Annotated in this window: 53 protein-coding genes (1 of these 53 cut by a window edge); 28 read left to right on the top strand and 25 right to left on the bottom strand. The window is 50.8% G+C overall.

The features are described from left to right. The 5 genes from clpS to BMZ51_RS20305 form a co-directional block, all read left to right on the top strand. Positions 1-39, top strand: the 3' portion of a protein-coding gene (clpS, locus tag BMZ51_RS20325) for an ATP-dependent Clp protease adapter ClpS (RefSeq protein WP_068010454.1). 291 nt of this gene lie to the left of the window's left edge; 39 of the gene's 330 nt are visible here — the last part of the coding sequence; its start codon lies beyond the left edge, outside the window; the stop codon is at positions 37-39. A 12-nt stretch (positions 40-51) separates the two neighbouring features. Next, a complete protein-coding gene (clpA, locus tag BMZ51_RS20320) occupies positions 52-2,499 on the top strand; it encodes an ATP-dependent Clp protease ATP-binding subunit ClpA (RefSeq protein WP_068010407.1) in 2,448 nt (815 codons plus the stop codon). 169 nt (positions 2,500-2,668) lie between these two features. Beyond that, positions 2,669-3,433, top strand: coding sequence for an AzlC family ABC transporter permease (locus BMZ51_RS20315; protein WP_068010404.1), 765 nt, complete (start codon positions 2,669-2,671; stop codon positions 3,431-3,433). Next, a complete protein-coding gene (locus BMZ51_RS20310; RefSeq protein WP_068010402.1) occupies positions 3,430-3,777 on the top strand; it encodes an AzlD domain-containing protein in 348 nt (115 codons plus the stop codon). Before BMZ51_RS20315 ends, BMZ51_RS20310 begins: the two co-directional genes overlap by 4 nt. A gap of 81 nt (positions 3,778-3,858) precedes the next feature. Beyond that, positions 3,859-4,653, top strand: a complete 795-nt coding sequence (locus BMZ51_RS20305) for an N-acetyltransferase (protein WP_068010401.1) — start codon at positions 3,859-3,861, stop codon at positions 4,651-4,653. Positions 4,654-4,956: 303 nt separating this feature from the next. On the opposite strand, the gene BMZ51_RS20300 is transcribed toward BMZ51_RS20305, so the two are convergent. The 4 genes from BMZ51_RS20300 to BMZ51_RS20285 form a co-directional block, all read right to left on the bottom strand. Then, entirely contained in the window at positions 4,957-5,385 is a 429-nt protein-coding gene (locus tag BMZ51_RS20300) for an HIT family protein (RefSeq protein ID WP_068010399.1), read from the bottom strand. A 190-nt stretch (positions 5,386-5,575) separates the two neighbouring features. Next, complete coding sequence (locus BMZ51_RS20295) at positions 5,576-6,838, bottom strand: GNAT family N-acetyltransferase (RefSeq protein WP_068010396.1); 1,263 nt, start codon at positions 6,836-6,838, stop codon at positions 5,576-5,578. 11 nt (positions 6,839-6,849) lie between these two features. After that, complete coding sequence (locus BMZ51_RS20290) at positions 6,850-7,641, bottom strand: glycerophosphodiester phosphodiesterase family protein (RefSeq protein ID WP_068010395.1); 792 nt, start codon at positions 7,639-7,641, stop codon at positions 6,850-6,852. Positions 7,642-7,676: 35 nt separating this feature from the next. Beyond that, complete coding sequence (locus BMZ51_RS20285; RefSeq protein ID WP_068010393.1) at positions 7,677-8,144, bottom strand: RidA family protein; 468 nt, start codon at positions 8,142-8,144, stop codon at positions 7,677-7,679. Between the two features lie 305 nt (positions 8,145-8,449). Between BMZ51_RS20285 and BMZ51_RS20280 the strand changes: the two genes are divergently transcribed. Next, complete coding sequence (locus BMZ51_RS20280) at positions 8,450-9,376, top strand: EipB family protein (RefSeq protein WP_082825737.1); 927 nt, start codon at positions 8,450-8,452, stop codon at positions 9,374-9,376. A 7-nt stretch (positions 9,377-9,383) separates the two neighbouring features. Here BMZ51_RS20280 and BMZ51_RS20275 read toward each other — a convergent pair whose 3' ends face one another. The 3 genes from BMZ51_RS20275 to BMZ51_RS20265 are packed head-to-tail and all read right to left on the bottom strand — an operon-like array spanning position 9,384 to position 11,685. Beyond that, entirely contained in the window at positions 9,384-10,682 is a 1,299-nt protein-coding gene (locus tag BMZ51_RS20275) for a DNA polymerase IV (protein WP_068010391.1), read from the bottom strand. 30 nt (positions 10,683-10,712) lie between these two features. Beyond that, complete coding sequence (locus BMZ51_RS20270; protein WP_068010389.1) at positions 10,713-11,393, bottom strand: hypothetical protein; 681 nt, start codon at positions 11,391-11,393, stop codon at positions 10,713-10,715. Further along, positions 11,380-11,685 (bottom strand): DUF3572 domain-containing protein, encoded by a 306-nt coding sequence (locus BMZ51_RS20265; RefSeq protein ID WP_068010388.1) that lies wholly within the window; start codon positions 11,683-11,685, stop codon positions 11,380-11,382. The genes BMZ51_RS20270 and BMZ51_RS20265 overlap by 14 nt, the downstream gene beginning before the upstream one ends. 153 nt (positions 11,686-11,838) lie before the next feature. On the opposite strand from BMZ51_RS20265, the gene BMZ51_RS20260 reads away from it, so the two are divergent. Beyond that, positions 11,839-12,210, top strand: coding sequence for a response regulator (locus tag BMZ51_RS20260; RefSeq protein ID WP_068010387.1), 372 nt, complete (start codon positions 11,839-11,841; stop codon positions 12,208-12,210). Between the two features lie 940 nt (positions 12,211-13,150). Here the strand turns inward: BMZ51_RS20260 and rpmG are convergent. The 6 genes from rpmG to topA form a co-directional block, all read right to left on the bottom strand. Beyond that, a complete protein-coding gene (rpmG, locus tag BMZ51_RS20250; RefSeq protein ID WP_068010383.1) occupies positions 13,151-13,318 on the bottom strand; it encodes a 50S ribosomal protein L33 in 168 nt (55 codons plus the stop codon). A 156-nt stretch (positions 13,319-13,474) separates the two neighbouring features. Next, a complete protein-coding gene (locus BMZ51_RS20245; protein WP_068010381.1) occupies positions 13,475-14,656 on the bottom strand; it encodes an MFS transporter in 1,182 nt (393 codons plus the stop codon). Between the two features lie 123 nt (positions 14,657-14,779). Beyond that, positions 14,780-15,541, bottom strand: a complete 762-nt coding sequence (locus BMZ51_RS20240) for an NUDIX hydrolase (RefSeq protein WP_068010379.1) — start codon at positions 15,539-15,541, stop codon at positions 14,780-14,782. 3 nt (positions 15,542-15,544) lie between these two features. Continuing rightward, positions 15,545-16,003 carry a DUF983 domain-containing protein gene (locus tag BMZ51_RS20235; protein WP_338061223.1) on the bottom strand — a complete coding sequence of 153 codons (459 nt, stop codon included), beginning with the start codon at positions 16,001-16,003 and terminating at the stop codon, positions 15,545-15,547. Positions 16,004-16,008: 5 nt separating this feature from the next. After that, on the bottom strand, positions 16,009-18,273 hold the full coding sequence (gene rnr / locus BMZ51_RS20230) for a ribonuclease R (protein WP_068010376.1): 2,265 nt from the start codon (positions 18,271-18,273) through the stop codon (positions 16,009-16,011). Between the two features lie 142 nt (positions 18,274-18,415). Then, positions 18,416-21,208: a type I DNA topoisomerase gene (topA, locus tag BMZ51_RS20225; protein WP_068010373.1), complete on the bottom strand. Its 2,793-nt coding sequence runs from the start codon at positions 21,206-21,208 to the stop codon at positions 18,416-18,418. Positions 21,209-21,500: 292 nt separating this feature from the next. Here topA and BMZ51_RS23945 point away from each other — a divergent pair, with 292 nt between their 5' ends. Beyond that, a complete protein-coding gene (locus BMZ51_RS23945; RefSeq protein WP_139201436.1) occupies positions 21,501-21,731 on the top strand; it encodes a hypothetical protein in 231 nt (76 codons plus the stop codon). A gap of 12 nt (positions 21,732-21,743) precedes the next feature. On the opposite strand, the gene dprA is transcribed toward BMZ51_RS23945, so the two are convergent. From dprA to BMZ51_RS20205, 4 genes are read right to left on the bottom strand one after another with little or no spacing between them, the layout of a single operon-like run. Beyond that, entirely contained in the window at positions 21,744-22,937 is a 1,194-nt protein-coding gene (dprA, locus tag BMZ51_RS20220; protein ID WP_068010371.1) for a DNA-processing protein DprA, read from the bottom strand. 5 nt (positions 22,938-22,942) lie between these two features. After that, complete coding sequence (gene plsY / locus BMZ51_RS20215; RefSeq protein WP_068010369.1) at positions 22,943-23,560, bottom strand: glycerol-3-phosphate 1-O-acyltransferase PlsY; 618 nt, start codon at positions 23,558-23,560, stop codon at positions 22,943-22,945. Between the two features lie 22 nt (positions 23,561-23,582). After that, positions 23,583-24,887: a dihydroorotase gene (locus BMZ51_RS20210; protein ID WP_068010367.1), complete on the bottom strand. Its 1,305-nt coding sequence runs from the start codon at positions 24,885-24,887 to the stop codon at positions 23,583-23,585. Between the two features lie 11 nt (positions 24,888-24,898). Continuing rightward, on the bottom strand, positions 24,899-25,858 hold the full coding sequence (locus BMZ51_RS20205) for an aspartate carbamoyltransferase catalytic subunit (protein ID WP_074882269.1): 960 nt from the start codon (positions 25,856-25,858) through the stop codon (positions 24,899-24,901). A gap of 133 nt (positions 25,859-25,991) precedes the next feature. Between BMZ51_RS20205 and BMZ51_RS20200 the strand changes: the two genes are divergently transcribed. Beyond that, on the top strand, positions 25,992-27,647 hold the full coding sequence (locus tag BMZ51_RS20200; RefSeq protein ID WP_082825733.1) for an acyl-CoA dehydrogenase family protein: 1,656 nt from the start codon (positions 25,992-25,994) through the stop codon (positions 27,645-27,647). Here BMZ51_RS20200 and BMZ51_RS20195 read toward each other — a convergent pair. Together BMZ51_RS20195 and ruvX are read right to left on the bottom strand one after the other, a co-directional pair. Further along, complete coding sequence (locus BMZ51_RS20195) at positions 27,632-28,570, bottom strand: AEC family transporter (protein ID WP_068010365.1); 939 nt, start codon at positions 28,568-28,570, stop codon at positions 27,632-27,634. The genes BMZ51_RS20200 and BMZ51_RS20195 overlap by 16 nt on opposite strands. Positions 28,571-28,745: 175 nt before the next feature. Further along, positions 28,746-29,234 carry a Holliday junction resolvase RuvX gene (gene ruvX, locus BMZ51_RS20190; RefSeq protein ID WP_068010364.1) on the bottom strand — a complete coding sequence of 163 codons (489 nt, stop codon included), beginning with the start codon at positions 29,232-29,234 and terminating at the stop codon, positions 28,746-28,748. A 142-nt stretch (positions 29,235-29,376) separates the two neighbouring features. Between ruvX and ung the strand changes: the two genes are divergently transcribed. Together ung and BMZ51_RS20180 are read left to right on the top strand one after the other, a co-directional pair. Then, a complete protein-coding gene (gene ung, locus BMZ51_RS20185; RefSeq protein ID WP_068010362.1) occupies positions 29,377-30,054 on the top strand; it encodes a uracil-DNA glycosylase in 678 nt (225 codons plus the stop codon). Between the two features lie 130 nt (positions 30,055-30,184). Next, positions 30,185-30,922 carry a metal-dependent hydrolase gene (locus BMZ51_RS20180; RefSeq protein WP_068010360.1) on the top strand — a complete coding sequence of 246 codons (738 nt, stop codon included), beginning with the start codon at positions 30,185-30,187 and terminating at the stop codon, positions 30,920-30,922. Positions 30,923-31,004: 82 nt separating this feature from the next. Here BMZ51_RS20180 and BMZ51_RS20175 read toward each other — a convergent pair whose 3' ends face one another. From BMZ51_RS20175 to BMZ51_RS20165, 3 genes are all read right to left on the bottom strand, one after another. Further along, positions 31,005-31,478, bottom strand: coding sequence for a YHS domain-containing (seleno)protein (locus BMZ51_RS20175; protein ID WP_068010359.1), 474 nt, complete (start codon positions 31,476-31,478; stop codon positions 31,005-31,007). A 246-nt stretch (positions 31,479-31,724) separates the two neighbouring features. Then, a complete protein-coding gene (locus BMZ51_RS20170) occupies positions 31,725-32,276 on the bottom strand; it encodes a TetR/AcrR family transcriptional regulator (RefSeq protein ID WP_068010357.1) in 552 nt (183 codons plus the stop codon). A 36-nt stretch (positions 32,277-32,312) separates the two neighbouring features. Then, positions 32,313-33,278 carry a GlxA family transcriptional regulator gene (locus BMZ51_RS20165; RefSeq protein WP_068010355.1) on the bottom strand — a complete coding sequence of 322 codons (966 nt, stop codon included), beginning with the start codon at positions 33,276-33,278 and terminating at the stop codon, positions 32,313-32,315. An 81-nt stretch (positions 33,279-33,359) separates the two neighbouring features. On the opposite strand from BMZ51_RS20165, the gene BMZ51_RS20160 reads away from it, so the two are divergent. The 8 genes from BMZ51_RS20160 (at position 33,360) to BMZ51_RS20125 (ending at position 42,843) form a co-directional block, all read left to right on the top strand. Beyond that, positions 33,360-34,577 (top strand): MFS transporter, encoded by a 1,218-nt coding sequence (locus tag BMZ51_RS20160; RefSeq protein WP_068010354.1) that lies wholly within the window; start codon positions 33,360-33,362, stop codon positions 34,575-34,577. A gap of 152 nt (positions 34,578-34,729) precedes the next feature. Beyond that, positions 34,730-35,017 (top strand): Asp-tRNA(Asn)/Glu-tRNA(Gln) amidotransferase subunit GatC, encoded by a 288-nt coding sequence (gene gatC / locus BMZ51_RS20155; RefSeq protein WP_068010352.1) that lies wholly within the window; start codon positions 34,730-34,732, stop codon positions 35,015-35,017. A 45-nt stretch (positions 35,018-35,062) separates the two neighbouring features. After that, positions 35,063-36,544, top strand: coding sequence for an Asp-tRNA(Asn)/Glu-tRNA(Gln) amidotransferase subunit GatA (gatA, locus tag BMZ51_RS20150; protein WP_068010350.1), 1,482 nt, complete (start codon positions 35,063-35,065; stop codon positions 36,542-36,544). A gap of 120 nt (positions 36,545-36,664) precedes the next feature. Further along, positions 36,665-37,162: a MarR family winged helix-turn-helix transcriptional regulator gene (locus tag BMZ51_RS20145; RefSeq protein ID WP_139201435.1), complete on the top strand. Its 498-nt coding sequence runs from the start codon at positions 36,665-36,667 to the stop codon at positions 37,160-37,162. Positions 37,163-37,175: 13 nt separating this feature from the next. Further along, positions 37,176-37,841 carry a cysteine hydrolase family protein gene (locus BMZ51_RS20140; RefSeq protein ID WP_068010347.1) on the top strand — a complete coding sequence of 222 codons (666 nt, stop codon included), beginning with the start codon at positions 37,176-37,178 and terminating at the stop codon, positions 37,839-37,841. 264 nt (positions 37,842-38,105) lie between these two features. Continuing rightward, positions 38,106-39,428 carry an alpha/beta hydrolase family protein gene (locus tag BMZ51_RS20135; RefSeq protein ID WP_068010345.1) on the top strand — a complete coding sequence of 441 codons (1,323 nt, stop codon included), beginning with the start codon at positions 38,106-38,108 and terminating at the stop codon, positions 39,426-39,428. 444 nt (positions 39,429-39,872) lie between these two features. Next, positions 39,873-41,087 (top strand): NAD(P)/FAD-dependent oxidoreductase, encoded by a 1,215-nt coding sequence (locus BMZ51_RS20130; protein WP_068010343.1) that lies wholly within the window; start codon positions 39,873-39,875, stop codon positions 41,085-41,087. 232 nt (positions 41,088-41,319) lie between these two features. Beyond that, entirely contained in the window at positions 41,320-42,843 is a 1,524-nt protein-coding gene (locus tag BMZ51_RS20125; protein ID WP_068010341.1) for a multicopper oxidase family protein, read from the top strand. 28 nt (positions 42,844-42,871) lie between these two features. On the opposite strand, the gene BMZ51_RS20120 is transcribed toward BMZ51_RS20125, so the two are convergent. Further along, positions 42,872-43,186 (bottom strand): ArsR/SmtB family transcription factor, encoded by a 315-nt coding sequence (locus tag BMZ51_RS20120; protein ID WP_074882271.1) that lies wholly within the window; start codon positions 43,184-43,186, stop codon positions 42,872-42,874. Between the two features lie 48 nt (positions 43,187-43,234). Here BMZ51_RS20120 and BMZ51_RS20115 point away from each other — a divergent pair, with 48 nt between their 5' ends. Next, positions 43,235-44,050: an alpha/beta fold hydrolase gene (locus BMZ51_RS20115; protein ID WP_068010337.1), complete on the top strand. Its 816-nt coding sequence runs from the start codon at positions 43,235-43,237 to the stop codon at positions 44,048-44,050. A gap of 108 nt (positions 44,051-44,158) precedes the next feature. Here the strand turns inward: BMZ51_RS20115 and BMZ51_RS20110 are convergent, their stop codons facing one another. Continuing rightward, the gene (locus tag BMZ51_RS20110; RefSeq protein ID WP_068010335.1) at positions 44,159-44,416 is read right to left on the bottom strand and encodes a YjhX family toxin; all 258 of its coding nucleotides are present in this window, start codon (positions 44,414-44,416) and stop codon (positions 44,159-44,161) included. A 385-nt stretch (positions 44,417-44,801) separates the two neighbouring features. On the opposite strand from BMZ51_RS20110, the gene BMZ51_RS20105 reads away from it, so the two are divergent. The 7 genes from BMZ51_RS20105 (at position 44,802) to BMZ51_RS20075 (ending at position 53,354) form a co-directional block, all read left to right on the top strand. Continuing rightward, positions 44,802-45,101, top strand: a complete 300-nt coding sequence (locus tag BMZ51_RS20105) for a phosphatidylglycerophosphatase (protein WP_068010333.1) — start codon at positions 44,802-44,804, stop codon at positions 45,099-45,101. 246 nt (positions 45,102-45,347) lie between these two features. Continuing rightward, entirely contained in the window at positions 45,348-46,835 is a 1,488-nt protein-coding gene (gene gatB, locus BMZ51_RS20100; protein WP_068010331.1) for an Asp-tRNA(Asn)/Glu-tRNA(Gln) amidotransferase subunit GatB, read from the top strand. Positions 46,836-47,463: 628 nt separating this feature from the next. After that, entirely contained in the window at positions 47,464-49,071 is a 1,608-nt protein-coding gene (locus BMZ51_RS20095; RefSeq protein WP_068010329.1) for an OpgD/OpgG family glucan biosynthesis protein, read from the top strand. After that, complete coding sequence (locus BMZ51_RS20090) at positions 49,068-49,280, top strand: hypothetical protein (RefSeq protein WP_068010326.1); 213 nt, start codon at positions 49,068-49,070, stop codon at positions 49,278-49,280. The genes BMZ51_RS20095 and BMZ51_RS20090 overlap by 4 nt, the downstream gene beginning before the upstream one ends. Positions 49,281-49,283: 3 nt before the next feature. Then, positions 49,284-51,035 carry a glucans biosynthesis glucosyltransferase MdoH gene (gene mdoH, locus BMZ51_RS20085; RefSeq protein ID WP_068010324.1) on the top strand — a complete coding sequence of 584 codons (1,752 nt, stop codon included), beginning with the start codon at positions 49,284-49,286 and terminating at the stop codon, positions 51,033-51,035. Positions 51,036-51,223: 188 nt separating this feature from the next. Next, positions 51,224-52,783: an ArnT family glycosyltransferase gene (locus BMZ51_RS20080; RefSeq protein ID WP_068010322.1), complete on the top strand. Its 1,560-nt coding sequence runs from the start codon at positions 51,224-51,226 to the stop codon at positions 52,781-52,783. A 118-nt stretch (positions 52,784-52,901) separates the two neighbouring features. Further along, entirely contained in the window at positions 52,902-53,354 is a 453-nt protein-coding gene (locus tag BMZ51_RS20075) for a GNAT family N-acetyltransferase (RefSeq protein WP_068010318.1), read from the top strand. Positions 53,355-53,718: 364 nt separating this feature from the next. On the opposite strand, the gene BMZ51_RS20070 is transcribed toward BMZ51_RS20075, so the two are convergent. Next, positions 53,719-54,129, bottom strand: coding sequence for a DUF2147 domain-containing protein (locus BMZ51_RS20070; RefSeq protein WP_068010316.1), 411 nt, complete (start codon positions 54,127-54,129; stop codon positions 53,719-53,721). A gap of 359 nt (positions 54,130-54,488) precedes the next feature. Between BMZ51_RS20070 and BMZ51_RS20065 the strand changes: the two genes are divergently transcribed. After that, a complete protein-coding gene (locus BMZ51_RS20065; protein ID WP_068010314.1) occupies positions 54,489-54,758 on the top strand; it encodes a hypothetical protein in 270 nt (89 codons plus the stop codon). Positions 54,759-56,200 lie beyond the last annotated feature (1,442 nt).

Here is a 56,200-nt window from a genome sequence, read left to right as displayed (position 1 = left end):
CACCAACATCCGTTACAATGTGTGATGGAGAAAAAGTAATAGGGGGCGCCTGTGCCGTCATTTTCTCGCAGTCTGGAGAAAGCTCTCCATCAAGCTTTGGCGTTTGCTAATGAGCGCCATCAGGAATATGCGACCCTGGAGCATCTGCTGCTATCATTAATTGATGATCAGGATGCTGCTGCGGTTATGCGTGCGTGCAATGTTGACCTCGAGCAACTGCGAAAAAGCATTGTAGAATACATTGATAGTGAACTTGAGAACCTCGTTGTTGACGGGGATGATGATTCAAAACCAACTGCCGGTTTCCAGCGTGTTATTCAGCGCGCTGTCATTCACGTTCAATCTTCCGGACGCGAAGAGGTTACTGGTGCCAATGTGCTCGTTGCTATTTTCGCGGAGCGCGAAAGCCATGCTGCATACTTCCTGCAAGAACAGGAAATGACACGGTACGATGCCGTCAATTACATCTCTCACGGTATTGCAAAACGGGCAGGGTTGTCTGAGCCGCGCCAGGTGCGTGGTGTTGATGAAGATGCCGACAGTGGCAGTAATCCGAGCGTAAACATGCCGCCGCCTCCATCGGGTGGTTCGTCAGAACAGACCAAACGAAAAACAGAGGCGCTTGAGGCTTATTGCCAAAACCTCAATGAGAAGGCGTTCTCAGGTAAAATTGATCCGCTGATTGGGCGTGAGAAAGAGATTTCTCGGACTATTCAGATCTTGTGCCGCCGCGCCAAGAACAACCCTCTTTATGTGGGGGACCCCGGTGTTGGTAAAACTGCAATTGCAGAAGGGCTCGCACGACGGATTATCGTTGGTGATGTGCCTGAGGTCCTCAAGAGCGCGACAATCTTTGCGCTTGATATGGGCTCACTGCTTGCTGGTACTCGTTATCGCGGTGATTTTGAGGAACGTTTGAAGCAGGTCGTTAAGGAAATCGAAGATTATCCGGGTGCGATCATGTTCATTGATGAAATCCATACCGTCATTGGCGCTGGTGCGACTTCGGGCGGTGCTATGGACGCGTCCAACTTGCTTAAACCTGCGCTGGCTTCTGGAACGATTCGGTGTATTGGGTCTACGACCTATAAAGAATATCGACAGTTCTTTGAGAAGGACCGTGCTCTTGTCCGTCGTTTCCAGAAAGTGGATGTGAACGAGCCGTCTATTCCAGATGCGATTGAGATTCTGCGTGGGTTGAAACCGTATTTTGAAGACTTCCATAACATCAAATACACCAATGATGCGATTAAGGCGGCTGTGGAGTTGTCTTCTCGGTATCTTGCTGACCGGAAACTGCCGGATAAGGCAATTGATGTGATTGATGAGTCCGGTGCCTCGCAGATGTTGCTGCCGGAAGGTAAGCGTCGCAAGACGATTGGGCTGAAGGAAATTGAAGCTACTATTGCGACAATGGCACGGATACCGCCGAAATCTGTCTCTAAGGATGATGCAGCAGTTCTGTCCAACCTGAAAGATAGCCTGAAGCGCGTGGTTTATGGTCAGGATCCTGCGATTGAAGCGTTGTCTGCGTCCATCAAGCTGGCCCGCGCAGGCTTGCGTGAGCCTGATAAGCCAATTGGCTCCTATCTGTTCTCCGGTCCAACTGGTGTTGGTAAAACGGAAGTGGCCCGCCAGCTGGCATCTACTCTTGGTGTGGAGCTGGTGCGCTTTGACATGTCTGAGTACATGGAACGGCACACAGTCTCTCGTTTGATTGGTGCGCCTCCGGGCTATGTTGGGTTCGATCAGGGCGGTTTGTTGACCGATGCGGTGGATCAACATCCACATTGCGTGCTGCTTTTGGATGAAATTGAGAAGGCTCACCCTGACCTATTCAATATTCTGCTGCAAGTGATGGACCACGGTAAGCTGACTGACCACAATGGTAAGTCTGTTGATTTCCGGAATGTGATTTTGATCATGACCACCAACGCTGGTGCCGCAGATATGGCGAGAGCCCCAATCGGCTTTAACCGTTTGCAGCGTGAAGGCGATGATATGGAAGCGATCACCAAGATGTTTACTCCGGAGTTCCGGAACCGTCTTGATGCGATCATTCCGTTTGCGAATCTGGATAATGAAGTTATCCATCGTGTGGTTGAGAAATTCGTTATGCAGCTGGAAGCTCAGCTTGCAGAGCGCAACGTAACCTTTGAGCTGACACCGGGTGCGGTGGTCTGGCTTTCTGAGAAGGGTTATGACCGTACGATGGGCGCGCGTCCGCTGGGCCGTGTCATTCAGGAGCACATCAAGAAGCCGCTGGCTGATGAAGTGCTGTTTGGAAAGCTTCAGAAAGGAGGCACTGTGAAGGTGTCTGTCTCCGAGGATTTGGAAGGTCTGCTGCTTGAAACCGTCGAGGAGCGTCCGGCGGCTAGAGCTAAAACTGGTGCGCGGAAAAAGCCTGCCCCCAAGGCTAAGGGGAAATCGGGTGTGCCACGCACAGGAAAGGGAGCTGCCAAACGTGGCGATGTTCCCGGAATTCCGATAGCGGATTAGTCCTCAATATTTTAGTGAGAAAAAGCCGAGGCACTTGCTTCGGCTTTTTTGTATGATATTTCTGCAAGAACTAAAATACTTAACGTGGTGCACGCAGGCTTACCTGGGCTAACCACCTTGAGTTCACGGGCCAGATCCATGGTTCGGTTCCTTCCTTTTGAGTTCGTAAATGACCAACCAAAATATTGAAGCTGCAGAGGATGACGACCCCTCTGAATTTGAAGGCGGTGCCTATTGGTTCCGTCAGGGTGCTATTGGTGCGTTTTGCCTGCCGACGTTGATTTTGATGATGGCGTTTGTTGGCTTTACTTCATTGGCCCGCGAAGTTGGTCTGACGCTGATTGAGGTTCTGATGATGAGCCTCCTCATGTGGGCTTTGCCCAGCATCGTTGTTTTGACAGGAGCGCTGAGCGCAGGTGTTGGTCTTATTCCAGCTGCGATTGCTGTTGCTTTGTCTGCGGTTCGTTTGATGCCAATGACCGTTGCTCTTGTTCCAATACTGCGGGATGGCAAGCGCACGAAGTTGTGGCACCTCCTGATCGCTTCTCACTTTGTTGCGGTGACGGCCTGGGTGTTTGCAATGCGCAACCTACCTGATTTACCGCGCGCTGCACGACTGCCGTTTTTTGCAGGTTTTGGTGGGACTGTTCATTTTGTGGTGCTGTGCTCTACTGCACTGTTCTACATGGCTTTGCCTGTCATACCGCCGCCGCTTGCTGCCGGGCTGGTGCTGCTGACACCAGTCTATTTTATGTTCTCTATGTATCAGGCCTCACGCACTGGCGGCGACAAGCTTGCTCTTGGTTTGGGGCTTGTGCTGGGACCTGTTTTTTATCTGCTGTTCCCCGGCGCTGATTTATTGCTGACCGGGTTCGTCGGTGGAACAATTGCCTTCGTGGCATGGCTGTTTGCGACGAAGAGGGCTGAGCTATGACTGCATTCGCTCAAGAGTGGTGGTGGCCCTATGTCATGATCGTTGTTGCAGGTTTTCTTGCAACTGAGTGCTGGCGCTGGCTTGGCGTTGTGGCCGCAGGCCGCCTGCGGGAGGACAGCTTGCTGTTTGCCTGGGTGAGGGCGGTGGCAACCGCGCTTATTGCCGGGATCATCTCACGCCTTATTCTTTTCCCTGACGGGGTTTTAGGCGATGCGCCGATTTGGTTGCGTCTTGCTGCTGTCATAGGAGGGGTCATTGGATACAAGCTTCTAAACGACCGGCTGATGGCGGGCATTGTTTCTGCTGAGGTTGTTTTGATCGGTGGTTGGTTGTTTTTGCTTTAACGGATCTTGCTATGCTTGATCGCCCGCATTGTTGATCGTTGTTTCCGGCTCTAACGTAGGGTCGGGACTCAGGAGCTGACGATGACTTATATTGCATTGAGTGAGCAGACTATCTTTGACGAGCATATCTGCTGTGCGATCTCAGACAAGAAATGTGCACAGGGCTACCAGTTGAAGAAGGGTTGGTTGAGCCAGCGATTCTCGTCGGGCTATCAGTTCATTCGATTGGATGAGCGCGCGAAGGTGTTCATTGAGTTTGGTCCGGCGGAAGCTGCCTGGGCGCCTGTGGTTGCTCCTGGGCATTTGTTAGTGAACTGTCTCTGGGTTTCAGGAAAGTACAAAGGGCAAGGCCATGGCAAAGCGTTGCTGGCCAAGGCCGTTGAGGCAGCGCGTCAAGCAGGTGCCACGGGTCTGGTCACGATTGCTGGTGCGAAGAAGCTGCCTTTCCTTTCAGATGGTAAATGGTTTAAGCGGCAAGGCTTTGAGGTCTGCGATGCCTCTATGGAGGGCATTGAGCTGTTACGGCTCGGTGTTGATGGGCAATCTGGTTCGGCATCGTTCTCTGAGGTAGTTCAAAAAGGGGACGGGCCAAAGGGGGAGGGGCTGGTTGCGTACTACTCCAATCGCTGCCCATTCACCGATCACCATGTGTTGCAGAACCTGAAAGATACTGCGCAAAAGCGTGGGTTGCCGCTCAAGATCGTTCATTTGGATACGCTGGAAAAAGCGCAGGGAGCTCCGACACCTGCCACGATTTTCTCGCTCTATTGGAGTGGGAAATTTGTGACGACAGACTTGAGCGTTTGTATGGATTCACGCTTCGATAAGATCATGCAAAAGGCGCTGGATGCGAAAGTGTCTGTAGAAGTGAGCTGATGATTTCAGGTGAATCGACTTTGGGTGTGTCTGAGGATCTGATTCAAGTGTGCGGGCTAGTGCATTGTAATAGGATCAAAATTGCAGGCCAGAGAGGTGGTCATTTCAAGTGAATCGATGTGCCTAGTCCAGCTGATGAAGTGATTCAGTTAATTAGGGCAACTGATTGAAATAGGATTCATTTTTGTTGTTTTGTGAAGGCGGTTGTTTCAGTTGAAATGAATAGCCCCGCGCGGCCTAAGAGAGATCTGCGCGGGGTTGTTTTAAGTGAAATGAGTGAATTTTAAACTGAGTGCCAGTGGCTTAAGAAAGCGCTGTGCGGATTTTGTCGGCGTTGGCTTTGAGGACCTGGCTGTCTTCCATCTCACCGCTGTGAGCGCGAAGGGATACGCCTTTGTGGCGCGGAATAACGTGGAAGTGGGTGTGGAATACCATCTGCCCGCCAGCGCTTTCGTTGAACTGGTGGATCGTTACGCCGTCCGCATCAAAGGCTTTCTTTACGGTTTTTGCCATTTTCTGCGTTGTCTGGATGGTTGCTAAGAGGTCAGCCTCAGCGATATCGAGAATATTGCGTGAGCTGTTCTTTGGTAAAACAAGGATATGACCGTCGCCGCGTGGCATGATGTCCATGATGACGAGGGTGTGTTCGTCCTCAAACACTGTCTCGCTTGGTAGCTCACCGCGCAGAATTTTTGCAAAAATGTTCTGATCGTCATATGCAGACTTGGTCATTATGGGGTCCTTAATCGCCTCAAAGTGTTTGGACCCATACATATCGTGATTCACTTGTGAATGCCCAATGAGAATCAAAGGTTGCGATCTGGTTGGTGTTGAGAACTTTCGTCAAGTTCACAAACTGATTCAAGTTCAAGGAGATTCGTGAGTCTCTCCAAGTGTTTGAGTCTTCATTTTAAAGTGAATTCTAGGGGGTGTTTTGGCGAAACGGGCCGTGCTCCGCTAGGATTTTCTGCTCTTGCAGAACAACGTCGCGCTCCCGGTCAAGATACTGTGCAACCGCATGTCTTAACGAAGGGTTTGCGATCCAGTGTGCGGAATAGGTGAGACTTGGCATGTAGCCACGCGCTAGTTTGTGATTTCCCTGTGCACCAGCTTCAACGCGCTTCAATCCTTTTGCCAGTGCAAATTCAATGGCTTGATAATAGCAGATCTCGAAGTGCAAACAGTCGTGGTGCTCAATGCAGCCCCAGTTGCGGCCATAAAGCGTGTTGTTGCCAATCATGTTGAGAGCGCCTGCGATGTAGCGGCCCTCTCGTTCTGCCATGATCAGTAAGGTGTGTTCTGACAAGCGCTCACCGAGCAGCGAGAAGAACTCCCGATTGAGGTAAGGTGAACCCCACTTGCGGCTGCTCGTATCTATGTAGAATTCATAGAACGCGTCCCAGTGGCTTTCTGTTATTTCTGACCCCGTGATCCACTCAATCTCAATTGAGTGCTCCAGAGCGGTCTTACGCTCTTTACGGATGCTTTTGCGCTTTCGGGAGGAAAGGGCGTTCAAGAAATTCTCGAAATCGGAATAACCGTTGTTTTCCCAGTGGAACTGTTGGTCTGTGCGCAGCAGGAAGCCCTGGTCTCCCAGTTCCTTCCATTCCTGCTCTGTCAGGAATGTCAGATGTGCAGAGGAGCCTTCGATCCTGTGTGTCAGCTCCTTCAGGCCTTCGGTTAGCACTTTGACAGCTCTGGCCCGGTTTACAAAAGGAGAGATGAGTAAACGACGGCCGGGAACGGGTGTAAATGGGATGGAGCTTTGCAGTTTGGGGTAGTAATTGCCGCCAGCCCGCTCAAAAGCCTCTGCCCATGGGTGATCGAAAACGTATTCGCCCTGACTGTGGCTTTTGGCGTAGGTTGGGATGGCAGCGACCGGCTTGCCATCTGCCTCCCAGTAGATGTGTTGAGGAATCCAGCCCGCGTCCCAGCCCACACAGCCACTTTCTTCAAGTGCCTGCAAAAAGGCATGTGATAACATTGGGTTGAATTCGGTTTCTTGAGAAACTGATTCAGATTTTTCCGATGATTCATGTGGGGTCGTTTCAGGTGAAACAATCCAGTCCTGCTGATCATAGCTGATTGACGGTGCGCCTGGATTAGCAAGCGCGTCCCAATCAATTGCGGGGATCTCGTCCAGAGACGAGAGGACTTTAAGAACTGGTGTTGGAGTATCTGACAAATCAGTCGGCCCTAGAGTGGATCAGTGTCCGGGTTGAAGCCTTCGAAGACGATCTGATCAGCGTATTTTGCAGCATTGTTTCTGTCTTCTTTGGTCTTGACTGTCCATGTCATGATCGGCAGGCCATAGAACTCGCTTAGGAAGCTTGGGCCTTCGGCAGGAAGATCATGCACAAAGAACGAGATGAAGTGGGGATCTGTGCCGGACATGTGCAGCATCCAAGAGATGTTCTCGATCTCGCGAGCTTCCAGATGCTTGTGCTCTTCAGGGCCTAGTGTGGTCATGGAGATGCAGCCACGCGGGATGCTGGGTGCAACTTCCTTCATGGTTCGAAGCATCTTTGGATCAAAGGACTTTATCGCTGCAAGGCCACTATAGGTGTTGAGGGCTGCCGCTATGGTTTTAATGAAGTCCTGCTGGCCCTCTTCAAGGCGCAGTGTCTTGATCTCGATTACCAGTGGAACTTGTCCATCCACCAGCTTCAGCAGTTCGTCCAGTGTCCACATTGGGTCGGAGGAGCCGCGCATGGATAGTTTGCGCAGATCAGCTAAGTCAAAGTCTATAACGTTGCCTTTGCCATGTGTCAGACGCTCAAGGTAGGGGTCGTGAAACACAATGACATGACCGTCTTTGGTTTGCTGAAGGTCTACTTCGATGGCGAAGTTGTTTTTAATCGCAGCCCGAACCGCTGATGGGGTGTTTTCTAATATGCCGGCTTCCTTGTTGTGGAAGCCGCGATGTGCGATCGGGCGGTTGGTGAGCCAAGAGAGATCTTGCATGGAATCTTCTGTGTTTTTTTTCATTAATAGGGATCTATTCTGGCAGAACCAGCTCGGATTTAGTCGGTAATCTCAAAAATCGCTTCAATCTCAACGGCTGCATTAAATGGCAGAGAGGCTGCACTTACTGCGGAGCGTGCATGGCGGCCTGCATCACCCATTGCGGCAACGAAGAAGTCAGAGGCACCGTTGATTACTTTTGGCTGATCACCAAAGTCACCATTGGTGTTGACGAAGCCAACAATTTTGACAAGGCGTACCACTTTGGACAGGTCACCTGTTGCTGCTTTTGCCTGTGCAAGCAAGTTGATTGCACAAAGACGAGCAGCTTCAACGCCATCTTCGGTGCTTAGGTCTACGCCAACCTTTCCGACTTTTGCGATTTTTCCGTCCAGCATCGGCAACTGACCGGAGATAAAGAGCTGGTTTCCTGTTTTGACGAATGGAACGTAATTGGCTGCCGGTGCAGCAGCTTGCGGTAGTGTAACGCCAAGTTTATTGAGATTTTGTTCAATTGTGTTGGACATTTGACTTTCCCTTGGTTGCACAACGTTATTCTCATTAAGTGATATAATTAGGTGAAAACTCAAGAGCAGATCTTTTTACAATGCTCTGGTTTGTCAAAAACGTTGCAAACTCATACTAGAATCATTTTGGTGGCAAGGGTGTAAGGGCATGGTTTGAATGTGAAACGTGTATCCAATTTGAAAGATTTACCCTAGCTGTGATTTCCTTGGTGGGAAGTTTGCGTTGGTGGCAGTGATTATGCACTCTTCAAGGATGGAAGAGGGGCATGCTCATATGTTCTTGTTCCGATATGATCGGAGTTTCAATGCTGAAAGTGTACCAGAGACGTTACCTTTGCGGGCTTGCCGGTTCTTCCTTCTTTGCGTGTTTGCTATTGTCTTCAGCCTCCTTAAATGCAGCTCAGCTTCAGCCTCACAAAGCTGTTTATGATATGCGGCTCTCCAGTGCCCAAAATGGCGTGGATATAGCTGATATCAATGGCCGAATGGTCTATGAACTTTCTGGTTCGGTGTGTGATGGCTTTTCCGTGGATCTACGATTTGTGGTGTTGAGCTTTGATCAGGTTGGAGGGCGAACCGTTACTGATCTGCGTAGCTCCTATTTTGAAGCACCTGATAACTCACGGCTTTCCTTTACCTACAAAACCTTCATTGATGATTTGCTGACCGAGCAGGCGCAAGGGACTGCGGACCATCAAGCTTCCAAGGTTGATGTGGATCTGGTGGGGCCTGATGAGAAGAAGATGAGTTTTGACGGGCCGATCATGTTTCCTTTGCAGCACTTGCATAGTGTCATTGATGGCGCTGCCAGCGGGCATCAGTTCATGGTCTCGCTGCTCTACGATGGAAGTGTGACGGGTGAGCAGCTGTTTGAAGCCAGTACGGTTGTTGGTAAAAAGCTAGCAGACCCACTGGACCCGCGCACTGACCGGGTCTCTCTGCCTGATGTTTTGGGTACGATGGATGCTTGGCCAATCTCAATCGCCTATTTTAACCTCAGTGACCAAGCCAAGGGGGAGCAGGTTCCAGATTACCAGTTGCGGAGCGTGCTGCATGAAAACGGGGTGACAAGAAGCATGAATCTCAATTACGGGGCATTTGAGCTGGAGGGTGCTTTGGTGGAATTGGAGCTGAAGCCTGTTGCTCTGGAGGGCCGTTGTGAGCGGCCTTCTGCGAACGGCCAAGCAGGCAGTGTTTCTGGTGAGGTACAATTGAGCGCGCCAGAGCGCTAAAGGATGTTTAGCCTTTGTCTCGCGATTTGATAGAGCGCCCCAGTGAGACGATTGAGCTGTCGTTGAATTTGCCGCGTAAAGTGTCCATGGCTCTTTCTACCTTCGCGCGTTTGCCGGCCTGCTCGTCCAAAAGGTCTTCCGGGTCTGCCTGATCTGCTGGTCCCAAGTCACTTACGCCAACACCAATCAAGCGAAAGCGTAGTTTTCCATCTGCCACGTTGCTAAGCAGGTCTTCTGCAGTGCGGAAGATTTTGTCTGCAAGTTGTGTGGGATCGTGCAGCATTTTGGAGCGAGTGATGGTTTTGAATTCACTCGTTTTCAGTTTTAGCGTAACGGACCTGCCGGACTTTTCTGCTTTTTTGGTGCGGTAGGAAACCTTCTCGGTCAAATCCCATAGGGTTTTTGAAAGCATGGCGACATCTGCGATATCTGTGTAGAATGTGGTTTCGTTGCTGATGCTTTTGGCTTCGCGGTTCGTAGAGACGGTGCGCTCATCTTCTCCTTGGCAGAGTTTGGAAAGACGCAGGCCCATGGCTCCATATTTACGGGCAAGGTCTGATGGGTCTTTGTCTTGCAGCTGTCCGATGGTTTTGATGCCGTCTCGTTCTAGTTTGGCCTGAAAGACCTTACCTACACCCCAGATGACACTTGTTGGCTGTCTGGCGAGGAAGTCTTTCTTTTCGTGTTCCCCAATGACGGAAAATCCGCGAGGTTTATCGAGGTCTGATGCGATTTTTGCCAGAAATTTATTGGGGGCCAGGCCAACGGAAACTGAAAGCCCGATTTCTTTTTGGATTTTGACGACAAACCGCACAAGTGATTCTGCTGGTGTTGCGCCATGTAGTTTTTGTGTGCCGGACATATCGAGGAATGCTTCGTCAATGGAAAGAGGTTCCACGAGCGGGGTTAGCTTTTCCATCTCCTCACGAATCTGACGGCCAACGCGCGAATAAACCTCCATGCGTGGCTTGATCACAACGGCTTGTGGGCACAGTTCGCGCACCTTGAACATGGGCATGGCAGAGCGTACGCCGTAGATGCGGGCGATGTAACAGGCTGCGGAGACGACGCCGCGTTGACCGCCGCCAACGACTACGGGTTTGTCTGAGAGTTCTGGATTATCCCGCTTTTCGACGGAGGCAAAAAAAGCATCGCAGTCGATATGTGCAATTTCTAGCGTGTCTAGTTCTGCGTGCGCAACAATGCGCGGGCTTCCGCATTTCGGGCAGCGCCTCAGATCTGCCCTGAACCTTTGTGCGCAGTCCCTGCACAGCGCTTTGAGAGGTGGTGTGCCCTCATTCTCCATGACAGTTTAACCTCAAACGGAGTTGCTGTCTTACTTTACCGCAGCGACCAGTAGGTTTTCAATGAAATCGCCGGTTTCTTTCCAGCAATTGCTCTTTAGAGCAACGTAAGGCAGGTCTCCAGCCGTCGCAAAAAAGCGTGGGTCGGCTATGAAGTGGACAAGCTGCACCTGCGGTGTGTTCTTGCTAACGGAGAGGAGGTTTGAGGGGCTATCATCAATAAAGAACACCGGATGGTGTGCGCGTTCTGCGCAAAGGGCCGCAACTGCGCCACCTTTTGGGCCTTCATTGGTAATAAGCGGGTAGTCCATTCCAAGGCTTTTGAGCAGGGCTTGGCGGGCGGTTTTGTTGTGAGCGCCAGGTAAATTGGTCAGGATCACGATATCACTGTATTTGGACAATCGTTCAAGCTGATCTGATGCGTGGGGTACAGCTTCCTGTTTGCTGACTTCGCTCTCGAAAAAATCATGAATGACCGTCATGCAAGCTTGCTCGCTCAGATATTCACCTGTTCGTATATCAATCATATTGGCTTTGAGGCGATATGCAGTTTCTTTAAACGCAATGCCGCGCTGGGCCATGAAGCGCTCAAGGTGCGGTATGAACTGCAAGAGGACTTCATCCACGTCACAGATCAGGAGCGGGTGAGCGCGTTTTTCGATGAGGCTGATTTGTTGCAATGCGCTTGTGTTTGAGCTCTCAATATTGGGCAAAGTAATCAACGCCTCCGGCAAGTTTGAGATGTGCAGCGGCAATCATTGTCGGGCGTATGCCAGCGCTTTCTGTGTAGGCCAGCAAAAGTTGCTCATCTTGCATCATGAATTCCAAAATTCCCGCCAGGAAACCAGACTCGGCTGCTGCATCGCGAATCTCTTGTGGTCCGATTCCGGCTAAGGACAGGAAGCGGCCCAGCTGTTCTGGGTCGCTGCTAAGAAATGTAAGGGCACCAATTGCAATTTCCTGTGCAGTATCTTCGGTCAAACTGCTGGTTTTGCCTAAATTCATTGGTGTTTGCCTTTCTGAAACGAATCCGAATTAACTATGTATCAGGAAATTTAGTGTGGGACTTGTTCCAATGCCAGTCGTTGAGCGGCTGCACCACACCTTTATTTATGGCTAAACCATTTTTGGGGCAGCATTCTGTGCAGGACTAAACTAATGCAAAAGACCGTGCTGATTGTTGAAGATAACGAACTCAACATGAAGCTATTTAACGATCTGCTTGAAGCTCATGGCTACGCTACCGTTCAATCGCGCAATGGTATGGAGGCACTTGAGCTTGCCCGTACACATAAGCCTGACTTGATCTTGATGGATATTCAGCTCCCGGAGGTGTCGGGGTTGGAGGTGACCAAATGGATCAAAGAGGATGAAGACCTGAAGGCCATTCCTGTGATCGCTGTGACTGCTTTTGCGATGAAAGGGGATGAGGAACGCATTCGCCAGGGCGGGTGTGAGGCCTATATTTCCAAGCCGATATCTGTCGTGAGCTTTCTGGAGACTGTTTCTGGCTTCCTTCAAGATAGCTGAGGCAACTGTAAGTCTTCTCGTTTTTGGCTGATTATCAAATTGTGCTTAGCTAGAACGCAAGCTGATGCCTTCCCAAATAAGCAACGCGTTAGTATATGGTGCGGTACACTTAGTTTTCATGGGGTGAAAGACCTATGTCAAAAGTCTTAGGTCTTTCAAACTAGATGAAATCACCGAGTGATCTTTGTGTGTGCTCTGTGATTCCTGTGCGTATGCCTCTTGAGAGTTGGTGGTTTGTTTCCTTTTTTTGTGTATAGGTCAGGAATCCCCTTTATTTTCAGGAGCGCAATTACCTTAAAGCTTTACTAAAGTCGTAAATGTTGCGATGGTGATATACGATATCATCTGCTTCTTGAAATGCATGACTGCAAATTCGCGGTATTGCTCATTGGTCGATTGAAAAATCCCTGCAATACTGCTGCATAAACTCCCTACGGAGCGCTCAGGTCCGCCGCATCTCCTGGGTCCGTGGGGTTGGCCGGCGAGTGTACGGGTTCTGAGTGGCCTCCTCGTGTCATCCGGTTCTCGCCGGCCACCAGTTTCCCAAATCTCAAAAACCTCTTCATAATTGGCTGTTGCTCTGCGCTGTTTGCAATTGCTGCGTCGTGGCTGCATGGCGATGCAGATGTGTGGCTGGAAGAGGAGGGTGGTTGGTCATTGAGGTGCAAGCTAACAGGTTAGTATCTCAATATTTAAAAGAGTGCGGCATGCTTCGATAGAGCCGTGTCTGCGCTGATGTGAGTACTATACGTTGCACATTTTCACGTGTGTGAAGAAACCCTGTTGAGCCCTGAAAATTAAATGGCTTACCTGATTTTGGTGCGTGCCCGACATTGTGCTGTATCTGTGGGAGAGGGCGTTGGTCGGTTGAGGGTGCCTACAAAAAAGGCGTCTGCAAAAATGCAAACGCCTTTTTGTAAATTCAATCTGGAGACAAGATTTACTTGATCTTGGCTTCTTTGAACTCAACGTGCTTCTTTACGACTGGATCGTATTTACGCTTCACCATTTTCTCGGTCATGGTGCGGGAGTTCTTTTTTGTTACGTAGAAGTAGCCGGTGTCCGCAGTGGACTGCAGCTTGATCTTAATGGTGGTCGCCTTGGCCATCGCTAAGGATCCTGTCTGTTTTCGGCCTTAAGTGGCCGGTTTGTTTTGTTCGTCCCGGTGGCACCCTCACACCTTCGCTGGGCTGGGTGCGCTTCCGGTGAAACTTTGGGAATTCAGCGCGCACATTACTAATCACAGGAGGAAAGTCAAGGTGCATTAGGGTCCTGCGCCCACTCTTGTTCTTCTTATCAGGCATATAATGACATATACACCCAAGATTCCAGCAAATATCAATGGAAGTCCGTTGGAACCCAGCTCTGATAGAGCAACTCCGGTGGCTGCTGGGCCTGTCAGTTGTCCCATCGCATACATAAGCGCAAACGCAGCATTTGCGGAGGCTAAGTTGGCCCCTGTATAGTGTGTGCCAAGGTGTGTGAGGCCGATGGTGTAAAGCCCTGCGACGAGGCCTCCCCAGACAAACAAAAGGATGAGGATAGCTGTAAAGCTGCCAGAAAGTGGGATCATGAGTAAGGCACCTACGCATCCTAAGGCTCCGCAAAAGATCATGAGCAATCGGAGACTCATACGATCAGCCAGCGCACCGAGTGGGATTTGTAGCAGTATGTTGCCCGCTGCCATTGCGGAGACAAGCAGAGTTGCCCTTTCTGGGGTTAAGCCGGTTTGTAAGCCAAACAATGGAAGTAGCGAAATGCTGGACTGTTCGACAGCTGCACAGACAAAACCTGCCAGTGTGGCAATTGGGGCCATCCACAAGAAGCCTAAGAGATTTGAAGTTGCTTGGCCTTGAATCTTTGGCGCAACATTAAGTCCGATCATGACCGGGAGCGTTGCAAGCATGATGCAGCTGCCTGCTAACAGGAACGGTGTGATGCCTACTGTACCTACCGCGACCAATATCAGCGGCCCGCTGGCAACTCCAACCGAGAGCACCGTTGTGTAGGCCCCGAGAAAAAGCCCTCTGTGTTTTGGGGGGACTTGAGAATTGATCCAAAATTCTGAAAGAATGAAAGCAATTGTTGTCGCGCCGTTAAACATGAGGCGCAGTGGAAACCAAATCCAGAAATTTTCCGCCAAGAAGAACAGGGGGAGGGTGAAACCTGCAATCAGAAGACTTAGGATTAGTGTCTGAGGCGTGCCCAGCTTGCGAGCTAGGTAGGGGGCTGTCGGGGTGGAGATGATAGCAGCGACGCCGGAAAAGGCTGTATTGATGCCAATCCATGTGGCACTGATCCCGCGCGCTTCAAGGGTGAGCGTCAAAAGAGGCAGGCTTGCGGATAGGGAAAGGCCGACAGCGGTGATTGCTGCGATTGCTGCGATGATGCCGCGGAGCTGATCACGGGAGAGTGTGGGGGCTGCAGTGTCTGATGTCTGAACCATTTACATCACAGTTTCTCTGCTCTGAGGGAGCAAGTGATTTATCTGGTTCTATCAGGAAAAGTACAAGGCGCAACAAATAGTATCTCTGCGATATTGGCTCGTTGCGCCTTGGATGAATAAAGCCTAAATTTCTTCGCGGGCGAAGCCGTCTTGTTTCCAGTAATAATAGGGCACAGGGCCATCTGGAGACAGGTCAGGGTCGTTTGCTAAACGGTTCTCAAGATCCGTCAGGACTGCCAGCGTGATGCGTGGAAGGTCCAGCTCTTTGCATTGCGCAATTGGCAGCCACTGAAGTTCTTCCAGCTCTTCTGTTGGGCCAATGCCTGTTTCCAGCGTGTGTGCGATCTGGTCTGCCCACACAGCAAAGAAACGTGCATCAAAGCGCCGTGTGCGACCCGGAGGCGTAATTGCACGGGCAACAAAGCGCAGTGGTTCCAGATCCGGCATAATGCCAAGTTCATCAAACGCTTCAAATCCAGGTCCGACGGTGCCTTCAATAGCAACTGACTTTCGACCGATAAACAGACCCGCTTCTTCGTAGGTTTCACGAACGGCAGCAATTGCCAGTGCGCGCAGGCGGCTTTCTGTTTTGATCTGCTTTTTGTCGTAGTTCAGCTTGGTGAGAACGTCTGGATGATAATCGCTTGCATATTGCACGCGAGAATCATCAGAATCGACCCGACCACCGGGAAAGACAAATTTACCCGGCATGAACTTGTGCGCCATATGGCGTTTGCCCATGAGTAGGTGCAAGGATCCGTCTTCCTTGCGGTCCAAAATAAGCAGCGTTGAAGCGTCTTTTGGCCTCAAGGGTTGAGCTTTCGGATCGTTGTTTTCTTCTGTTCGCTCTACTTTGACTTCGTTGGTCAGGTCTTGTGTTGACATCCGCTACCTCTGATTGGCTCTTGTTGAGCCAAAACTAGGTACTTTGCCCGCTGTTGCAAAGCCATCCATACGTAGTGCCCATTGCAGGCCAACCAATGCGCCTTTAATCGGACGAAGAAATGCCAATGCCATAATGAGCGTTAAAGGAAGCCAGATTGCCATATGTAACCACATTGGAGGTACGTACGCCATCTCCACCCACATGGCGAGCGCAACAACGACGTGACCAACGATGAAGATTGTGAAATATGGCGGGGCATCATCTGCGCGGTGGTGGTGCAATTCCTCACCGCAATTGTCGCAGGATTGCTTCACCTCCAGATAGCCGTTGAAAGCAGAGCCAACGCCGCAAGATGGGCATTTGCAGCGCATTCCTCGCAGAACTGCTTCACCGGTATTCCGGTCTTGATGGGTGCTCATATCTTCCTGCCTTTCCCGTCCTATAAGAGCAGGGGAGTGCACGCAGATTACGTGCGCTTCCGCTTGTTTCCGTTTTTGGACCGGCGCAACCCTTTTGGCTTGCTATCGTTTCTTGCTTGCCAACCCTTGTGCTTCGCAACCCGTCCTGCTGCTTCGCTCTTGGATTTGCCTTCCGTCAGCATTTCAAACCTTAAGGAACCCGCAAATGGGGCGGCTTCCACCAGTTTGACCTGCACGGCATCTCCAAGTTGGTAGGTTTCACCGGTCGCTCTGCCCACGAGGGCATGAGCTGATTCTACATATTCGTAGTAATCCATACCAATGGTAGATGCAGGAATGAAGCCGTCTGCGCCATTTTGTAGCAGCTTCACGAACAGGCCAGATTTGGTCACACCTGCGATGCGGCCTTGGAATTCAGCGCCAATTCGGTCGCAAAGATACAGGGCAATCAACCGGTCAATGGTTTCGCGTTCTGCGAGCATTGCGCGGCGTTCTGCGCCGGAAATCTCGGCTGCAATAGCGGGAAGTTTCTCTTCGATGCCATAAGGCAGGCCATCATCGCCAAGCTTCAAAGCGCGAATGAGAGCTCTGTGCACAATCAAATCCGCGTAACGGCGGATGGGTGATGTAAAGTGTGCATAACGGCGAAGGTTCAGCCCGAAGTGACCGATATTGTCTGGATTGTATTCAGCTTGTGCTTGTGAGCGAAGCACAACTTCAGACACCATTGTCGCGCTGGCTGTGTCTTTGAACTTGTCCAAAATGTTATTAAAGACGGCAGCTCGCAAACCACCGATATGAGGCAGTTTTACGTTTAGAGTAGAGAGAAAATCCCGCAGGTTTTCCAGCTTCTCAGGCGTGGAGGCATCATGGATGCGGTAAAGCAGTGGTGTGCTGCGCTTTTCCAGCTCTTCGGCTGCTGACACGTTGGCCTGAATCATACACTCTTCAATGAGCTTATGTGCATCAAGGCGTTCTGGCACAACGATTTGGTCGACGGTTCCGTCTTCTTTGAGCAGAATGCGGCGCTCAGGAATATCGAGTTCCAGCGGCTGGCGTTTGTCGCGACCACGCTTGAGGATCTCATAGGCAGCCCAAAGTGGCTGAAGAACGGTTTCCAGCAATGGTCCGGTCTTATCGTCGGTTACGCCTTCAATTGCCTTTTGCGCTTGCTGGTAAGACAGTTTGGCGGCGCTGCGCATGATCACACGGTGGAATGAGTGTGAGATCTTTTTGCCGTTCTTGTCAAAGACCATCCGCGTGGCCAAGGATGGACGGTCTTCGTTTTCGCGTAGTGAGCACAAGTTGTTGGAGATGCGCTCTGGCAACATCGGGATAACGCGGTCAGGGAAGTAGACCGAGTTGCCGCGCAGCAGTGCTTCTTTGTCCAGCGGTGAGCCTGGGGTTACATAGGCTGCTACATCTGCAATCGCGACGTAGACAATGCAGCCACCTTCATTGTCTGCAGAATCGTCAAGTTGCGCGTAAACTGCATCATCGTGATCCTTGGCGGTTGCCGGATCAATTGTGATAAGGGGAATATCGCGCCAGTCTTCACGGCCCTTGGAGGTCGCAGGTTTTACGTTCTCAGATTCTGCAGTCACTGACCCAGGGAATTCGTTTCGAATTCCTTGTGTGTGGAGTGCAATCTCAGAAACGGCCATTTCTGAGCTGGTTGAGCCAATACGTTTGACGATTTTTCCGCGTGCGGTACCGTATTTGCCGACCTTGTGAACTTCGATTTTGACGAGATCGCCATCCTGCGATTCCAAAAGTTCTCGCGGATCGATATCGACTTCACGCTGCTTGCGGTCGATTGGTTCCAGTCTGACGGCTTTTGTATCTTCGTTGATGCGCAGGATGCCGAGTATGTCGGTATCGTTGTTTTCCAGGCGTTTCATCACGCGCACGCAATGTTTTGCCTCAGGCCCTGCGTCCTGCTCCAGTAACTTAACGAGGGCTTTGTCGCCGATGCCAGGAACTGGGTTGAATTTATTTTTGTTTTGTTGCGGGAGCGCCAGAACGAGTGGCGCATCTCCGTGGTCCTTATCCCAATTGAGTGGAATGCCCAGAAGTTCACCATCGGCGGTGCGCCCGGTTATCTTCACAACAAAAACAGGCGGCAGATCGCCAGGGCGCAACAAGCGTTTGCGGCGTCTTTCAAGCTGACCACTTGCGGCCAGGTCTTTCAGCATGTGTTTAAGGGGAATTCGTGCTGCGCCAACAATGCCAAAATGGCGGGCGATTTCACGTTTGCCAGCTTTGCCGGGATTATCAGCGATGAACTTAAGAATGTCTTCGCGGGATGGCATTTCTGCCGGTCCCTTATGTCGTTTTTCAGCGGCCTTTTTTCGGCTCAATTTATCTCATCCAGTACAGCAGTGTTGCTGCCGATAATGGCTCCCGAAATTTCGGGAGCCTTTGTTTCGTTGTCCGGAGAGCAGGTGGGCTGTCTTAGCCCTTCTTCGCGTTTATAAGCTCAATAGCCTGTTCGCGGGTTACCGTCTCCGGGTCTGTTCCTTTAGGCAGAGAGACGAACTCTTTGCCCCATTTGATCCGAATGCCAAGGCGGCCACTGTCGCGCAGTTCCATTGCTCCGCCATCCGGATGATCGCCATATTCTTTCAAAGCACCCTTCGGGGCGGCTTTTTTGGCGGTTGTTTTCTTTGCTGCTGCTTTCTTTGCAGGAGCCTTCTTCTTGCCTTTTGCACTTGCCTTTGCATTTACAAGCTCAATTGCCTGCTCCAGCGTCACTGCTTCAGGTGCAATGTCCTTTGGCAAGGTTGCATTAGTTTTCTCCCATTTGACGTAGGGGCCGTATCGACCTGCATACACGTTGATCGCGCCGCCATCTGGGTGATCACCCAATTCTTTGAGTGGTTTTGCTGCTGCTCCGCGTCCGCCACCCTTTGCGCGCTTCTCAGCCAGCAGGGTTACAGCGCGGTTGATGCCTACGGAAAACACCTCTTCCGGGCTATCCAGATTTGCATAGGTGCCATCGTGTAGCACGAATGGACCGAAACGTCCTAATCCGGCAGAAATCATTTTGCCGTCTTCAGGGTGCTCGCCCACCTCACGCGGCAGTGAGAGCAGTTCCAGAGCCTTTTCCAGATCCAGTTCCGCTGCACTCCAGCCTTTGGGCAGGGATGAGCGTTTTGGTTTGGCTTCTTCGCCTAACTGCACATATGGACCAAAACGGCCACGGCGCAAGGAGACTTCCAATCCGGAAACAGGGTCAATGCCCAAAACCTTGGTTCCATCCACACCGGCTTCTGCTTCGCCGCCGCCGTTTACCAGCTGGCGGGTATAGCCACAATGTGGTGGGTCCTCATCAGGAACCTTGCCGTCTTTTTTCTCTTTGTTGTAATTGGAACACCCAACAAAGGCACCAAATCGGGAGACCTTCAGCGACAAGCGGCCTGTCTCACAGTTCGGGCACTTGCGTGGGTCTTTGCCTTCTTCAGTAACGGGGAAGACGTGCGCTTTCAGCGTTTCATTCAGAGCATCCAAAACTTCAGTATTGGAACGCTTGATGACCTCATCGCAAATCTCGTGGAATGGATTCCAGAAATCACGCAAAACAGCCTTCCATTCCAAATCACCGGCGGAAATCTTATCGAGCTGATCTTCAAGGCTAGCTGTGAAATCGTATTCCACATAGCGATTGAAGAAGTCCTCAAGGAACGCGATTACGAGACGGCCTTTGTCCTGCGGAATAAGGCGCTTTTTGTCCAGGTCCACATACTCACGATCACGCAGGGTCTGCAATGTTGCTGCGTAAGTGGAGGGACGACCAATGCCGAGCTCTTCCATCTTTTTGACCAGTGTCGCTTCCGTGAAGCGTGGTGGCGGCTCGGTGAAATGCTGGTTGGCCTCAATGCCCTTGCGGTCAAGGCTGTCGCCTTTATTGACTGCTGGAAGACGGCGGCTTTCTTCGTCTTCCTCATCATCCTTGCCCTCTTGATAGAGCGCAAGGAAGCCGTCAAAGCGCACGACTGAGCCAGAGGCGCGCAGAGATGCCTTCTTGGAGCCGTCGTTTGCGTCAATATCAATGGTGGTGCGTTCCAGAACAGCAGAGGCCATCTGTGAGGCGATGGTCCGCTTCCAGATCAGCTCATAAAGACGAGCGCCGTCTTCATCAAGGAACTGGGCCATATCGCGCGGGTGGCGTGTCAGTTCGGTTGGTCGGATCGCTTCGTGCGCTTCCTGAGCGTTCTTTGCTTTCACAGAGTAGATGCGCGGTTTTTCCGGCACATACTCATCGCCATGACGGGAGGCAATGACACTGCGGCAGCTTTGAATTGCTTCCTGTGCAATCTGCACGCCATCGGTACGCATATAGGTGATGAGACCTGTGGTCTCGCCGCCAATGTTGGCACCTTCATAGAGCTTTTGAGCCACCTGCATTGTGCGCGCTGCGGCAAAGCCGAGCTTGCGCGATGCTTCCTGCTGCAGCGTGGACGTGGTGAACGGTGCGTATGGATTGCGCTTTTGTGGTTTGCTTTCAACGTTTGCCACGTTGAAGCTTGCGCTTTCCAGCATCTTCTTGATGGTTGTAGCTTCACCTTCGGAAGTGATGTCGAGGCGAGTAATCTTCTTACCGTCAAAACCGGTCAATCGCGCTGGAAGAGCTGCGTTTTGTGGGGTGTTGAGGTTTGCCAGGATGGACCAGTATTCCTGCGACTTGAAAGTCTCGATCTCGCCTTCACGCTCACATACAAGGCGCAGGGCAACGGATTGCACACGGCCTGCAGAACGGGCGCCGGGTAATTTGCGCCACAAAACAGGGGAGAGTGTAAAGCCGACGAGGTAGTCTAGTGCGCGGCGCGCCAAATAGGCATCAACCAGTGGCACGTCCAGCTCGCGCGGGTTCTGCATGGCCTCAAGGATAGAGCTTTTAGTGATTGCGTTGAAGACCACGCGCTCAATCTTCTTATCCTTCAGGACGCGTTTCTTTTTCAGGACTTCCAAAACGTGCCAGGAAATGGCTTCCCCTTCGCGGTCGGGGTCAGTCGCGAGAATAAGGCGGTCCGCCTCCTTCACAGCGCTGGCGATCTCCGACAGGCGCTTTTGAGATTTAGAATCGACAGACCATGACATGGCAAAGTCATCATCGGGTAGTACCGAGCCATCCTTAGGGGGAAGGTCTCGCACGTGTCCGTAGGACGCCAGAACTGTATAGTCCTTGCCCAGATATTTGTTGATGGTCTTGGCTTTCGCCGGTGATTCCACAATGACTACGTTCATTGATTTCCTGGCTTTCGCGTAAATCTCGTCTTGGAATTGATAAATCAAAAACCGTTTACATGAGTCGAACCGATACAATCTCGGATGACATCGCGGCTGTCAAATGGCCTTTTCAGACCGATAGGTCAAGAGCGGAAAAGACACTCCCCTAATTTTCCTTGGGTCAAGGTTTGGTTGTGCTTGATAATAGTTACAACCTAAGATATTGGAGTTGGTTTCCATAACCGTCAGATTGCAAAGGGTTTTTGGCATTCTGGGGTTATGTCATAGATGCATAAGAAGGCTCGAAAGCTTGCGTAAATACCCGTTGCCGAAAAATGACAGAATAACCGAAGCAAGCGATGTGGCAGAATACTGCGCGAAAATGTCCCGAGAGTTAAGTGACATGGCGTTGGCAAGTAAGCTGGATTTTCTAGGGTATTTGCTGGTTCTTGCGCAAAAGGAAGCGGAAGCGCAGGTGAATATCCTGTCGGCACAAGATGGTGTGGACAGTGGGGCCCCTGAAACAAAGGGTGCGAAATAGCGACTGTCAATGTCAGCTAGAGGCTGCGTGTATCATCGATAGTTTGTTGGGTTTGTGCCGTTCCAGACGGCCTGCCAGCTCAATTTCCAGAAGAATGAGCTGAAGCGTTTGCAGCGAGACGCCGGTGAAACGCAGAAGTTCGTCCTGATCGATCGGGGTTTCACTGAGTGCATCTATGATGGCTTGGCGATCCTGCTCTCTGGCATTTTTGGGGTGCAAGGTCGTTGGGGTTTCAAGTTCTTCCAGTGCTGGCCAGCTCTTCGCAGGCTCATCGATTCCATGATGAAGCGGTAATGACATGGAGATTGTGGGCTCTATCACCTCCAGGACGTCTTCGACCGATTGAATAAGAGCTGCACCTTGCTGGATCAACTTATTTGCGCCAACTGAACGAGGATCGAGCGGAGCACCAGGTACAGCCAGAATCTCCCGGTTTTGTTCCAGAGCGTAACGCGCGGTATGCAACGAGCCCGATTTTTCTGCAGCTTCTATTAGGATAACACCCAGAGACATTCCTGAGATAAGGCGATTACGACGTGGAAAATCTCTGGCCCGTGGATTTCTGCCGATGGGCATCTCGCTGATCGCTGCCCCGTTTGCTGCAATCATGGAAGAAAAAAGGGCCTGATTTTCTTTCGGGTAGATGGTGTCAATTCCGCCTGCAAAGGCGGCGATCGTTCCAGCGCTTAGAGCTGCTTTGTGGGCTGCACTGTCAATGCCGCGCGCCAACCCCGAAATGATCGTGAACCCATGAGCTGATAAATCACCTGCCAGTGTTGTTGCAAACTTTGCTCCAGCAACAGAACAATTACGCGCACCTATGATTGCCAGTGTTTTTTGAGTGCCGGTGAGCTCTTGTTGCAAGGGGTCTCTGGCGCGGATTGCCAGAAGGGGCGGCGGCGCATCGATATGTCGGAGTAAGGGGGGATAAGCGGGCTCTCCCATAGCAACGAGACGGGCCCCCATTTTATAAAGGGCTGCTAATTCAGCCTCTGCTTTATCCTTGGAAAAGAGGCGGTAGGTTTTCTTTCCGCCTCTTCTTGATAGTTCTGGTAGGGCGTCGAGTGCAGTATGTGCTGAGCCGAAGTGGTTGAGTAACTCGCGAAAGGTTGTTGGTCCAACGTTTTCGGAGCGGATGAGACGAAGCCACGCAAGCCGCTGGGTGTCACTTAAATGTGGTGCCCGGCGTTTGGTGGCTGTCTCCATTCAACTCATCCTTTGGAACCGATCTTGCTTTCCTTGCCTTTGATTAGGCGGGCAATGTTCTCGTGATGTTTTGCCCATAGCAATACGCTGAGTAATCCCATCATTTGCGCAATTTGCCATTGATCGAAAGCCATCAGAATAAAGGGAGTGACAAGGCTTGCTACGAGTGCTGACAGGGAGGAGAACTTGGTGATGTAAGCCGTGGCTATCCAGATTACGATAAAGATGATGCCAACGGGCCAGAAGATTCCCAGCAAGATTCCGATATAGGTTGCAACACCTTTGCCACCCTTGAACTTGAGCCACACTGGGAAGAGGTGACCAAGAAAAGCGCCCAAGCCTGCAATAAGAGCGGCCTCATTGCCCATGAAAAAGCCAATCAAGACCACGGCGGTAGTGCCTTTAAGGGCGTCGCACAAAAGGGTGAGAGCAGCCAACTTTTTACTGCCTGTTCTCAAAACGTTTGTGGTGCCGATGTTACCGGAGCCGATGTTGCGGATGTCGCCATGGCCTGCCATTTTTGTAAACAGCAGGCCAAATGGAATTGAGCCGAGCAGGTAGCCAAAGGCCAATGCAGCCAGGTAATAGGGTAAATCAAAGGACCAGCTGATTGGTTCAGGCACGGCAAATCTCCGGTTATTGCACTTACATAGCGTCGTTATCTAGGATGCCGCCTGCAACAACAGTTGTCAAAACCCGACCTGTCAAAGTTTCGTCCTCAAAAGGAGTGTTCTTTGAACGGGAGCGAATTTTCTCCTTTTCTACAATCCATGGCTTTTGCGGATCAAAGATGATCAGGTCCGCAGGTGCGCCCTTTGAAAGGCGACCGGCTGGAAGGCCAAGACGATCAGCTGGATTGCAGGTCATTGTTGCAAGCAGTTTGGAAAGTGAGATGTCTTCGTTCAAGACGAGGCGCATTCCAGCTCCAAGCATTGTTTCTAGCCCTAACGCACCATCTTCTGCTTCTGCAAAGGGGTGACGCTTAGTTTCCACATCTTGTGGGTTGTGATCGGACATTATTATGTCGATTGTGCCATTTGCCAGTGCTTCTACCATGGCCTGACGGTCATCTTCAGTGCGAAGAGGCGGCGACATTTTGTGGAAGGTCCGGTATGGGCCGATGTCGTTTTCATTCAGCGTGAGGTGATTAATGGAGATGCCAGCGGTTACATCAAGCCCATCATCCTTTGCTTTTTGAATCGCACTTGCACTTTGAGGACAAGAGATCAACCGGGCGTGGTATTTCCCTTTCGCCATTGCCAAAAGGCGCATGTCACGTTCGATGGCGATGAATTCAGCTTCTTTTGGAATGCCCCCCAAACCAAGCCAGGTTGCTCTTAAACCTGAGTTCATGACGCCTGAGCCTGCAAGGTCGGTATCTTTTGCCTGGTGTACAACAAGTGCATCAAAGTCACGGGCATAAGTGAGCAGGCGGACCAGAACGGAAGGGTTGGAGATGGGCAGTCTGTCGTTGGAAAAGGCGATAGCGCCTGCTTCTTTAAGCAAGCCCAGCTCGCTCATGTCCTTGCCCAATAGGCCTTTGGTCAAAGCTGCCATAGGGTGAACGTTGACGAGTGCAGTGTCACGTGCCCGGCGGAGCATGAAGTCCACCAGAGCCGGGTCGTCAATCACAGGATCGGTGTTTGGGCTTGTAATGATGGTTGTGACGCCGCCAGCTGCTGCTGCGCGGCTCGCGCTTTCCAGTGTTTCGCGGTGTTCTGCGCCAGGTTCACCAACGCTCACACCCATATCAACGAGCCCAGGAGCGACTACAGTCCCTTTGCAGTCTATCGTTGTTGCGCCTTCAGGTGCGCCCTGGTTGAGTGCGCTTGCTCCTGCTGCGAGGATTTTGCCATCTTCAACGATAACCGCACCAGCTTCATCAATGTTGTTTGCAGGGTCAATGATGCGGGCGTTTGTCAGGACCAGCGGGCTTACATTCTTGTTCATGCGCGTGTCCTCTAGGAATTGTCAGGAAGGTTATTGGCGAGGGCTTCTAGCACTGCCATACGAATGGCGACGCCCATTTCTACCTGCTCACGGATAAGGCTTTGTGGGCCGTCTGCAATTTCGGCTGCAATTTCCACTCCGCGGTTCATTGGACCCGGGTGCATGACCAGTGCGTCTGGTTTGGCATAGGAGAGTTTTTCAGCATCCAAGCCGTGGTAACGGAAATACTCACGAACAGATGGTACAAACGCACCACTCATGCGTTCGCGTTGCAAACGGAGCATCATGACGATGTCGCAGCCTTTGAGTCCTTCGCGCATGTCTGTGAATACTTCTACGCCCATACTATGAATACCAGAGGGCAGTAGTGTAGAGGGAGCTATGACACGCACGCGTGCTCCCATATTGGAGAGAAGAATGATGTTGGAGCGGGCAACGCGGGAATGACGGATGTCTCCGCAGATGGCTACTGTCAAACCGCCAAGAGTTCCTTTATGGCGGCGAATAGTCAGAGCATCGAGGAGAGCCTGGGTTGGGTGTTCGTGAGGGCCGTCACCGGCGTTTACGACTGCACAGCCAATTTTACGGGCCAGCAGGTGCACCGCTCCTGCGGCGTGGTGGCGAACAACCAGTAAGTCAGGACGCATGGCGTTCAAGGTTGCTGCTGTGTCGATCAGGGTTTCGCCCTTTTTCACCGAGGAGGTGGAGACCGACATGTTCATAACATCCGCGCCCAGGCGCTTGCCTGCAAGCTCAAAAGAAGATTGGGTGCGGGTGGAAGCCTCAAAGAAGAGGTTTATTTGCGTTCGCCCACGCAGAACTGCTTTCTGCTTTTCTACCTGTCGGGACACTTCGACGGCTTCGTCGGCGAGATCCAATAGGTAATTAATGTGGGGAGGCTGCAATCCCTCGATACCGAGGAGATGGCGATGCGGGAACGCGGAGGATCGATGTGTGGTTTTCTTGCTCATCGAAGACCTTTTAATATGCAGAAACCCTATGCTCGTAAAGAGCTCTACAGATGTATATTATTTATTGTGCAAATCTCAGTTGCAACACTCGGGTTAACCTATCAAAATCGTTGGGTAACTCGCGGGAGGAAAAATGGAAAAAGTTTCACAAGCCACGATGACGACCGGAGTAATCAACCAAGCTCCTCCATATTGTGGATATAATCTTGCCGAGAGTGACCCAATTCTCCTTGCTGATTTGGGTGGCACTGGGTCCAATGATTCTGCACGTGAAGAGCTTATCAAGTTTGGTGAGCAGTGTGGAGCCGCAGATGCACTAGATTTGGGGCGATTGGCAAATGTGAACGAGCCAGTGTTGAAAACTCATGATCCATATGGCCGCCGTTTGGATGTTGTCGAGTTTCACCCTTCTTACCATGCATTGATGCGCCGCTCGTTTGAAGCTGGCCTGCACAGCGCTTCTGTTGAATCTATGCAGCCGGGTGGGGAGCGTGCGTTTTTCAATCGTGCGCGCAAATATTTTGTTATGAGCCAGGTGGAAGGCGGGCACCTTTGTCCTGTCACCATGACCAATGCCTCTGCAATGGCTTTAACGCAGTCACCTGAGCTTTCCAAAGTTTGGAATGAACGTATTGCAAGCCGCAAATATGATCAGCGGTTCCGTCCTGCCAGCCAGAAAATGGGTGCAAGCCTTGGCATGGGTATGACGGAGAAGCAGGGTGGGTCTGACTTGCGTCAGATCATTACGCGTGCCGAAAAGGTCTCAGATGACACGTATGTCATTAACGGACACAAGTGGTTTTTCTCCGCTCCAATGTGCGATGCTTTCCTAGTGCTGGCAAAACTGGAAGAAGGACCAACTTGTTTCCTTGTTCCGCGCATTTTGGAAACTGGAGAAGTCAACGGACTGGATTTCCAGCGCTTGAAAAACAAGCTTGGCAATAAATCCAATGCGTCCTCTGAGGTTGAGTTTAACAACGCTGTTGGGTTCCTTGTTGGGGAGCAAGGCAAGGGCATTAAGACCATCTTGAAGATGGTGACCCCAACGCGTGTGGATTGTTGTATTGGGTCTGCTGCGTTGATGCGGGCTGCAATTTCCAGAGCTGTTCATCACACCTCTAACCGCAGCGCGTTTGGATCACGGCTCATTGAAAAGCCGCTTATGCAGCGGGTGCTGGCGGATATGTCCTTGGATATGGCGGCCAGTGAAGCGCTTGCGTTAAAGCTGGCACATTGCATGGACCGGGAAGGTGCAGACAGTCAGGCTGCTGACTTCCTGCGTATTATTACACCAGCTGCGAAATACTGGATTTGTAAAAGCGCGGAGAATGTTGCGGCCGAGGCGATGGAGTGTCTGGGTGGCAACGGCTACGTTGAAGACCATGATGTTTCGCGCATCTATCGTGAAGCTCCTGTGAATAGCATCTGGGAAGGTTCAGGCAACATCATGGCGCTTGACTTACTTCGTGCGATGCATCGCAGTCCAGATAGTTTCATGAATGTGCTTGGTATGCTGGAAACTGATCTGGGACCGGCTGGTAAGGTTTCGGTTGAAGTGCTGCAAGCGGCCGCTAGGACCTGCCTGGAAGATGAGGGCAGTGCCCGGTTGTTGACCGAGCAGCTGGCGATCACAGCTGCTGCTGCTGCATTGAACGAAGTTGCACCGCAGCCAATTGCCAATGCCTTTATTGAGACGCGGATGGCGGGTCAATGGCGTTCCACCTATGGCATGTTGGATGCGCGCTACGATGCTAAGGGCATCTTGGAGTGGCTTTACCCGATCACGTAGGCCACAATCAATAGACATCCAGGAATTGTAAGTGCGGCGGCGACCGTCTGAAGGGTCAAAATTTCGGCCATCAGTTTGGCGTCGCCGCCCATTTTTCTTGCAAGTACATAGCTTGCCGCTGCAGATGGAACCGCAAATACAAGTATAACGATGGTTGCAGAAACTTCATCCAAACCAAGCACTATGACAAAGCACAGGGCGATGGTTGGCGCGAGTATATTACGCATCAACAGGGCCGTCGTCAGTGCAGGTCCAGGGCGTCTTAAAGCCTGAAGATCTAACGCAGCTCCGACACAAAGCACTGCGATTGGCAGTGCTGCGCTTCCCAAAAATGTGAGGTAGTTAGCAATGATCTCAGGGAATTCGATATCTGAGGCATTGAGGATAGCCCCTGCTGCAACGCTGAGAATATACGGGTTCTTCAAAAGCTCCTTTGACAAGGCTAAGGGCGTTGGTAGGGACCCTCCCACATAAATTGCAAGTACTGTCACACACAGCAGGTTGGCTGCTGGTATCAGGATTGCCATGATGATAGCGATGAGCGCGACGCCTTCCTCGCCCAGGCTGTTGGCCGCGATGGCCATGGCGATGAAGACGTTCCAGCGTACCGTACCCTGGAAAATTGAGGTGAAGCGTGGACCGGAGATGGCAAATCGGTGTTTCAGGAAAGGGGACAGGAGAAGGCAAAGAACTGCCAAAGAGATGAAGGTTCCAAGTACTGCTATTGCGATTTCCATCACCGGCATTGCGGAAAATTCTGATGTTCCCACATTGATCAAAATGATTGCAGGAAACAGCACCCAGTAGGCTAGGTCTTCCATTCCCCGCCAGCGTTCTGTGGGGATGATGTTGCGGTGATGTAAGAACCAGCCAGTGGCTGTGAGGAGCAAGACAGAAAATATGGCCGACAGGGCTGAAAACATGCGTGTACTTTTTTGAGGCTATGTGCCGACATTTTTTGTGTCTGGCATCTGGTAAGAAGGTAGACTGAACCTTGGTGGGGTGTCAGTCTATTTACGTAGCCTGAAAAGAGTTCATGCGTAAAGAATGCGGTCTCTCAGATTTTCTCAAGTATTAATGCGGCTGTTGCTGATGCCATTACTCGAAGGCTACGCCGCCATAATTGACGCGATCAAGAAAGCCTTGAAGGATATACGAGGCTGCCATCTTGTCAACAAGCTCTGCGCGGCGTGCGCGGGACCGGTCAGCCTCTATCAGAGTGCGCGTAACCGCTGCGGTTGAAAGCCTCTCATCCCAATACGTCATTGGGATTTCGGTTTTTTTGCTCAAGTTGCGCACAAAAGCGTGTGTTGACTGGCAACGTGGCCCTTCGCTGCCATCCATATTCAACGGCAAGCCGATCACGAGGCCATAGACGCCATGTTCGCGGCAGATCTCCAGCAGGCGATCCGCATCCTGCGTGAATTTTGCTCGTTTTATGGTCTCAAACGGAGAGGCAATCTGGCGCCCTGTGTCTGTCAGAGCCAGGCCGATTGTCTTGCTTCCAAGGTCGATGCCGATCAGGCGGTCATCGTCATAAAGCGAGTCGCAGAAATCTTCGAGAGAAAGTGTTGGATGGTTAGCCATGGCGGCGAGTTAACACGGCTGGTGGTTGAGGCCAAGCAGATAATCTAAACTTTTGTCGGGGACATGGCGCATGCTGTTAAACTCTGCGGCTAGGGTTCTGATAAGGGTCATATAGCAAAGTCATAAATGGATAAGGATATGTGTGGTGCAGGTACAGTTTGAAGAGGGATGGCAGAGCGTGCTTGCTCCCCAGATGAGCGAGCCATACTTCCAGAAGCTTCAGGCGTTTTTGGAGGCGGAGGCTGCGGATGGGAAAGTCGTTTACCCACCGGAGACGGATATTTATGCTGCGTTTAATGCTGCGCCGCTGAAGGATGTGCGGGTGGTCATTCTTGGGCAAGATCCGTATCACGGTGAAGGGCAAGCGCATGGCCTTTCATTTTCTGTGCGTAAAGGGGTGAAGCTGCCGCCCTCGCTGCGCAATATCTACAAGGAGCTGGAGAGCGACCTTGGCATTGAGCCAGCTTTGCATGGTTGTCTGACGCATTGGGCTGAGCAAGGGGTCTTGTTGCTTAATACCTCTTTGAGCGTGGAAGCGGCTAAAGCTGGCTCGCATTCCAAAAAGGGATGGGCGCAATTTACTGATGCTGCAATCAAAGGGCTTTCTGAACGCAGAGAAAACCTTGTCTTCATCCTTTGGGGGGCTCATGCGCAAAACAAGATTGCACTGATTGACGAGCAAAAGCATCTGGTGTTGAGGAGCGTGCATCCTTCCCCCTTATCAGCAAGGCGCGGCTTCTTTGGCTCTGCGCCCTTTTCGAAGACCAACAGCTACCTCAAAGAGTGCGGGCTGCCTGAAATTGATTGGAAAGTACTGTGAGATTTTTAGGTTGGCCCTTATCTACTTCTTTGATTTAAAGGGTTGTGTAACTAAATCCTTACTATGATAAATTGATATTTCAAGTATCTTGAGGGTGCCTTTCGAAGGGCTCCGATGTGGGGGTAGTCGTATGGAGTTACAGTTTTTTGGCCATTCTGCGTTCAAAGTGCACATCCCCGGGGCAACCCTTCTCATCGACCCGTTTTTGACGGATAACCCGACTTTCCCTGAAGGGTTGAGTATTGAAGAGGTGAGTAAGGGCGTTGACCATGTGCTTCTGTCCCACGGCCATAATGACCATGTGGGCGATGCGATCCATATCTTGAAAGAGACCGGAGCAACGCTGACTGCCAACTGGGAAATTTGTATGTGGGCACAGGATAAGGGGGTGGAGAATATTAACCCCATGAACCATGGTGGCTGTGTAGATATGGGCGCATTCGGTGTGGCCTTGACCAACGCAGTCCATAGTTCCGCTTGTTCCTGCGATACTCCAGGCAGCATTGCCGATATTTATCTGGGAAATCCGGCGGGCCTTGTTGTGATGGCTGAAGGCGAACCAACTCTGCTACACATGGGGGATACCGATATCTTCTCCGACATGGAGTTGATCAACGAAATATACCAGCCCCAAATCGGCATTGTGCCAATTGGTGACCGGTTCACCATGGGAGCGCGCACTGCTTCTATGGCATGTGAACGCTTTTTTGATTTTCAGACCATTATTCCATGTCATTACGCAACGTTCCCGCAATTGGCACAAAGTGCAGACGAATTCGTTGAGTTGATGGGAGACGATGCATTCCGAGTTGCAACACTTAAGCCTGGTGAGACGGTTGAGGTAAAGAGCATTCAACCTGCTCCTTGAGGCAGTGATTTTGCGCCGCGCAAAAAGGCCCCGGCCGTTGCCGAGGCCCTATTGCCTTAAAGGGTAGCCTGCTTTTGTTTTCTTAGAGGTCTTCTTCTGGCTTGTGTTTTATGTCGGGCCAGTTTTCATTTGCTCTGGTAATGGAGGCCTCAGGGTCTTTTAGGAAATGACGCTGGGCACCTGCATGTGCGTTCAGGTAAAGTTTGCCGTCAACGATCTTCCATTGCTCTGGTTGGATCGGGATTTTTAGCCCAAAACTCACACCAGTTGCGCACCAACCGCCGTATTGAGGTGCGTACTTAGCTGGGTCTTGTTGAAATTTGTCGCGGTTTTCTGCTGAAGAGAACAGCCAGGTTACACCCTGATATTGTGTTGAATATTCCTTCTTGCCAGGTACCGGTTTTCCGTCGACGAAGTAGGCAACCGGATCAGTTCCTTTGATCGCATAGCCGTCTTCAACAAAATTGGTAATGTCATCTGCAATTGCTGTTATTGGCGCAACTATAAGTACTGATAGTGCAAGCCCAATTGCGAGAGCTGAGGATTTTAACGTCATGGGCTACTCCTGCCGGCTTTCATCCAGGAACAAGTCTGGCCTGTTCCATTTACTTGAGGGTTAGGTTCAGTCATTGGTTTTTAACTATGTGTGAAAACACTATGCGGGATGCTTCAAATTATGACCAATAACGCTTCTTCACCGTTTTGCGACTTGGTTGTGACTTACTAAAACACGCCTCAAACACGCGCCGAAAGCTATGATTTTGCAGCCTTTGGAACGCGCGGAGCGGGCTTGCTTTTAGGGTCAGGAACGCTGTGCGATGCCTTGCAGGATAGACGAGATCTCTTCGCTTGATGGTTTTCTTCTGCGTATGAGAGTGGTGAAGAACAAAAAGCCCATGAGCTGGTCGATGCTTGTCTCCATCATACTGGTAGAGTTCCAATAGACAAAGATTTGCCTTAGGTGTGTGCGCTGCTCGCCTTCGATGAGTGCGAGCTCTTCGGCCAATGCTGGCTCAGAGAGCAGAGCAAGCCATGCATTTCCTAATGGCGTATCATGAAGAGCGGTCAAGATGTTTGTGATGGCCTCTTGCAAATCATTTTGAAAGGATGAGATGCCGGGATAGGTTGGAGGCACCAGACGGAACCCATTGCGCAGGGCATCTGTTGCCAGCGCTGCCTTGCTAGGCCAGCGCCGATAAAGTGCCTGTTTGGATGTGTTTGTAGTTTCCGCAATGAGCTGGGTTGAGGTGCCGTTATAGCCCTTATTGGCAAGCGCTATGAGGGTTTGGGACAGAACCTGACGTGTCAGCTCCTTGTTTTGCGGGCGGCCCCTTGGTGTGTTTTGCTTAGACATAAGAGGACAACGCTTTGCAGCGATGAGTGGGCGTTATCATGAAAACCTCTCAACATACTCAGTGGGTGTGATGCCGAAGTTTCGTTGAAAAGCACGGCGCAGGTTTTGAATGTGCCCAAAGCCGGAAAGGTGAGCTGCTTGCTTTATTGAGGTTTGTTTCAGCAGAGCAGATCTTGCAATATCCAATCGCAGATTCTCTACAAAGAGCGCGGGCGTGGTGCCAATGTCTTCTTTAAGCCGGCGGTGTAATGTGCGTGTTGATACACCAGAGGATTGAGCCATCTTCTCAATCGTCCAGTTTGCTGCGGGCTGGGACAAAATGAGTTCTGATAGTTTTGCAATGTTAGACTGACCGGCAGCTTGCAGAGACAGGGCAGCGGAAAACTGCGCTTGCCCTCCATTGCGGCGTAGATAAACCACCAGTTCCTGCGCTGTTTTGAGTGAAACTGCTGAGCCTAGATCGCTCTCAATGAGATGCAGTGCCAAATCAATACCAGCGGTGACGCCTGCGGAGGTGTAGATGTTGCCGGATTGGACGAACAGTTTATTGATTTCCCAATCTACGCCCGGATAGGAGGCTTGCGCCATTGAGGCCCGGCTCCAGTGTGTACTGGCTTGTTTGCCGTCCAAAATGCCAGCTTGTGCTAGAATGAGCGCACCAGAGCAGATTGAGATGATACGGGTATCTGATTTACGCAAGGCTGCTTCTTTGAGGAGAGGCGTGAAGGTGCCAGCGCTTATTTCCTGATCAACCATGCCTCCAGGTATGAGAAGGTCAGCCTCTTTGTTCCACTGCGCCAATTCACCATCAACAGCCACTTTGATGCCGGGCTGGGTTTCAACTGGCTTCCCGTCCGCGGATAGGACCCTGAACTGATATCCTGGACGATAGGTACCTGCTGTCCAGAACGCCTGCATGGGGCCAGCTAAATCCAGAAGGTTGATACCGTCATAAACAATTGCATCTATGCAGCGTATCTTGTGGGTGTATGTGTTTGGCATGATCTGAAGCTTTAATGACCTAACTGCCATTAGTCCTAGGGCGTATGGTGGTTGCAGTCAAAGTGAATTTGAGGAACGGTTATGGGGTTTTCAGAGGCCGTGATGGCGCAGACACACCACAAGGCTCGCAACTTCCCGCTTATTTTGGTGGCGACTGCGGTCTTATCAATGCAAATGCCTATTTTGATCGCAACCAGTGCGTTGGCTGGTTCGTATCTGGCACCACATCCAGCGATGGCAACGGTCCCGCTGGCGTTGCAGATGTTTGGCAACTTTCTGTTTGCGGCTCCTATTTCATTGTTTATGGGGCGGTATGGGCGCAAGAGTGGTATTTTGCTGGGTGTGGGCTTGAGCATTGTTGGTGCATTGCTGTGCGTTTATGCGCTTGTTTTTGATCTGTTTAGTGTGTTGCTTGCAGGGCATGTTCTGCTTGGTATCGCCGCTGCTGCCTACTCGTTTATGCGGTTTGCAGCTTCCGATAGTGCTAGCCCTAAATGGAAACCTATGGCGATCTCGCTGAGTATGTCCATGGGGTTACTTTCAGCCTTTGTCGGGCCTTCTCTTGTGGGCGTTGTTAAAGATGTTGGCGGTGTGATTCCATTTGTGGGGAGTTACCTAGCGCTTGCAGGGATTGCCGTTGTTGGCGCGCTCCCTGTGTTTGGGTTGCAGCTTCCAAGTGCTGCAAGTACTGGGAAAAGCGCGGGGTTGTTGACGTCCCTTAGGGTGCTGCGGCGCCCGGTTGTGTGGGGCGCAACGGCATGTGGCGGGCTTTCCTTCGGTTTTATGACCATGCAGATGTCTCCGACACCATTGGCAATGGAGTTTTGTGGGTTTTCCATTTTGCAATCCAGTGATGTGATCCGCTGGCATTTGGTTGCCATGTTCGGGCCTAGTTTTGTGACGGGTTTCATCATCAATCGGGTCGGTGCAACTGCGGTTATGGTGCTGGGGTTGCTGATGCTTGCGGGTGCCGGTGTGGTTGGAGCGCTCAGCGTTGAGCTTTGGGCGTTTTATGTGGCGCTTGTTTTGCTGGGTATCGGCTGGAACTTCGGGTTCATTGGGGCCTCATCGCGACTGGTGGAAGTGGTTTCTGTAGGTGATGCGCCCATGGCGCAAGGTGCAAATGATGCGGTGGTGGCGCTGGTGTCAGCTGTTTGTGCGCTTTCGACAGGCATTTTGTTCAGCACTGTTGGGTGGGCCTGGCTGTCTCTTGTAGCTTTGCCGCTCTTGCTGGGCCTTGCGCTTTGGTTGGTCGTGGAAAGCTTTTTGGGGCGAAGATCTGGGCTTGTGGTTCAATAAACGGTCCTAATTGGTACCGTAAATATAAGAATAAGAGGGATGAACGGCAGGACGGTGATTGTTCTGCCGTTTTTATTCGTATATTCCGATGCAGAGTTTTTTGGTCGCTCTGTGCTTTGATTGTACGGGCAGAGCTTCAAGTGGAGAATAAAATGTCGGTAGATCTGAACACGGTGAAGCGTGTTGCCGGGCTTGCCCGCATCAAGGTTTCGCAGGAACAGGCTGAAACCATGACCGGTGAGCTGAACGTAATCCTTGGGTTTGTTGAGCAGCTTGATGAGGTCAACATTGATGGCGTTGAGCCAATGACCTCTGTTGTTGAGCAGTTCATGAAGAAACGTATTGATGACCAGAGTGATGGTGGTTACGCGGACAAAATTGTGTCCAACGCGCCTGTGCATGAAGACAACTTCTTCACCGTGCCTAAGGTTGTTGAATAAGCGCCGCGCGAAGCCTGACCCTATCCCTTTTCAAGGATTACTTAAGTGACTGATCTTACCAAACTGACGATCGCTGAGGCGCGTGATAAACTTGCTGCCCGCGAATTTACTGCAAGTGAACTGACCGAGAGCTACCTTGGTGCGATTGAGGCTGGCAATGAAGCACTCAATGCCTATGTTGCTGTAACTGGCGATATTGCCCGTGAGCAGGCGAAAGCCTCTGATGCGAAAATCGCTGCTGGTGAAGCGCGTCCGCTGGAAGGTATTCCGCTGGGCATTAAAGATCTTTACGCGACCAAGGGTGTGCACACACAGGCCTGTTCTCACATTCTGGATGGCTTTAAGCCAGAATATGAATCCACCGTTACGCAGAACCTGTTTGACGATGGCGCTGTGATGCTTGGCAAGCTCAACATGGATGAGTTTGCGATGGGCTCTTCCAACGAGACGTCTTTTTACGGCAACGTTGTGAACCCATGGCGCCGTAACGGCAGCGACACAGCATTGGTTCCTGGTGGTTCTTCTGGTGGCTCCGCTTCTGCTGTTGCTGCGCATTTGTGTGCTGCTGCAACGGCTTCGGATACTGGTGGTTCTATCCGTCAGCCTGCTGCGCTGACAGGTACTGTAGGCACTAAGCCAACCTATGGCCGTTGTTCCCGCTGGGGCATGGTGGCGTTTGCATCCTCCCTTGATCAGGCAGGTCCGATTGGCCGCACAGTTCGCGATAACGCGATCCTGCTGAAGTCTATGGCGTCAGTTGATGCAAAAGACACAACATCTGTTGATGCGCCTGTGCCAGATTACGAGAGCTTTATCGGTAAGTCTATCAAGGGCATGAAGATCGGTATTCCTCGCGAGTACCGCATGGATGGCACACCGGCTGTTATTGAAGAGCTGTGGCAGCAAGGTATTGCATGGCTGAAAGATGCTGGCGCTGAAATCGTTGAGATTTCTCTGCCGCACACCAAGTATGCTTTGCCTGCCTACTACATTGTGGCTCCAGCTGAAGCGTCTTCCAACCTTGCTCGTTATGACGGTGTTCGTTACGGCCTGCGCGTACCGGGCAATGACATTGTTGAAATGTATGAAAACACCCGTGCTGCTGGCTTTGGCGACGAAGTGAAGCGCCGTGTGATGATCGGTACATACGTTCTGTCCGCTGGTTACTACGATGCGTATTACCTGAAAGCGCAGAAAGTTCGGACCCTGATCAAGCGGGACTTTGACACTGTTTGGGCAGACGGCATTGATGCAATCTTGACCCCAACCACGCCAGATGCCGCCTTCGCACCAGGTGAGATCACTGACCCGGTGACCATGTACCTAAACGACGTGTTCACAGTGACTGCGAACATGGCAGGCGTACCGGGCATCTCCATCCCAGCTGGTGTCAATAAAGATGGTCTTCCACTTGGCCTTCAGCTGATTGGTAAGCCGTTTGATGAAGGTACACTGTTCCAGCTTGGTGATGTGATCGAGCAAGCTGCTGGCCGCTTTGAGCCTTCCACCAATTGGTGGAGCAAATAAGCCTCAGCGCTTGCTGCTATGAAATGAGAAAGGCCTCGGAGAGATCCGGGGCCTTTTTGTGTTTGGTTGTGCGTGTACGGAGTGATTGTTATTTTCTTGTCAACTGAGTTGACAGAATCGATGGCAACTGTTTTGATCTTGTTTATGGAAGAGAAAGAGAAGCCTGCTGAGGCCTCATTGGCGGATATGCTTTATGAGGGAATTCAAATTACGCGGCCATTGTTGCGCCATATCACCAATGCGGTTGATGTGACCTCGCAAACGTTTGGTGTGAGCGTGGGGGAAAGGGCGGTCCTGGAGACCCTGCTTAATAGTGAGGGGGCGTTGACGGCGCCCGCTATCACGGTGCGGCTGGATTTGAAGCGCCAGTTTGTGGCCCGTGTTCTGGCAAGCTGCAAAACTGCCGGGTTTTTGGAAAGCCGGGAAAATCCCGCTCATATGCGTTCTCACTACTACGTGCTGACGCAGAAGGGGCGCGATGCGATCGAAGCGATCCGGGAGGCTGAGGTTTCTGTTCTTGAAGACTTGCTACAAAGCCTGAGCGAAGAAGAGGTGCGAGCGCACCTTAAAGTGCAGCGGGCTTTACTTGCCCGATTTTCTGCAATGGCTCAGGGGTGATTGGGAGAATCCTATGGAAATTTGGTTTGGTGTGGCGCTGCTTTTGCTGGTTGGTCTTGGATATAGTGTTTTGCGGCGGCTGCGTGTGCGGGCGCAGGTCAGGCGTGGGGCAGTTGAACGCAATAGCCAAAATAAAACGGCGCTGCTGGTGATTGATGTGCAGGATGATTTTACCAAGAGCACCCCAAAACGGCAGTGGCCTGAGGGCTATGTAGAAGACAGGCTTGTGCGCATTAATGGGCTGGTAGAGGATGCCCGAAGGCAAGGGCAGCCTGTGATTGTTATTCGTCAGATTTTTAAAGGCGCTTTTGCAAATAGCGTTATGACCCTTTTGGGCGAGGGTCTTGGAACGAGAAAATCTGATGGACTGGGATTAGATCCGCGGCTTGCGTTTGAGGCAGATGCTGAGTTCATCAAACATGTGGGAGATGCTTTTTCGAACCCAGCGCTGGGGGCTTTTTTGAAGATCCACAAAGTGGGCCGCCTGAGGCTTACTGGTCTGGATGGCTGTTACTGTGTGAAGAGTACCGCTCTTGGGGCTTTAAGGCGTGGGTATGTGGTCGATCTGGAGCAGGATGCATTGCTTTCTATCAATCAAAAGGCCTGGTTAAAATGCCGGGATGAGATTGTTGCGAAGGGCGCTCATCTTGTGAGTTCGAAAGCGCATGCTGTTGCTTGATCATGAATAGCCAAGGGCTACACAACTCAAATTACGCAAGGTCCCTAAGACTTGGGCCTTGCTTTTTGAGAGGTCTTTTTTTGTGTGGTAGGCGCAATGATTAAGTTGGTGCAATGAAATGTAGATTATCGTTAACAAATTGCCTCAAAAAAAGAATACGCTTTGATGGTTGGATAGTACTCAACATGGTCCGCTCCACGCTTGTTTCGTATGATAGAGATCAGTAATAATACGTAATAGGCTATTGATTGGGAGGGGAGACTGATGACGTCTTTACAAAAAGTTGTGTGCCTTACGGCTTTGATTGGGGCTTTGCCTGTGGGTGCGGTCGCGGACAATAGAATTGACGGACAGCGTCCAGATGCCCCTGAGCTGGCTGCCTATGGCGAGCATACAATTGGGGTGCGTACTTTAGAGTTTACTCACGCAAATCAGGTAGAAATTCTTGCGTTAGATCCTGGCGCGACCAAGCCCTTGGAACTGCCTCGCTATGATCGCCCACTCACTGTGGAGTTCTGGTATCCTGCGCAGGCTGATAGTCAAGGCAGTACAACTTTGCAAACCTATTTGCGTGACGGGAAAACGCAGGTAGAGCTGGAGGGTAAGGCTCATCGTGATGCTGTACCTGCTGGTGGAGCTTACCCGCTTGTTTTGATTAGTCACGGATATCCAGGTAACCGCTACTTGCTTGCACACCTGGCCGAAAATCTGGCCTCTATGGGGTATGTGGTTGCTTCTATCGATCACAAAGACAGCACTTATAGGGATAAAGCGGCCTTCGGGTCCACCTTGGTGAACCGTTCACTGGACCAGGTGTTTGTGCTCAATGAGATTGAGCGTCTTTCCAAGGATGATGACTTCTTTTTGACGGGGCAGGTTGATACCAGCTCAACTGGTTTGGTCGGCTATTCCATGGGTGGCTATGGTGCGGTGATTACCGCTGGCGGAGGTGTGACGCAGCAGGCGGTGGACCTAAGCTGGGGCGCGCCGCATGGTACGTTAGGCGTTCATCTTGCTGGCAGTGAAAGCCATGGCGCCCTTATCGATCCGCGCATTAAAACTGCTGTCGCGTTTGCACCTTGGGGTCGTGCCCGTGATTTTTGGGATGCCGATGGGCTGAAAGGTGTGCAGATCCCGATGCTGTTTGTTGCTGGCTCGCAAGATGACGTGTCTGGATATGAAGATGGTGTTCGCAAAATCTGGGAGGAAGCTTCTTCTGTCGATCGTGCACTGCTGACATATGAGCATGCCAACCATAATGCCGGAGCGCCGATGCCAGCGCCTGTAGAGTCTTACAAGTATGATGATGACATTGGTTTTAACGTGAGCGAACACTACATTGATGCGGTTTGGGACAGTGTGCGTATGAACAATGTCGCTCAACACTTCGTAACCGCATGGATGGGCCATTATATTAAGGGGGAGGAAGATAAAGCCGGTTATCTGGACTTGGTTGCATCCTCCAACAATGGTGTGTGGTCAAAAGAAGAGGACGGTAGCTTTTCCTCCGAGCATACCTATTGGAAGGGATTTTCAGATCGCACTGCCAAAGGATTGCGGTTTGAATGGCTGAAGGCGAGCAAGTAACGCTCTTTACCTATTAAGTATGAAACAGGGCGCGGCAGAGTTTCTTTGCCGCGCTTTTTTGTGTGACGTCACAGGCTTGGCCTGCTGTGCATGGCCTGTTATTTGGCGAAATGGCGGCTAAGTGGAAAACTTCTGGTTGCCTTCTAAGAGTGTTGTATTGCGCGGGTTGTTGGGCGTGCGCTGTACGCGCATTCCTGGCTTTATGCTCGCACCAAAAATAAGCGTTCAATCGATGCTTGTTGCTAATTTCTGATGTATCTGCGCAGTTATATATTAGGTGTTTACTAGATGTGGGGTGTTTTGCGATTTCAAGACATAGAGACGTGAAATGTACACATTTGCCTTGGGGATTAATGCGGGAAAGGCTGTGGGTATATTGTTTAGATTTCTGCGTAATGTGTTATGGGTTTGTCTCCCAGCAATAAGAGAGCAAACAGGAATAGCATGGCAGACGTTGAGTGCATCGTAATCGGTGCAGGGGTTGTGGGATTGAGCGCGGCTTATGAGCTGGCGCGCAGGGGACGAGAAGTTATTGTGCTTGAACAGCACGAAATCATCGGCTCTGAAATCAGCGCTCGCAACTCAGAGGTTGTCCATGCTGGGATTTACTACCCGAAAAACTCATTAAAATCAAAAGCCTGCGTGCAGGGTAAAGAGATGCTTTATTCCTTTTGTGAGGAATTCGGCGTGCCTTACAAGCGTGTTGGCAAGTTGATTGTTGCAACCGAAGATAGTCAGGTTTCAATGCTGGATGGTATTCGCGCGCGTGCAAATGCCAATGGTGTAGAAGATCTGTTGGTGCTGAATGAGGCGCAAGCACAAGGGTTTGAGCCCAATCTTGCGTGTAAGGGTGCCCTGTTTTCTCCCTCCACAGGCATTGTGGATAGTCACAGCTACATGATGGCGCTTCAAGGTGGACTAGAGGCACATGGCGGACTTGTTGTTGTTGGGACAAAGGTGACGCAGATTGAAACCGGAATGCGCCCAAGCGAACTGATGGGCGCTGACATTTTGGTAGAAGAAGACCTTGAGGCAGCTGACCAGCACCTTGATGATGATGAGCACGATGCATTCGTTGCCAAGAACTTTAAGGGCGATGGGTTTACCGTTGTTATGAAGGATGGTTATGCGATTACCTGTCATGAGCTGGTGATTGCGGCAGGTCTGCACTCCAACAAAATGCTTAGCAAGTTGGCAGGGCATATGTCTTGCGCTGTTCCGAAGCTTTACTACGCAAAAGGCAACTATTTCAGCCTTCCAGGTGATGCTCCGTTCTCACACCTGATTTACCCGGTTCCAGTACCAGGCGGACTTGGTGTTCATCTGACATTGGATATGGGCACCCAGGCGCGCTTTGGGCCGGATGTGGAGTGGATCGATGAGATTGACTACGAAGTAAACGAGGCGCGGGTCGAGCAGTTTTATGCGCAGATCCGTAAATACTACCCTGATTTGGTCGATGGTAGCTTGCAGGCTGATTATTCCGGCATTCGTCCAAAACTGGTTCCTGCAGGTGCTGAGGCTGCTGACTTTGCCATTTGGGGTGAAGAAACCCACGGTGTGCCAGGGCTTGTGGCTTATATGGGTATTGAAAGCCCGGGTCTTACAAGTTCTCTTGCTCTGGGTTCTATGGGCGCTGATCGTTTGATTGGTGCATGATCCGTTTCTTATAATCCTTCCGAAGATACTAGGGAAATATAGGCGTTTCCGACCTAAACTGCTCTCTCAATTCGCAGGAGAGCAGGTGCCTTTTTACGTGCTCCCAACTTGAGTTGTGCTCGCTCATTCGTGTCAGGGTTATAGCTTTGGCTGCTTGTGTGTGTCAGGCAGTCTGGTTTGAGAGCCTAAGCAGGGTGTGTAGCACTGGCTTGCCAAAGGCGCAGGTGTACCCATGAAGCTTAGCCGTAGAGATTTTGTGAAAACCAGCACCAGCGGCACACTTGCTGCAGGTGCTGTTGCGCTCATTCCAGGGAGTGCTGAAGCTAACCAGCCCAAAAGTGCGTCAGGTTCGGCCACGCCACCTGAGCCGTCAGCTTGTGCTAAATCGCTTCTGGATGCGGGTGTAAGCAAGCCTGACTTTACCTTGGATGTGGATGAAAATACCTATTCAGAATATGGGGTCGACCTGCGAGGGCTGCTTGTGGGCGGCACATGGCCGGGGACACCAATTCGCTACACGCAAGGCGATATGTTCCGTGTTCTAATCAATAACCGTATGAGAGAGTCGACCTGTATTCACTGGCATGGTTTGTTGTTGCCCTCCTTGTTGGATGGCGTGCCTGAAATTGCGCAGTTGCCCATTGCAGCGGGCACATCACAGTACTATGAGTTTCCGCTGGTTCAATCAGGTAGTTACTACTACCACTCACATCTTGGAGCGCAGGAGCAGTACGGCCTTTTGGGGTCGCTTATTATTGATGCGCGTATTAATCCATATTCCTATGATCATGATGAAGTGCTGATGTTCTGCGATATACCTCCGGCAGAGCCTAAGGAGACTATCGAGGACCTGAGGGCTGGTAAGGCCAGGCCAAAGGTTAAGGAGGCCTATGAGATTACCAAGGGTGAGACCTTTGATATTGATGTGCTCAATGTAGGCTACACGTTGAACGGTAACCCAAACTCCGACCCCTGGACGCTCAAGGTCAAGAAAGGGGCGCGTCTTCGCCTTCGTCTTATCAACTCCTCCGGCAGCACCTTTTTCAAGATCGGCATTGATGGCTTGAAATTCACCGTCATTGAGGTGGATGGAAACCGCATGAAGCCAATTGAGGGGGGAGCGGTGATTGTACCAACCTCAGCGCGCTATGATGTGCTGGTGGATGTGCCGGAGAGCGGAAGTTATACTATTCATGCAGCAGCCCTTGGAGACAATAAACAGTGTTTAGGGGTGATCCATACTGAAGATGTAAAAGCTGCAGTGAACAAAGATCGGGCAAAATTTGAAGGTGCGACGGTTGATTTCAGGAGCCTAACCTCCTTTGAGCCCTCTGGCTTTGGCCGGAAGGTGGGGCAGATTTATGACGTGCTCTTATCTGGTGATATGCGAGCCTATGAGTGGATGATGAATGATCATTACTGGCCGGAGGAGTTTGCAGGACCTGATCCAGAAAAGACCTATCTGGATGTGCGGCGCGGAGATGTGGTGCAGCTGCGTATGATCAACCGCACAGAAATGGCGCATCCGATGCATCTTCATGGTCACACATTCAGGGTTTTGGGTGGTCCTGATGATAGGAATGCGCCTGTCATGGATACGGTTTGGGTGCCCAAACGTCAGACGGTGACCATTGAGTTCTTGGCAAATAACCCGGGTATGTGGGCTTTCCATTGTCATAATATCTGGCACCTGGCCGTGGGTATGATGCAGCCGGTGCGTTACGTTGTAAATGAGCGCGAATTGTTGAGGAATTAACTTCAGTGCTTTGGAGGGCGTAACCAGTCTATGCGTGCGGGGAGATCTCGTCTCCCAGCCAGCTCAGGAACTCCATAATTTCAGCTTCATTACGCTTGCAATAGGACCACTTGAGGTGTCTTCGTGCCGTTATAAAGCCAGCCTGTTTTAAGATGTCCAAATGTCTGCTGGCTGTAGGCTGAGCAATCTCCAATGCATGTGCGATTAACGTCATGCAGACGCCAAATTCAGCTGGATCGGCAGACTGCTGATGCCCAAAGTTCTTTTGCGGGTCTTTTAGAAGTCTTAAGACTGTAAGGCGGGGATCGCTGGAAATGGCCTTAATTTGTATTGATCTATCCATGTGTTTATTCATATAGTCATTTAGCTAAAAGTCAATGTGAGATTTGCAATGCTGGAACTTACAAATACATCATTTATCAACGGCAATGCTGTGCGCTGGGGCAAGATTGGCGATGGTCCTGCGCTGGTCGCCATTCATGGCACGCCTTTTTCTTCGCAGGTTTGGCGTAGAATTATTCCACATCTGGCGGATCAAAGAACCATCTATTATTTCGACCTGGTGGGCTATGGGCAATCCGAGATGCGGGAGGGGCAAGATGTTTCTCTTGGTATCCAAAATAGGGTTTTGGCTGCACTTGTTCAGGAGTGGGGGCTTGAGCGTCCTGATGTGCTGGCTCATGACTTTGGTGGTGCTACAGCATTGCGAGCCTATTATCTGGATGGGTTGCGATATAATTCGTTGACGATTTTTGATGTTGTTGCTCTTGCTCCGTGGGGTTCTGCGCTGGTTCAGCATGCACGCGCTCATGCAGCGGCATTCTCAGGGATGCCCGAATATATGCACCAAGCAATGCTGCGTGCTTATCTGCAAACTGCCGCTTATACTAAGCTCTCTGAGGAAGCACTTGAAATATATTGCTCGCCGTGGAGAGGTCCTGTTGGTCAGGCGGCATTTTACCGGCAAATTGCTCAGATGGATCAAAAATATACGGATGAAGTTCAAGCACTATATGATCGAATAGAGTGCCCGGTTACGGTGCTTTGGGGGGAGCGCGATGACTGGATTCCCATTGAGAGGGGTGAGGTTTTAGCGGGTATCCTTTCAAACCGGGCTTGTATTCCAATTGCTCGTGCAGGCCATCTGGTTCAGGAAGATAGACCTGAGGCAATTGTGGCTGCTGTTTTGAAACAGATGAGAAGTTAGTAGTGTTAACCGCGCACTTCCGTTCAAGCTGGTACATTTTTATTGAAGCTAATTGGTTAGGCGGTTTGAGCTGACCCGCAGCCATTATTGGCTGCGGGGTCTTATTTTTTAGCGATTGTCGAGCTGGCTTCGAACGCGTGTAAGGCCCAGCTTGGTGATGCGGTAAGGTCGACCTCCTTTGGAGGAGATCATGCGTCGGTATTTCAGTTTTCTGAAAATAAATTCAGAAAGACCGGCGTAGTACCACCCATCGCGGGTGACGCAATTCATTTCTTCCAGGGTACCATCTTCGTCACGGCGCAACTCAATGCAGCCGCCTTGCGCCAGCACATGTAAAATGCGCTGTTCAGCTTTTGAAATATCCATTGATTTCTTTGAGTTTTATAGATGCACGTTTCCCGTCTGCCTGCCCATGCAGTCAGTCAGGATGTTTAAATTGTGCATGCCCTGTCTATCGTTGACAGGGCTCTACCGGGTCTCTTGTTGAGCTGGCATAAAAACTCCATTCAAATAGTGAGGGGCTTTATATCGTTCTTTTCCGCAGGCGGCTATAGCAAGTGTGCAACAGTGCCGCGTGTTTTTGATGCACCCTCGGTTACGCTTCTTTCGCAAAAATACGTAGAGCAGGCCTTAACCGCCTTGTTATTGTGTTCTGTAGGATCTACTTGGTTGGGCGTAGAGCTCAGATTGAGACGGATTGGAGCTCGTGGCGAAATCTCGATAATGCTGGGACCCAGCACAGGGCGGACGAATGACTGACGATATTTCTGTAATTCTTTTAGGGTCGGGTTTGCTGAACCCGTTTGCAATCCTCATTGCTGCTTACATGGGGTATTATGCAAACCAGAAGGCTAAAATCTTTATTGCCGGTTTTGCAGCTGCTGCCTTGAGCCTGTTTTTGGAAGGTGGCTTGAAACTTATTGGTATTCCGATGCCATGGAATCCTGAGGTCGGTCCTTTGGCTCTGTTCCCATTTCGCTTTGCAACAGGCATCGTTGTAAGTGCTATTGCTATGAAGATTGGCGCTAAACGACGCGAGCGTAATCGATAATTCGTTAGCTCAGATCCAGCTCGTTTTGTGTTCAGTGTGCTCAATTAACGAGCGGATTTGTGTTTCTTCAAGCTTCTCCCCGAAATTTAGGCTGGTTGGCGGAAAAACGCGCTAAGAATGGCTTGCCTTCACGCAGATGAGGGGCTACCCAACACCATTGAGAATTAAGGTGGTCTTTATTGCTTGGTTTTTTGCATGTGCAATTAATTTGGCAGGAGACCTATACGAACACAGGATATTGATCGCATGACGCTGCTTGTCGATACGCGCACGCCGGATCCGAAGAAATTCATCAAGGGCGCAACGGGCGACTGGGAAATTGTAATTGGCATGGAAGTTCACGCTCAAGTGACCTCCCAATCCAAGCTTTTCTCTGGCGCTTCCACCAGCTTTGGCAGCGATCCGAATAATAATGTGAGTTTGGTTGATGCTGCGATGCCGGGCATGCTGCCTGTTATCAACGAAGAGTGTGTCCGCCAGGCTATTAAAACCGGTCTTGGTCTTAAAGCAGAGATCAACCTGAAGTCTGTTTTTGACCGCAAAAACTACTTCTACCCGGATTTGCCTCAGGGCTACCAGATTTCCCAGTTCAAACAGCCAATCGTTGGCGAAGGCATTATTCATCTTGATATGAAGAGTGGCGAGCAGGTTGAAGTGGGTGTGGAACGCCTTCACCTTGAGCAGGATGCTGGTAAATCCTTGCATGATCAGCACCCGACCATGTCGTTTGTAGACCTGAACCGCTCCGGCGTTGCCTTGATGGAAATCGTTTCCAAGCCAGACATCCGCTGTGCTGATGAAGCGAAGGCCTACCTGACCAAGCTGCGCACTATCCTGCGTTATCTTGGTACGTGTGATGGCAACATGGACCAGGGTTCCATGCGCGCTGACGTGAACGTTTCTGTTCGCAAGCCTGGCGGTGAGTTTGGTACTCGCTGTGAAATTAAAAACGTCAACTCCATCCGCTTTGTTGGGCAGGCTATCGAATATGAAGCCCGTCGCCAGATCGGTGTTTTGGAAGATGGCGGCGAGATCGATCAGGAAACGCGCCTGTTTGATAGCGTTAAAGGTGAGACCCGTTCCATGCGCTCCAAAGAAGAAGCGCATGATTACCGTTACTTCCCAGACCCAGATCTGTTGCCGCTTGAGTTTTCTCAGGACCTGGTTGATGAGCTGGCTGCAACCCTGCCGGAACTGCCTGATGAAAAGAAGGCACGTTACATTAAAGATTTCGGCCTGACGCCATACGACGCTGACATTCTTGTTGCTGAACGTGTTTCCTGTGACTTCTTTGAGGAAGTTGCGAAGGGTCGTGATGCAAAACTGGCTGCAAATTGGGTGATCAACGATACGTTTGGCCGCCTGAATAAAGAAGGCCTGGATGTTACGTCCAGCCCAATTTCTTCAGCGCAGCTTGGTTCGATCATCGATCTCATCAAAGCGGGCACAATCTCTGGTAAAATCGCGAAGGATCTCTTTGAGATTGTTTGGAGTGAGGGTGGTGATCCTGCTCAGATCGTTGAAGAGCGTGGCATGAAGCAGGTGACTGACCTTGGTGCTATTGAGGGTATCGTCGACGAGATCCTTGCAGGCAACCCAGAAAAAGCAGAGCAAGCGAAAGAAAAGCCTGGCATGCTTGGCTGGTTTGTTGGCCAGGTGATGAAAGCCTCCAAAGGTAAAGCAAACCCACAGGCTGTATCTGACATGCTGAAGGCTAAGATCGGTTTGGAGTAGTCTGACCTGCGATCTTTAAAGAGTTTGAAGGCCCACCGCGAAAGCAGGTGGGCCTTTTTTATTTGGGCTGACCGTCTTATATTTTTTGCTGAGCTTGGATGTGCGCTGCCTTGCTTCACATTCCTCATTTTTGGATCAGTGCTGGCAAGCAAAATCCAATAATTTTTTTATGTATTTGATCCAGGCTTCGTATGCATTCCACTTATGCATGATACCTATGATCTTTTAGGGAATGATCTGCTCTCCGTATATTTTTAGGGTTTGCAGCTGTTCGTTTGTCCGTAGATCCTTCTAGAAACAAACAACGTAAAACTGTCCTGAGCACATCGCTTTTGGCTGGTTTGGGGTTAGTGCGTGGCTAAATCGTGTCTCTAAACGCGGCTACCTCTAATATCTTAGTGATTATAAGGGGTTATAGATATTTCACAGGGTTAATATTGGCTGTGAATCATCATCTCTCCGCCTAGCCACGACCACATCTCCGCCTTATTACGCTACGATAAACTTCAGGTGATCAGGCGTTATGTAGACTTGTCTGGTCAGTGAACTAGGCTCTGTTAAAACTTATAATTGCGCAGTGTGTGCGAACACTGCACTTTGTTGTACTTGAAACCTTGGGGGCATCTCGTTGCTTAATCAACGAAGTCGTTTTCTTTTCAATATCGCCGTATTTGGCGTTATATGCTCTGGTGTAGGGTTTGGAGCTATCGCTTCTACTTCAGCTGTTGTTGCAAGTGAAAGCTCTCAGCTCTCGATGAAGTTTAGCTTTGGCGCACTTGTTGCAAAAATGAAGGCACAGGCGCGCGAAGCCTATGAAGAACCAACCGCAGAACTGCCGGATGCGCTGGCCGCATTGGAGTACGATGGATATCGGAAAATTGGCTATAAGCGAGACCGCAGTAAATGGATGGATACGGAGAACTTCAGAGTTCATGCGTTTCATCCAGGGTGGTTGTTCAAAAACCCTTTGAAAATTTATGAGGTGGAAGAGGGCGCAGCTGAGCCTTTTTTGTTTCAGGCTGCTGACTTTGACTACCATGATACCGAGCTAAGCGCATCGCTTAGTGATGTTGCCTTCCCCGGTGTTGCTGGCTTCCGGCTGCTGAACCCGCTGAATGTGGAAGGGCAGATGGATGAGATTGTCGCGTTTCTTGGCGCCAGCTACTTCCGCGCGCTTGGTGCGGGAAATGTTTATGGGCTTTCTGCACGCGCGCTTGCAATTGATACGGCAAGTGGCAAGCCTGAGGAGTTTCCAAACTTCACGGCGTTTTACCTTGGTAAGCCGGTTGAAGGTGCTGAAAAAGTCACTGTTTGGGCTGAGCTTGATAGCCCGAGTGTGACAGGGGCGTATCAGTTTACTTTCAAGCCGGGCCAGCAGACAGAAGTGGATGTGACTGCACATTTGTTCTTTCGTAGCGACGTGGAACGGCTTGGTATTGCGCCTTTGACCTCAATGTATCTGTACGGTGAAAATGACCGTGTCGGGTTTGATGATTTCAGACCGGAAGTTCATGACAGTGACGGATTGAAACTGCGTTTTGCTAATGGAAAAACGTCCTGGCGGCCACTCTCCAACCCGAGCAATCTTCAGCTCTCCTTTATTGCAGCGCGATCTCCATCTGGTTTTGGGTTGATGCAGCGAGATGAAGATCTGAAGCATTATCAGGATCTTGAAGCAAGGTACGATAAAAGGCCGAGCCTATGGATCAAACCTTTGGGTGACTGGGGTGCCGGTGCCATTGTGCTTGCAGAGATTCCGACAGATCAAGAAATCAATGATAACATTGTGGCCTTCTGGTCTCCCAATGAAGCTGTAAAAGCGGGTGATGAGCGCTCGTTCCACTACAAGATGTATTGGGGCGATGAGGTTGGACGCTCTGAACAGGTGTTGATGCCTGTTTCGCAAACGCGCTCTGGCAAAGCTGGTCATTCTGCGTCTGACGAGAATGCTTTGCTGCGTAAGTTCGTGGTGGACTTTGATGCTTCTTTGTTTGCTGAAAGCGGATTGAATGGTGAGCGGCTTGAGCGCGCTAAGCCATTTATTCAAAACGCTGCTTTAAACGGCGAAGTGACCTTTACAGATGTGCGTTACATTGATGAGCTGGGCGTTTACCGCGTGTTTTTGGATGTTTCGCGTGATAATCTAGAGGTTCCCGTTGAGCTGCGCCTTCAGTTGAGCGACGGCGAAAGAGCAGTTTCTGAAGAATGGCTTTACCAGTGGGGGTGGGGCTCATGAAACCTGTAAGAACTGATTTACCTATGACGCAGTTTGAGCTGAGCAGTGGTCCGTTTGCACCGCTTGCCATGCCGGAGCAGGACCTTTGCGGTGGTGAAAGCTGGCTTACGGTGCTGCGTCGACGCTTGCAGTTTGGCCGCACTTCTCCTGCGCTTCCGGCCAAACGGGCGCGTTTGCAGAGAGTCATCTCCCTTTTCTCGGAGCGGTAAGGTATGGATAAGCCGTTTCGCGAGGGGGTAGGGCACCGCCGCGCCGCAGCCTTTGTCTTCTGCATGGCGCTGTCACTCAGTTTCACCGGGCTTTTTTTCGCCGCGCTGAGTGCCGATCACCTCAATATTTACGAGGTCATTCGCATCGTGCTGTTGTTTGTCAGCACGCTTTGGCTCTCTTGGGGCGGTGCAACAGTTTTGCTTGGTTTGCTCTACAGCGGCTCTGTTGTTGTGCTTGATACAGACCCCAAAACACTGCCAACTGCCCGCACCGCAATTCTCATGCCGATCTATCATGAAGATGCTGTGGAAGTGTGTGGCCGCCTTGCTGCCATGATGGATGATCTGCGCGAAAAAAACGCCGCCCACCTGTTCCATTGGCATGTCCTGTCTGACAGCCGTGACGAGAAAATAGTAGCGCAAGAGCGTGAGCTGCTGTGTAAGTTGGTCGAGCGCTACCCAGAGCAAGAAATATTCTACCGCCTTAGATCTGATAATCAGGGTCGTAAGGCGGGCAATGTGGCTGAGTTTGTTCAGCGTTGCGGCGGGGCTTATCGTTACATGGTGGTGCTTGATGCAGACAGCTTGATGCGCGCAGATACGCTCATACATATGGTCGGGCGTATGGAAGCAGAGCCAAACCTTGGGCTGCTACAAACCATCCCCATGCTGGTGGGCCTGAAGAGCTATTTTGGCCGCAGTATTATGTTTGCATCAGGCATGTTCGGGCGAGCATTTGCTTTTGGTTTAGCAGCGATGCAGGGTGAATGCGGGCCATTTTGGGGGCACAATGCCATCATCCGGACGCGCGCGTTCGCTTCCAGTTGTGGTTTGCCAGAGTTGGATGACACCAGAGCCTTTAGCGGTCATATTCTCAGCCATGACAGTGTTGAAGCGGTGCTTCTGGCACGAGCTGGCTGGCAGGTGGAGTGTGACCCTCGCATCACCGGCTCCTACGAGGCTGCGCCGGAGAATATCTTGGGGTATGCTGCGCGTGACCGGCGTTGGTGCCAGGGAAACTTGCAGCACTCGCGGGTTATCGGCGCGCGTGCGTTAAAGCCTTGGGGCCGGTTCTCCCTTGCCCTTGGTATCATGTCGTATCTCAGCTCTCCTGTATGGGCCGCGTTTCTTTTGGCGAGCTTAGTTGCGCCTGTGGACCTGCCTGTTTTGGAGGCCTATACCTTCCATAACAACCTCCCGGTTCTTGGTCATATCCCGATTACAGCGGCATATGAGGGAGCAGCGTTGCTCTTTGGCGTTGTTGCTTTGCTGGTGTTGCCCAAAGCGCTTGTTGTTATGAAGGAGGTTTTCGTAGGTGAGAACACTTCATCGCGAAAAAGCGTGCTTGGTGGGGTTGTCGAATTGATCAGCTCTGCTGTGTTTGCTCCGGTTTTGATGGCCTTTCAGTGCCGCTCGGTTTTTGAGGTTTTGATGGGCCGCGACAGCGGTTGGACCAATGCGCATCGCGATGCGGGCAGACTTTCCTTCCTGGAGTGTGTGGGCTCAGTTTGGTGGGTGAGTGTTATTGGTGCCATGAGCATGGGTCTAAGTTGGATCAGCGAAACTGCGCTGTGGCTTTGGGTGATGCCAGTTACGCTGCCTATGTTGTTAGCTCCAATTATTATCTGGGCAAGTTCATGCAGTGTGGGCACCCGTGCCGCTGAACGGCTAGGGTTTGTATTGTCTTGTGACCAAATGGGCGCAACACAGTTGCTCCAGCATGTGGAAAAATACTCCGCAGATCTTAAGGTATAAGCGTCGCTTTTGTGTTTTGTGGGCCACATCAAACAGCTGATTAGCTGAGGTGTGGCCTTAACTGTTTCTGCTGTTTCTTTCGCGAATTAAGCTGGCGCTCCGGTGGCCCTTGGCACGGGTAATGTGTTTTTCTTGCATGCCTCGTGGTCTGGAGTTTTGTTTTAAGAGTATCCTGTGGGGACTTGCTCATGAGGGAAGGAACTGGTGCTGCCCGGTTTTGGTGGCGACCTGAGGGCGTATTTGTTCTTGTAACGGGGTACTTGCTGCTTCACCTCGTCTTGCGGGGTTATTTCTCTGCAACTCTGGGCACTGATGACATGTTTGAAAATGTCTTTGTGCAGGAACTAGAGCTTGGCTACCAAGTCCGTCAACCTCCGCTCTATGAGTGGATGCTGTACGGCGTGCAGAAGTTTTTGGGGCCGACGATTTGGAGCTTTCTGGTTCTGAAGTACGCACTGGTGTTTTGTTTTGCGATTTTTTTGTATGCAGTTGCAAGGCAGGCGATCGTCAGTGAAAAGCTCGCAGCTCTTTCCGTCTTTTCTTATGTGGCTTTTTATCAGATCGGGTTTAACCTGCATGAGGGCGTAACACACACAGCTGTGCTCATGGCAACGTCTGCTGCATCGGTCTGTTGTTTTATCTGGTTGTTAAAATCCAAGCACTTTGGCGCTGCGGTTGGCCTTGGGGTTGCCGTTGGGTTGGGAATGCTTTCAAAACACTCCTATGCTCTGGTTCCAGCTGCCCTGGTTTTGGCCGCGCTGAGTGACAGGTATTGGCGTACTCAAATACGGTTTGGGTCACTTGTGGTTGCCGGTTTAGTGGCTCTTGCGCTTTATTCTCCATACCTCCTCTGGGTGATGCTGGGCGATAGAGTGTTCGTTGGTTCTGCCTTGGATGTTATGCGGGAGGGGGACCATAGCAACTGGACTGCACGTGTTCTTACGGGCGAATTTCGATTGTTCGTGAGTGTTGTTGGTTTTTCCATTCCCTTCTTGCCCGTGGTTTGTTTGGTGTTCTTCGCTGGACTTTTTGGCAGTAGCGAGAAAAAGAGGTGGGTATTTGGCAGGAAGGATACCGGCAGGCTGCTTCTGCGTGTCCTACTGATTTCAATTGTGCTTGCAGTCGTTGGTGTTCTGCTCAGCGGGGCGCAATATATTAAAGAAAGGCATATGCACCCGGTTTTGTTCTTGCTTCCACTCGTGGTGTTTTATGTGATTTCGCAGGCGCGATATTCTGATAGGTCACTGCGGGTCTACAGCGGTATTCTTATCCTGTTGGTTGGCGTGGTTGTGGGGGTTCGTATTTCCGGGTTTCTTGCGCCCGATAAACGGATGTGTGGTGGCTATTGCAGGCATATGAAGCCCTATGCAGGTCTGGGTGAGCAGCTTAAGGCGCGGTTTCCTGAAATGTCGAAGGCCACGATTGTTTCCCTAGATGAATACACAGGCGGGAATTTGCGCGCTGTAATGCCCGAGGCACGACATGTGATCCAAAGTTTCCAGCCCAGCTCACAGCAAAGACAAAACTGCTTCGTTGTATGGGATATGGGTGATGATGGTGCAAAGCATCAGATGCGCGCTGCACTTGTTAGAGGTGGTTTTGATGCCCAAGCGATAGCGGGCGCGGATAATACAATAACTTCAAATCAGATCGAAGTGAGTTGGCCTCATTTGTGGAAAGGGGAGAATTTCCGTAAAACGACATTCGGGGTTGCACTGGTTCAGCTTGATTCTCCAATTTGTCGTTAGAGTTGACCGTTCCTACTTGTCTATTGCTCTGTGAACAAAACATTGTAAGACGGTGACTTTATCTGGGTTGCTGGCCTTGGTTTTTTGATGCTAGTTCTCAGTTTTTATTGGTGTTTTGATGTTGAAGATACGTATTGCTCAGGCTGAAGATCTTGAATCTGTTGTTGCTATGATGAACGGGGGAGCTTCTTCTCAGCGTGTTCACTTGGAAAGTGGTGGGGTTGGGCGGTATGAGCCCGCCTTCTTGGATATTCAGATGTGCCCGAATACCGACATTTATGTGGGGGAGGTGGAGGAGGGCGTGTGCGTTGCAACGTTTCAACTGACCTATGTGAAAGGTCTGGCCTTTAATGGCATGGCAAGAGCACAGATTGAGAGTATGCATACCCGCGCTGATATGCGCGGAAAAGGGCTCGGCAAACAGATGCTTGCCTTTGCTGTTGAGCTGGCGCGTGCAAATGGTTGTTGTATGGTGCAGCTTACTTCTCACAAAGAGCGAGAGGATGCGCACCGATTTTACTCAAGCAATGGATTTGTCCCTACTCATGAGGGCTTTAAACTGATTTTATGATCATCAACCTGTGTGAAATACAGTGAATTTTAAAGAGGTGTAGAGGTCAGTTCATCATTGGCTGATGAGTGTTTATGCTGTTTGGAGTGCTTTGGTTTGGGACTGGTGTTCCCATCCCGGCTAAGCCGATCAATGCGCATTTATATGGGGCTTTAATGCGTTAGGCTTGTCGCGTTAGTGGCGAACCGTTTATCCAGACTATTGGGGAGGTGCGTGTCCTGATAATATGCGGGGCGGATTATGTATGTGCCTTGCCCATGATCAAGCAGTTTTTGAATGAGTGGGAAGGCGTAGAACGTAAGAACGTGATTGCGAACCACCTGCTCAACAGCGTGAGCAGGTGAGTGGTTGCTTTCCAGCAACTTTATTTTGTTCGGGTCCAAGTCTCACCGCGACAAAAAACCATAACGCAGCCTTCAACTTTTAGTTTGTTGGCTGAAACTAATTTCAAGTTTCCTGAATAGGTTTTGCCATCTTCGGCGTTGTAAATCTTGCCTTTCCAGTTGCTGTCGCCGTTAGGTTTCATGCCTAGGATGGTCTGAGTTCCAATCAAGGAACGACCACGCAGCTTAGGGTCTTTATTGTGTATGTCTTTACTCGGCTTCTTCAGCCAGACAATATTGCCGCATAGGCCGCCGCCACACTTTGCAATTTTGATTTTTGCTGAGCCATTTGCCCGCAGCCAAGTGCCAGCTGCATCTGCTGCCAGAGCAGACGTGGTCAGGCCAATGGATAAAGTTGCGGCAAGTGATGCTTTTAAAATGATTGCTTTCATAGTTCCTCCCAAAACACTTAAGCTTGTTCATAAAGGCCTTACCTTATCGTAAGGGTAGAAATGTGCAAGACAGTCAATCAGCGAACTGGACAATTTCTTTAGAGCTTCGATTCGCGCAACCCTTCAAATTGATCTGCATAACATTCCCTGATTTACACCGTGCAAGATCTACTTAAATTAGCAGTTTAGGGCCGCCTTTGTTCGTTTCAATCATGGTTTTTAACGGCCTTTTTAGAGTGTCAAAATCTAATAGTGCGTGACATCGACCTAAATTTGAGGGCGCGCGAGACATCCTCTTGTATCCGATGAGAATAGGTAAAAATACACAAGCGTTCACTGTGTCTTAGGAGAGAGATTTAATGACTGTGTTGCAGTTTGATGGCGTAATGCATCGGCATGTGAAGCAAAATCCATTCGAAGTGGAATCTCTTTTGCAACGAGGCCTCGATGCTGCCTCTGGAAAAGCTGGCTCTTGTAATTTGATAGAGGCACATAAGTGGTTTAACCTGGCCGCTATGCGCGGCAGTGCGCAAGCGGTGCGCTATCGCCGCGAAATTTCCCAGGAAATGTCTGGTATGGAGATAGCTGAGGCTCAACGTGCCGCCAGAGATTGGCTCTCCGTGCATTGAATATGAACCGGTTTGGGGCATATTCTTCGGGATTGCGCTCAATAAGGACATTTGAGTGCCGGTGATGCTCGTCCATTGTTGTTTTTGTTGCTACCTTTGCTCAGAGGTCGAAAGCCCGCGACTAAGGCCAGTGCTGCAGCAAGGTCGTTCACCGGGTGCGGACGGCATGGTGACTGCCTAGGTGTTGGCTTGGGCGATATTTAGTTTTCAAAGAGCATGGCCTCAATGGGCCAGTCGACCTTGGGTCTGTTCTGACTATGAAGTTGGATGTGATCATGGTCTATTCCCGTAATGTTCTCCTTGGATCCTTAGTAGTGAGGACCCGATACCTAAGATTGATCTAGCTTTTGGTATTGGTGCAAATTGAAGGGTTGAGGCGGGAAGACTCTCATCCTTGAGTCAAAGTGTGAGGGCGTTTGCTTTCGATGCAGGCTCGGTTCAGTGAGCAGCGGTTGGGGCGGATGCTGCATGCTGTGAGGCGGGGATATGTCTTGGGCATGCGGGGATAGATTTTGGTTGGTGGGGCATAAGTTTGGTTGAGCGGTGGTTTCTTATGTGTTGAGCCGGGTGCGTGTTGGTTTCGGCTTGTGCTGCTGGTTTTGGCTCTTTGATTACATAGCCACGTCGGAATACGCAGTTCCGCGCAAAGTTTCACAAACCCACGCAAAACCGGTTTGCGACAGCCGCTAGGTTGCTATTGGGTGATCGGGGTTGCCTTGGTTTTGCGCTTCCCACTCGCGTCTTAGAGACGTACTTGGGCATGGGCTTCCACTTTGTACGACATGCCTGCGAGGTGTTGAGCCGGCGAGGGCGCCCAGGGCCCTGGTGTTGTCTCTCCTATATGCGTTACATTCTTCTGAGTTTCTGAGTTTCTGAGTTTCTGAGTTTCTGAGCTTTGCTGAAGATGTTGGCTTGCCACTGTGCCTTTCATATATGGGAGGCGTCCCACTGACCCTTTGAACCTTGCAGCACATTCGGTGTTCCATCGCGCTGCTTATATGATGGGTGGTCCAGCTGGCTTTGCGAGGCTTTCGTGTTGTACCTGCGTGTTCTGCGGTGTGGCCTCTCTTGTCCTCAGTCACGCTTCGCGCTCCCACCAAATAGTTGTCTCCGGTGCTTGTGGGTGCGTTCAATGTTATCCCAGTGTCTGTGTAAATTGATGATTTGTTAGGGATTGGTGTGTGTGTAAGGGTGTAATTGGCTGTTTTCTGCGGGATTTTGGGTATGTATTTGGTCAGGTTTGGGTGTGTTTGTTGATATATGAATCTGGATTTTGGGTTTGAGTTGAGTTTTTTGCAGATAGTTTTGTTTTTTTGGAGATTGCGTGTTGACGGTTAGCGATGTGCCGCCTATAACCCGCTCCACACCAACGGGGCGGCGCACACAGGGCGGCTCAAGCGGTTAAAAAACAGAAGGAATTACGGGGCTTTTCAAGGTTTTGT

Origin of the sequence: Pseudovibrio axinellae, assembly GCF_900110875.1 — a bacterium.
Classification (GTDB): Bacteria; Pseudomonadota; Alphaproteobacteria; order Rhizobiales; family Stappiaceae; genus Pseudovibrio; species Pseudovibrio axinellae.
Note: the sequence above shows the minus strand (reverse complement) of the source record. Positions and strands in the feature narration are given on the sequence as shown.

What these genes read in the sequence shown, in the direction of transcription:
- BMZ51_RS20315 (WP_068010404.1), top strand. Translation starts at nt 2,669, where the DNA reads ATGACCAACCAAAATATTGAAGCTGCAGAGGATGACGACCCCTCTGAA.
- BMZ51_RS20310 (WP_068010402.1), top strand. Translation starts at nt 3,430, where the DNA reads ATGACTGCATTCGCTCAAGAGTGGTGGTGGCCCTATGTCATGATCGTT.
- BMZ51_RS20305 (WP_068010401.1), top strand. Translation starts at nt 3,859, where the DNA reads ATGACTTATATTGCATTGAGTGAGCAGACTATCTTTGACGAGCATATC.
- BMZ51_RS20300 (WP_068010399.1), bottom strand. Translation starts at nt 5,385, where the DNA reads ATGACCAAGTCTGCATATGACGATCAGAACATTTTTGCAAAAATTCTG.
- BMZ51_RS20290 (WP_068010395.1), bottom strand. Translation starts at nt 7,641, where the DNA reads ATGAAAAAAAACACAGAAGATTCCATGCAAGATCTCTCTTGGCTCACC.
- BMZ51_RS20285 (WP_068010393.1), bottom strand. Translation starts at nt 8,144, where the DNA reads ATGTCCAACACAATTGAACAAAATCTCAATAAACTTGGCGTTACACTA.
- BMZ51_RS20280 (WP_082825737.1), top strand. Translation starts at nt 8,450, where the DNA reads ATGCTGAAAGTGTACCAGAGACGTTACCTTTGCGGGCTTGCCGGTTCT.
- BMZ51_RS20275 (WP_068010391.1), bottom strand. Translation starts at nt 10,682, where the DNA reads ATGGAGAATGAGGGCACACCACCTCTCAAAGCGCTGTGCAGGGACTGC.
- BMZ51_RS20265 (WP_068010388.1), bottom strand. Translation starts at nt 11,685, where the DNA reads ATGAATTTAGGCAAAACCAGCAGTTTGACCGAAGATACTGCACAGGAA.
- BMZ51_RS20260 (WP_068010387.1), top strand. Translation starts at nt 11,839, where the DNA reads ATGCAAAAGACCGTGCTGATTGTTGAAGATAACGAACTCAACATGAAG.
- rpmG (WP_068010383.1), bottom strand. Translation starts at nt 13,318, where the DNA reads ATGGCCAAGGCGACCACCATTAAGATCAAGCTGCAGTCCACTGCGGAC.
- BMZ51_RS20245 (WP_068010381.1), bottom strand. Translation starts at nt 14,656, where the DNA reads ATGGTTCAGACATCAGACACTGCAGCCCCCACACTCTCCCGTGATCAG.
- BMZ51_RS20240 (WP_068010379.1), bottom strand. Translation starts at nt 15,541, where the DNA reads ATGTCAACACAAGACCTGACCAACGAAGTCAAAGTAGAGCGAACAGAA.
- rnr (WP_068010376.1), bottom strand. Translation starts at nt 18,273, where the DNA reads ATGCCATCCCGCGAAGACATTCTTAAGTTCATCGCTGATAATCCCGGC.
- topA (WP_068010373.1), bottom strand. Translation starts at nt 21,208, where the DNA reads ATGAACGTAGTCATTGTGGAATCACCGGCGAAAGCCAAGACCATCAAC.
- dprA (WP_068010371.1), bottom strand. Translation starts at nt 22,937, where the DNA reads ATGGAGACAGCCACCAAACGCCGGGCACCACATTTAAGTGACACCCAG.
- BMZ51_RS20210 (WP_068010367.1), bottom strand. Translation starts at nt 24,887, where the DNA reads ATGAACAAGAATGTAAGCCCGCTGGTCCTGACAAACGCCCGCATCATT.
- BMZ51_RS20205 (WP_074882269.1), bottom strand. Translation starts at nt 25,858, where the DNA reads ATGAGCAAGAAAACCACACATCGATCCTCCGCGTTCCCGCATCGCCAT.
- BMZ51_RS20200 (WP_082825733.1), top strand. Translation starts at nt 25,992, where the DNA reads ATGGAAAAAGTTTCACAAGCCACGATGACGACCGGAGTAATCAACCAA.
- BMZ51_RS20195 (WP_068010365.1), bottom strand. Translation starts at nt 28,570, where the DNA reads ATGTTTTCAGCCCTGTCGGCCATATTTTCTGTCTTGCTCCTCACAGCC.
- ruvX (WP_068010364.1), bottom strand. Translation starts at nt 29,234, where the DNA reads ATGGCTAACCATCCAACACTTTCTCTCGAAGATTTCTGCGACTCGCTT.
- BMZ51_RS20180 (WP_068010360.1), top strand. Translation starts at nt 30,185, where the DNA reads ATGGAGTTACAGTTTTTTGGCCATTCTGCGTTCAAAGTGCACATCCCC.
- BMZ51_RS20175 (WP_068010359.1), bottom strand. Translation starts at nt 31,478, where the DNA reads ATGACGTTAAAATCCTCAGCTCTCGCAATTGGGCTTGCACTATCAGTA.
- BMZ51_RS20170 (WP_068010357.1), bottom strand. Translation starts at nt 32,276, where the DNA reads ATGTCTAAGCAAAACACACCAAGGGGCCGCCCGCAAAACAAGGAGCTG.
- BMZ51_RS20165 (WP_068010355.1), bottom strand. Translation starts at nt 33,278, where the DNA reads ATGCCAAACACATACACCCACAAGATACGCTGCATAGATGCAATTGTT.
- BMZ51_RS20160 (WP_068010354.1), top strand. Translation starts at nt 33,360, where the DNA reads ATGGGGTTTTCAGAGGCCGTGATGGCGCAGACACACCACAAGGCTCGC.
- gatC (WP_068010352.1), top strand. Translation starts at nt 34,730, where the DNA reads ATGTCGGTAGATCTGAACACGGTGAAGCGTGTTGCCGGGCTTGCCCGC.
- BMZ51_RS20145 (WP_139201435.1), top strand. Translation starts at nt 36,665, where the DNA reads ATGGCAACTGTTTTGATCTTGTTTATGGAAGAGAAAGAGAAGCCTGCT.
- BMZ51_RS20140 (WP_068010347.1), top strand. Translation starts at nt 37,176, where the DNA reads ATGGAAATTTGGTTTGGTGTGGCGCTGCTTTTGCTGGTTGGTCTTGGA.
- BMZ51_RS20135 (WP_068010345.1), top strand. Translation starts at nt 38,106, where the DNA reads ATGACGTCTTTACAAAAAGTTGTGTGCCTTACGGCTTTGATTGGGGCT.
- BMZ51_RS20130 (WP_068010343.1), top strand. Translation starts at nt 39,873, where the DNA reads ATGGCAGACGTTGAGTGCATCGTAATCGGTGCAGGGGTTGTGGGATTG.
- BMZ51_RS20125 (WP_068010341.1), top strand. Translation starts at nt 41,320, where the DNA reads ATGAAGCTTAGCCGTAGAGATTTTGTGAAAACCAGCACCAGCGGCACA.
- BMZ51_RS20120 (WP_074882271.1), bottom strand. Translation starts at nt 43,186, where the DNA reads ATGGATAGATCAATACAAATTAAGGCCATTTCCAGCGATCCCCGCCTT.
- BMZ51_RS20115 (WP_068010337.1), top strand. Translation starts at nt 43,235, where the DNA reads ATGCTGGAACTTACAAATACATCATTTATCAACGGCAATGCTGTGCGC.
- BMZ51_RS20110 (WP_068010335.1), bottom strand. Translation starts at nt 44,416, where the DNA reads ATGGATATTTCAAAAGCTGAACAGCGCATTTTACATGTGCTGGCGCAA.
- BMZ51_RS20105 (WP_068010333.1), top strand. Translation starts at nt 44,802, where the DNA reads ATGACTGACGATATTTCTGTAATTCTTTTAGGGTCGGGTTTGCTGAAC.
- gatB (WP_068010331.1), top strand. Translation starts at nt 45,348, where the DNA reads ATGACGCTGCTTGTCGATACGCGCACGCCGGATCCGAAGAAATTCATC.
- BMZ51_RS20090 (WP_068010326.1), top strand. Translation starts at nt 49,068, where the DNA reads ATGAAACCTGTAAGAACTGATTTACCTATGACGCAGTTTGAGCTGAGC.
- mdoH (WP_068010324.1), top strand. Translation starts at nt 49,284, where the DNA reads ATGGATAAGCCGTTTCGCGAGGGGGTAGGGCACCGCCGCGCCGCAGCC.
- BMZ51_RS20080 (WP_068010322.1), top strand. Translation starts at nt 51,224, where the DNA reads ATGAGGGAAGGAACTGGTGCTGCCCGGTTTTGGTGGCGACCTGAGGGC.
- BMZ51_RS20075 (WP_068010318.1), top strand. Translation starts at nt 52,902, where the DNA reads ATGTTGAAGATACGTATTGCTCAGGCTGAAGATCTTGAATCTGTTGTT.
- BMZ51_RS20070 (WP_068010316.1), bottom strand. Translation starts at nt 54,129, where the DNA reads ATGAAAGCAATCATTTTAAAAGCATCACTTGCCGCAACTTTATCCATT.
- BMZ51_RS20065 (WP_068010314.1), top strand. Translation starts at nt 54,489, where the DNA reads ATGACTGTGTTGCAGTTTGATGGCGTAATGCATCGGCATGTGAAGCAA.